This window comes from Paracoccus sp. SY (assembly GCF_002901215.1).
GTDB classification, from domain to species: Bacteria; Pseudomonadota; Alphaproteobacteria; order Rhodobacterales; family Rhodobacteraceae; genus Paracoccus; species Paracoccus acridae.
The window spans coordinates 1-50,497 of the sequence record NZ_NWMQ01000023.1 but is presented as its reverse complement, the minus strand read 5'-3'; the positions used below and the strand labels follow the sequence as shown (position 1 = coordinate 50,497).

Sequence of the window (50,497 nt, the reverse complement as noted above, 5' to 3'; positions counted from 1 at the left end):
GTCCCCTCCTCGCTGTTGCGCCGGTTCATCTGCCCGCGGCTTCCATTCCGGAAATAACAGTCGGCGCGTAATTCACATGCGAATGTAAATAGCAAATAGATGTCGTCATTAACATACTACCATCAAACGATATTTTTGTTAATCAGTTACGAAGCATGATTCTTATTTGTTAACAAATTTACTTCGGCTTGCATTACAACCGCTGCGCAGGGCTATTCCCATGCTGTGCCTTCTTGAAAATATGAAGGTGAAAAAATAATGATTTCAGCGGTGCGAAGGGGGTGATGAAGAAATCTCTCCGCTTTCTTCACGAGCTATCCTTTCTGCTCCACCAACGTCGGAGGACATCTATTGGCTAGCTTGTGCCCTTTGGGAAAGTTGGTTAGCTGCGGCAATACACCGCACCACTCGCCTGTCAGTTCCACCCCGACCTGATTGCCGCAATCGAACAAGCTTTGACCAGAGTGAACCGGGAATTGTGCAACCAAGCGCCTCCAGACCGTCGCGCAGGTGCTACTCAGTAAGCCGGTTCAGGCAATCTTGCTTGGGCTGTATGTTGCTAACGCGAGTTCGGGCAGCGACGGCCTCGATGAACATCTATCCAAAGCCAAGCGTCAGGCCCGTACCCGACAATGTCCTATGTTGGGAGCAGATTGCTAGTTGAGGCATCAAATCACAGGCCCCCCCCCCCGACGACCTCCTGATGTTGACCGTCGTGTGAATATCCGCGATCTGGCTGTCATGACTGCAAGCCGTTCCATTCAGCCACGGGAGTTCTGGCCAGCTTCTTGATCACCGCAAAAGTGAAGCCATAGCGGTAGATCACCCATGTCAGAGCAAGGGTGGCCTGCTTCAGCTGTACGAGCGCCGATCAGGCGGCTGGAGCGGGAGGCCAAGTGAAAGGCTCTCGGACCAGCACGGGTGCTGAGGCTGCTTCCTCAAGCCACGAACAGATGCCGGAAGGCATCCGGCGTGCGGGCGGCATCCGACAGGCGACACTTGTCCAGCACTGTCATGAAGGCTTCTCTGGCTTCGGAAAAGACGTCCGGCAGGCTGCATCCTTCGGCGATCCGGCAGGTGCTGCAATCGACAATCCTGCTGTCTCCTTCCGTATGCCGGACAACCTGACCAATGGTGATGTCCGCAGCCGGCCGGGCCAGCGACAATCCCCCATAACGTCCCCTGGTGGTCCTGACAAAGCCAGCAGCCCCCAGGTCCTGAATGATCTTCATCAGGTTGTTTTGTGAGATGCCGTGGGCTTCGGCGATCTGCCGGATCGACACCCGCCCACCCTCATGGCCGGCAAGGTAGATCAGCGCACGAAGCGCATAGTCGGTGTAGCGGGTCAACTTCATCTTTTCACATTAGATGCATTCCCTTTGCATGTATAGGGATATATAGATGCATCTATAATGCATGTTTAGGAGAGACTCATGCCGCGTCCCCTGTCGCAACAGACCATTGCCGTCGTGAAGGCGACGGTGCCCGCGCTGGAACAGCATGGTCCCCTGATTACTGAGACGATGTACCGCCGCCTGTTCCGCAACTCAGACATCGCTGCGCTGTTCAACCAGGCCAATCAGAAGAAGGGCACACAGCGCCTTGCCCTGGCGCAGGCCGTACTGGCCTATGCCCAGAACATCGAAAACCTGTCCGCTCTCGGCGCGGCGGTGGAACGGATTGCCCAGAAGCACATCGGCTATGCGATCCTGCCAGTGCATTATCCCTTTGTGGCGGAAGCTCTTCTTGGTGCCATGGAAGAGGTTCTGGGCGATGCGGCGACACCGGACATTCTGCAGGCATGGGGCGAGGCCTATTGGTTCCTGGCAGACCTTCTGATCGAACGCGAAGCTGCCATCCGCACAGAGATCGAAGCAAAGCCCGGAGGCTGGACCGACTGGCGCCGCTTCGTGGTGGCGGAACGGCAGGTCGAGGCAGAAGGGATCGTCTCATTCATCTTGCGGTCCGAGGATGGCGGCCTTGTTGTCCCACACCGGCCGGGACAGTATCTGACCCTGCGCTTTGACGAGGCCGGCCTCCCAGGCGTGAAGCGGAACTACTCCATCTCCAGCATTCCAGGCGACGAGAGCTACCGGATCACCGTGAAGCGAGAGCCGAACGGAGAAGCATCCTGTTTCCTGCATGATCACGCGCCTGTGGGCACCATCCTTGAGGCCACGCCACCCGCTGGAGACTTCCATCTTGCCAAGGACCCGCAGCGTCCGCTGATCCTGCTGTCGGGCGGCGTCGGCCTGACGCCCGTCGTCAGCATGCTGGAAGTTCTGGCAGAACAGCATCGGGACGTGCCCGTCTTTTATGTGCATGGCACCAGCAGTCCTGCCCATCATGCCCTTGACGCTCAGGTGCGGCTTGCGGCCGCCCGGCACGGTAATGTTCTGGTCGAGACCTTCTACGAGACTGGCGGCGACGACAGGGCCAATTCGGGCCGGATCACCATCAACTGGCTCCGGGCCAACACGCCCCTGGACGAAGCGGAGGTCTATCTCTGCGGCCCCCGTCCTTTCCTGCGGCGCTTCGTTGTCGGCCTGAAGGATGTGGGCATCCCTGCCGATCGCATCCACTACGAGTTCTTCGGCCCGGCCGACGAACACCTTGCCACGTAGAGCAAAGGAGCGGGATCAGGGATCGGGGTTTGCCATGAAGATCGTGTTCGACCAGGATCGCCCCATCGTCGAGGCAGACGAGATCGCAGCGCTGCTGGAACTCGATGTGTCTGGCTTTCAGGATCTCATGCATTCCGGAAAGATCAGGAGCATTGTGGAACGAGGTGAAGGCGAGGACGAAGGGAAGGTTCGCCTGACCTTCCAATCGCCTCAATGGCGGGTTCGCCTGACCTGCGCGCCCGACGGCGAGGTCTTAACCGTGACGCGTGCGGCTTGCTCTTTTCCTTGAGGTGCGGGGCTATCGGCTTCAGGGTCGGACTATGGGATGCGGCAGCGAGTGCGGCTTTGAAAAGCGCATGTTGCAGCGCTTGTTGTCCTCCCGCAATCATGCGGCAACCGCGGATCGCGTCGCTATCACGGTGCACGGGTGAAACGCCGGCCATTGAGGCTGCCTAACACGCCGTCATGCGGCCGAGTTCCGGCATCTCCGAAAGCAACATGGTCGCATAAACCGGACCGATCTCCGGAACAGAGCGGAGCAGCTTCACCTGAGCGGCCGGGGCATTCTCTCTCACGCAAGGACGCCTGCAATCCTCTGCTCCAACTTCCGGATCTGGGCCCTGATCATGGTCCTGAGCTCCTCGTCCATGAGGTCCGGTTCTGCTGCAACATCCTGTCTCCTGTGCGCGCCGAAGGGTCAACTCGATGGTGTATCCGTCCCGTCGCGTTGATTGAGCACTTTCCAGCAGAACTCGCTCATTCTTGCCGTCCATCTTGATTTGTCCGTCGGTGAGCCGGCGGAGTTCCTCTGGGGTCATGTCAGTTCGGGTGTGAAAACGCAGGTAGTCACCTCCGGTTTCAACACCACCGATAAGCTGAGGACTGCCTTCCAGCTTCAGGATCGCATTATTCATAGTCTCCTCCCTTATTGCTTTGCCAGCACCGCGGGCGATTATCGCCACTGGGTTACGGTGCAGGGACGCAGACTGTCGCACACGATGGACCCGCGGAAGGGCGCGCCGCTTGCCGCTTTGCCCGCTTCGGTCACCGTGGTGGCACCGACCTGCGCCGAGGCCGATGCCTGGGCGACCGCGCTGATGGTGGCGGGCCCTTCGGCGGGGGCTGAGCTTGCGGCCAGACATGACCTCGATGCACTGTTTCTTCTGCGTGGTGATGACGGGGGCTTGCAGACGCGGGCCGTCGGGTGCCTCTTTGGCGGCAACGCCACGGCAGCGGGTGAGGGACAGGCGTGACCTACAAGCGAACGGATTTTTTGAATACGGGCTTGCTGGCGGTTGCCCTTGGAGGGCTGTTGGCGGGGCTGGCGCTGTATATGGGAGGCCATCTCGATCTTGCAGGACTGGCTTGGACTGCGGGCGTGCTGCCGGTCCTGGCCGCTTTGCTGTCCGAGATCCTGCGCAGCCTGTCGCGGGGCGAGGTCGGCCTCGACATCGTGGCGGCGCTGTCGATGTCGGCGGCCTTGGCCTTTGGCGAGACCCTGGCCGCCGCCGTCGTGGCGGTGATGTATTCCGGCGGCACCTTCCTGGAAAGCTTTGCCGAAGGCCGCGCCCGGCGCGAGATGCGCGACCTGCTGTCCCGCGTGCCCCGCACCGCCACCCGCCACCGCAATGGCGGGCTGGAGGACGTGGCCTTGGACGACATCCGCCCCGGCGACCGCCTGCTGATCCGCCAGGGTGACGTGGTGCCGGTGGACGGTCTGGTCGCCTCGGCCACGGCCTTCCTGGATACGTCGGCGCTGACGGGCGAGTCCCTGCCCGTCCGCCTTGAGGAAGGTGCCGAAGCGATGAGCGGATCCACCAACGCGGGCGATGCCTTTGACCTGATCGCCACGCACGAGGCCCGAGACAGCACCTATGCCGGTATCGTCCGCCTGGTCGAGCAGGCGCAGCGGTCCCGCGCCCCCATGGCCCGGCTGGCCGATCGCTGGTCGCTGGGCTTTCTGGCCGTGACGCTTCTGATCGCCGGGGCGGCCTGGTGGTTCACCGGCGATCCGATCCGCGCAGTCGCCGTGCTGGTGGTTGCCACCCCCTGCCCGCTCATCCTGGCCGTGCCCGTGGCCCTGGTTGCGGGTCTGTCGCGGGCTGCCCATTTCGGCGTGCTGGTCAAGGGCGCCAAGCCCTTGGAGGCGATGGCCCGCATCCGCACACTGATTCTCGACAAGACCGGCACGCTGACCGACGGCCGCCCCCGGATCGTCAGCATCGACAGCGCCGAAGGCATGGCCGAGGACGAGATCCTGCGCCTTGCCGCAGCAGCTGACCAAGCGACGAAGCACCCCGTCGCCCAGGCGATCGTCGCGGCGGCGAAGACCCGCGGCATGACCCTGCCCCTTCCCCGCGACACGGTCGAACTCCCTGGCGAGGGCGTCATCGCTGTCGTCGAAGGGCAGCAGGTCGTCGTGGGTGGCTACGGCTTCGTGGCTGGACGCGTGGGTCATACGAGCGATCATCCGGACCTGGCTGCCGGATCGGTCATGGTGGCGGTTGCGGTCGATGGCCGCATGGCGGGGCACCTGGTCATGTCGGACCCGCTGCGGGAGGGCGCGAGCGACATGCTGTCGGGGCTGCGTCGTCAGGGGGTCGAGCGCATCCTGCTGGCCACTGGCGATCGGGCCGAGGTCGCCCGCCGCGTGACCGAGGGCCTTGGTCTTGACGGCATCCGCGCGGACCTGACGCCCGACGAGAAGGTGCTGCTGGTCCTGACCGAACACAAGCATGGTCCGGTGATGATGGTGGGCGACGGCGTCAACGACGCTCCGGCCCTCGCTGCGGCCGACGTTGGCGTGGCCATGGGCGCGCGCGGCGCCGCCGCCAGTGCCGAGGCCGCCGACGTGGTCCTGCTGGTGGACCGCCTGGACCGCATCGGCCCCGGGATCGAGATCGCGCGCAGATCCCGCCGCATTGCGCTTGAAAGCGTGGTGGCGGGCATCGGCCTATCGGTCGGGGGCATGATCGCCGCCGCCCTGGGCTACCTGACCCCCGTGCAGGGCGCCCTGATCCAGGAAGCCGTCGACGTGGCCGTCATCCTCAACGCCCTGCGCGCCCTGCGCATCCAACCCGCCCAGGCCCGCACGGCCCCCTCGGCCGATGAACCGCACCAGGAAGGAGCCCTTGCATGAGCCGCCTGTCCCATTCGGAAATCCACATGGTTCACCGCATCGGCTGGCTGCGTGCGGCGGTGCTGGGGGCCAATGACGGGATCCTCTCCACCTCCAGCCTGGTCGTGGGCGTGGCCGCTGCCGGGACTGGCCGGACCGAGGTGCTGGTTGCAGCACTGGCAGGACTCGTCGCGGGCGCCATGTCGATGGCGGCAGGCGAATATGTCTCAGTCAGTTCGCAGACCGATGCCGAGAACGCCGATCTCGACAAGGAGCGCAAGGAACTGGCCGAGATGCCCGAGGCAGAGCTTGAGGAACTGACGCGGATCTATCAGGAGCGCGGTCTGACGCGCGACCTGGCGCAGCAGGTGGCGGCGCAACTGACAGCACAGGATGCGCTCGGCGCCCATGCCCGAGACGAGTTGGGGATTTCCGAGACGGTGACCTCTCATCCGGTGCAGGCGGCGGTCGTCTCGGCCCTGACCTTCGCGGCAGGCGCAGTCGTGCCGCTGATCGTGGCGCTGCTGGCGCCGCCTGCGCAGATCGTCGTGTTCGTGGTTGTCGCGACATTGCTTGCTCTGGCCGTACTGGGTGGCTTGGGCGCCTCCGCAGGCGGCGCCGGCATTCTTCGCGGCGCGATGCGGGTGACGCTGTGGGGCGTCCTTGCCATGGGCGCGACAGCCGTCGTGGGAACGCTGTTTGGTGTTACGGTCGGGTAACTGACGGACTCCAATAACGTGACGGCTGCACCCAAACTGTAAGCTGGGCGCAAGGTCGCCATGCCAGTCCCGCTTAAAAGGGCAACGAACGGCATGGCATATGACAGCTCAGACGGTCTGGATCGGCATCGGCTTTTTGGGGCAGGCGCTGTTCAGCGCACGCTTCATCATTCAGTGGCTGGCCAGCGAGCGGTCGCGTCGCAGCGTCGTACCCTTGGCTTTCTGGTGGTTCTCGCTGGCAGGTGGAGCGACCCTTCTCAGCTATGCGCTCTGGCGGGGTGATCCGGTCTTCGTGCTGGGACAAGGGCTGGGTCTTGTCGTCTATCTGCGCAACCTGATGCTGATCCGGCAGCATCGGCAGACGGCTGACGCATGAGGTCCGTCCTTTCGTTTACGCTGCTGTTTTCACTGACAGCCCTGACCTTGATCCTGCTGCGGCCCCTGATGCCGGTCGACGAGACCCGCTATTTTGCCGCCGCTTGGGAGATGCGGGTCGGCGGCTCAGCCTGGGTGCCGCATCTGAACGGCGCGCTTTATGGGCACAAACCGCCATTGCTGTTCTGGCTGATCAATCTGGTCTGGGCCTTGGGGGGCATTGCCGAGTTTCCGGCCCGGCTGATCGGACCGGCTTTTGCCGCTGCCTCGATCGCACTGACGGGGCTTCTGGCGCGGCGGCTTTGGCCGGACCAGCCTGACAGGGCCGGGGCGGCGGCACTGATCCTTGCGGTCTCACCTGTCTGGCTGCTGTTCGGCTCGACCACGATGTTCGATGCGTTGCTGACCTGCGCCACCCTGCTGGCCATGTTGTCCCTGTGGTCGGCGGCGCAGGGGCCCCGGCGCGGGGCTTGGGTGGCGCTTGGCGCAGCGGTGGCCTTTGGCGTTTATGCCAAAGGACCGGTGATCCTGCTGCACGTGCTGCCCGCGGCCTTCACCATGCCACTCTGGGCCGGTCCTGCGCGTCCGTCCGGGCCCGTCTTGGCCAAGGGTCTCGGGCTGGCGCTGCTGGTGGCGCTTCTGCTGGTGGGGCTGTGGCTGGTTCCCGCGCTGATCCTGGGAGGCGAGGAATACCGGACCGAGATCCTCTGGCGCCAGAGCGGCGGGCGGATGGTGGCCTCGTTCGCACACCAGAAGCCTTGGTGGTTCTTCCTGGCGCTGCTGCCCCTGATCATCTGGCCCTTCGGCTGGACTCGGCCGGGCCTCGCCATGCTGCGCCCGCGCCGTCTGCTTGCCGATCCGGGAACGCGGCTTCTCGCCTTGTGGGCGGGCGGCGCCCTGACGGCCTTCTCGCTCATCAGCGGCAAGCAGGCGCATTATCTGCTGCCCGAGATGCCCGCCTTGGCGCTGATGCTGGCGGGCGGGCTTCCCACGCGCAAATGGCGACGCCGCGACTTCTGGCTGGCGCTGCCGCTGCTTGCCGCGCTTGCGGCCTTCAGTGCCGCCGCAACCGGGCTGATCCCTGCGTTGAGGAAGCTGCACGACCCTCTGCCCTTGTGGTCCCTGGCCCTGGGCACCGCTTGCCTGCTTATTGGCATTGTGGGCTTCCTGCGGCTGCGGTCGGCGCCCGTCGCCCTGGCCGCGCTGCCCCTGACGCTGATGATCGGGCTTCACCTGGCGCTGAGCCCGCTTCTGTTCGCGCGCTATGACATGACGGCGCTTGGCCGGGCGGTTGGACCCTTTGACAGTGCGGGGATCGCCGTCACCGACGGCACCTATCACGCCCAACTGAACTTCGCGGGCCGGCTGCGCCATCCCGTCGCCCGGCTGGCAAGTCCCGAGGCTGTCGCAGCCTGGCGGCAGGCCCATCCCGATGGGCTGCTTCTGGATCAGAACGGCCTGTCGATCCCCGGCATGACACCCTTTGCTGCGCTGCCCTATCGCGGCGGCACATACATCCTTTACCGTTCAGAAGAGGTCGCGCCATGACGCCCGACGTTTCCGTTGTCCTTCCCGCCAAGGACGAGGCTGGCAACATTGTCCCACTTTTGTGCGGCATCGCGGCCGTTCTGCAAGATCACCCGCACGAGATCATCGTGGTTGACGACGCCTCGATCGACCGGACGCGGCAGGAACTGGCGGCGTTGCAGACCTCCTTGCCACAGCTGCGGGTGATCTGCCACGACCGGTCCTGCGGGCAGTCCGCCGCGATCCGCAGCGGCGTGTTGGCCGCCCGGGGCAAACTGATCGCCACCCTGGACGCCGACGGCCAGAACCCGCCTGAGAACCTGCCCGCCCTTCTGGCCCCCTTCCAGCAGGGCGTTCCCTTTCTGGGCCTTGTGCAGGGCCAGCGAGTCGGGCGGCGCGACCACTGGACGCGGCGCCTCGCCTCGCGTCTGGCAAACCGGATCCGTGCGAGGCTTCTGCGTGACGGAGTGCAAGACAGCGGCTGCGGGCTGAAGGCCTTCCCGCGCGAGGTTTATCTGGCTTTGCCCTTCTTCGACCACATTCACCGCTTCATGCCCGCCATGATCGCACGTGAAGGGCTGGAAGTCCTGACCATCCCCGTGACCCACGCACGCCGGGCCTTCGGCCGGTCAAAGTATAGCAACCTGCAGCGTGCCCTTGTGGGGATCGTCGATCTCCTGGGCGCAGCCTGGCTGATCCGCCGCCGCAGCCTGCCGCAAGTGCAAGAGCTTCCACGGGCGGCCCGGGACATGCGGGGTGCGGCATGACCGTCCTCATCACCGGAGCCGCAGGCTTCATCGGCTTTCACTTGGCCAGACGCCTGCTGGCCGAAGGCGCCGAAGTCCTCGGGCTTGACGACCACAACGCCTACTACGATCCCGCCCTGAAAGCCGCGCGCGAGGCGCAACTGATCGTCCACCCGAACTACCTGTCCCTCCGCGGCGGGATCGAGACGCCGGGCCTGCTGGCAGGGATCATGGCCAGGCATCGCCCGCGCGTGGTGGTTCACCTGGCAGCCCAAGCCGGCGTGCGCCATTCGATCGAGGCGCCAGGCAGCTATGCCTCGGCCAACCTCGCCGGCACATTCCAGGTCCTGGAAGCGGCACGGGCCTGTCCGCCCGATCATCTGCTGATGGCTTCCAGCAGTTCGGTCTACGGAGGCAGCGACCGGATGCCCTATCGAGAAACAGACCGCACAGACCAGCCGCTGTCCTTCTATGCTGCGACCAAGAAGGCGTCCGAGGCGATGGCCCACTCCTATGCTGCCCTCTATGGCCTGCCGATCACGATGCTGCGGTTCTTTACCGTCTACGGCCCTTGGGGGCGGCCCGACATGGCACCCTTCCTGTTCACCTCGGCCCTGTTCGAGGATCGCCCGATCCGGCTCTTCAACAACGGCCGGCTGCAGCGCGATTTCACCTATGTCGATGATCTGGTCGAGGCGATCCGCGCGCTGATCGACGTGGTCCCGCATCATCCCGCCATGCCTCTGCCGGGCGACAGCCTGTCGCCCGTGTCGCCGTTCCGCATCGTCAATATCGGCAACGGCAGGCCGGTGCCGCTGATGGATTTCATCAGGGCGTTGGAGGACGCCACCGGGCGCAAGGCGCGATTGCAGTTGCTGCCGATGCAGCCCGGCGATGTCGAGGCGACCTGGGCGGACACCACGCTTTTGCAGCGGTTGATCGGGCCGCGTCAGCAAACACCCATGTCCGTGGCGCTGCGGCGCCATGTCGACTGGTTTGCCAGCTACTACGCCGCATCCCTTCTCGAACCGCAGGACAAACAGGTTCTCCTGCATCATTAGGCCTGCCCCTGCAAGGTTTCCGCAAGCTTGGCCTGCTTGAAGGGTGACACCGAAACACTGCCAACGGAGACCTTCTTATGCGATTCACTCTGATCCCCGCCGCCACCCTGCTGATCGCTGCCGCCATGCCGGCCCTGGCCGAGAACCGTTGCACCGTCCCGGAAGCCGACTGGCGGCCGGTTGAGGAATTAAAGGCCGACCTGACCGCCAAGGGCTGGACCATCAGCAACGTCAAGACCGAGGACGGCTGCTACGAAGTCTATGGCAAGGACGAGAAGGGCAAGAAGGTCGAGATCTTCTTCGACCCCGCCACCTTCGAAGCAAAGGGCTCCGATGACTGACACGGTCCGGGTCTGGGACGGCTTCGTGCGGCTGTTCCACTGGTCGCTGGTCGCACTGATCGCCGGCACCTGGCTCACCGCCGACGGCCCGAAGCTGTGGCACGAACGGATGGGATATGCCATCGCTGGCCTGATCGCGGCTCGGCTGGTCTGGGGGTTCGTCGGCCCCTGCCACGCCCGCTTTGGCGACTTCGTGCGGGGACCGCGTGCTGTTCTGGCTTATCTGCGCGCGCTGCGCGCCGGTCACGAGCCCCGCTATCTGGGCCACAACCCGGCCGGAGGGGCGATGATCGTGGCGCTGCTGCTGGTCGTGTCCGGGACTGCCTTGACGGGCTGGCTGCAGACCACCGACGCTTTCTGGGGGTCGGACGTGATGGAGGAAGTCCACAAGGCCCTGGCGACGTTGATCCTGATCCTGGCCGCCCTGCATGTGGCGGGCGTGGTGGTGGAAAGCCTTCGCCATCGAGAGAACCTCGTCCTGTCGATGCTGACCGGCACCAAGCGGCCGCTGGCTGCCAAGGACCGCCCCTGAAGGCCAGAGGCCATCACGCCGCAGGAGACCCAGTTCCCGACGGAAAGCGCACCGTCACCGACGCCGTGCCGTCGACAATGGCGTAATCGACAGCAATCCCCTGCGCCTGCGCCACGCGGGTGACAATGGCAAGGCCAAGCCCCGCACCCTTTGAGCCGGCGGACTTGTCAAACATGCCGTGATGGAAGCTCGCCCCCGGCAGAACGGTATTGCTGACCGTCAGCACGGGACCGGGCGATAGGATCATGCGCGGGGTGCCATGGCCGTGGTCGGCTGCGTTGCGCAGCAGGTTGCGCAGGATCAGCGCAAGCGCATCGGGATCGACAGGAACCGACATCGTCTCCATCTCGCCGTCGTCGAACAGCACCAGCGTGCCCAGATCGGCCATCACCATCCGCACCACCCGCACGAGGTCGCACGGCCCGTGCCCTGCGGCCCCCGCCTCGGCCCGCGACAGGTGCAGCAGGCGGTCGATCAGGTGGCCCATGCGGTTCAAGGCGCCGGACAGGCGCTCGGCGGCCGCTTCATCGCTCAGCCCTGCCGCGATCAGTTGGGCCTGCCCCGACGCGGCCGCGACCGGGGTCCGAAGTTCGTGTGCGGCATTTGTGGCGAACTGCCGCTCGGCCTCGACCCTGGCGCGGATATCGTCCAGATAAACGTTCAGGGCCCGCGGGATCGGCGCCAGTTCAAGCGGCAGGTGATCTTCCTTGACGGGGGACAGATCCTGCGCCGACCGGCCGCGAAGTTCCCGGGCAAACCGCGTCGCAGGATGCAGGGCCGAGGCCACGGCCCTGCGCACGGCCACAAGCGTGGCCAGCAGGACCGGCAGCATCAGCACAACCAGCCAGGCCACGCTTTCCACAAGTTCATCGCGGCGCCATTCGTCGCTTTGCCCCACCTCGACGGAAAGGTCGCCCCAGATGGCGGACTGGCGATAAACGCGCCAGCCGGGAACATCATGGCCACCATCCTCGGCCACTGGCAGCCACGGCGCGCCCGAGATTTCCCTGCCGTCCTCGATGATGCGGATCATGCCCGCTGACCGCGCCATCGCATCAACATTGTCGGTGCGACGATGAAGATCGATTGTCAGCTGAGCCCAACCTTTCAGCGTCTCGTCCATCAGCTCCGACATCTCGTGGGCGATGACCAGGGCCGCAAGACCCACGCCCACAAGCCAACTGAGACTGGCACCCAGCACCACCCTGCGCACCAGCCTGCCACGCAAGGACCAGGGGCGGCTCACGGGATCAGGTATCCAAGGCCGCGCCGGGTCTGGATCGCGTCCGCGCCCAGCTTGGTGCGCAGGCGGGAAACATAGACCTCGACCGCATTGCCCTCGATCGCATTGTCGAAGGCATAAAGCCGTTCTTCCAGCACCTGCTTCGACAGCACGCGCCCGCGCGCCGACAGCAACGCGTCAAACAGCGCCCATTCGCGCGAGGTCAGGCGGATTTCGTTCCCGTCGCGGAACATCCGCGCGCCGGCCCGGTCCACTGTCAGCGCGCCGACCCTGCTCTCCGGTGCCGGATCGCCGGAGGCGCGGCGGGCAAGAGCGCGCAGCCGCGCTTCGACCTCAGCCAGATCATAAGGCTTGACCACGTAATCGTCGGCCCCTGCATCCAGTCCCGCGATGCGGTCAGAGATCCGGTCCCGCGCGGTGGCGATCAGCACCGGCACCCTGTTGCCACCCCGGCGCAGGTCGCGCAGCAGGTCCAGCCCCGAGCCGTCCGGCAGCGCCAGATCGAGCAGGATCGCGCCATGATCCGCCACGGCAATTGCGGTCCGCGCCGTTTCCAGGTCGGCGGCGTGATCCACGGCATGGCCCTGGGCGCGCAGGAAGCGCAGCAGCGCATCGGCGATATCGGCCTCATCCTCGACAAGCAGGACCCGCATGGGTGCCCCCTTCATGACGACATGCCAGACATGCCGGGAAGCGGCTCGCGGATCAACGCCAATCCGCATCGCAAAAACGTGAGGACAGGGTTGGTCATTGTAAGCTTGCTGCAAGGCTGGCCGGGTTGGTGGGGCTATAGAGCAACGAGGGGCCTGACCCAATGACCGCGTTTTCCCATCCCGTACCCACCGTGGCGTCCCATGCGGGTTGAGTTTCTGGAATGGCGTGACGCGGCCTGGCAGCCCGCTGCCGCGATGATCGAGGCGCATTTCTTGCAGACCCATGGCGCGGTGATCACCGTGCCCGATGTCCGGCTGGCCGTCGCGCGGTCCGCGACCGGTGTGATCCTGGGCGCTGCCGGGATGCGCGACGCCGCACGCGGGTTCTTTTCGCAGATCTATCTGGACGATCCCGTGGACCAGGTGCTGACCCGCCTGTCAGGCAGCCCCGTCGGCCCAGAGGAGGTGATCGAGGTCGTCTCGATGGCCTGCCCCCACCCCTCCGCCACGCTGCCCTTGATCGAGGCCGTCACGGCCGAAGGACGGGGTAGCGGCAAATGCTGGGGGCTGTTCACGGCGACCGGGCCGTTGATGCGGCTCTTGCGGAGAACAGGCGTGCCGCTGCTGCCGCTGACCCCTGCCCGCCCCGACCGGCTGCCCGACGCCGCCTGCTGGGGCCGCTACTACCATACCGATCCTTGGGTCTGCGCTCTGCAGGACAGCATGCAGCCCCTGCGCTTCATGCCCCGCCGGGGCCAACCCCTGACCGGAGCCCGGCCCGAATGACCCCGATCTTCCAAGCCCTGGCCTGCCACGCCCAGGACCGCCCCGATGCCATTGCCTTTCGCGACGGCGAGCGCAGCATGACCTGGGCGGACCTGGCCCGCGCCGTGTCCCGCGCCGCGGCGGGCTTTGCCGCCGGGCCGCGCTGCGTGGGTCTGGCCCTTGGCGGGCTAGACTATGTGATCGGCGATCTGGCGGCAACGCTAGCGGGGTGCCGGGTCGTGCCGGTGCCCGGCTTCTTCTCGGCCGGGCAGGTCGCGCATCTGCTGGCCGACTCGGGCGCGACATTGACCGACCGTCTGCCCGCCGGTGCGACGGGGCTGCCGCTCGCCTATGCAGGGGGGGCCACGCGGGTGATCTATACGTCGGGGACCACGGGCCGCCCCAGGGGCGTGGTTCTGGGCGACCGTCAGTTGATGGCATCGGCCTTGGGGCTTTCGCAGGCGATTGGCGCCGGGCCGGGCGACCGCTACCTGTCGGTGCTGCCCCAGGCGCAGCTTCTGGAACAAATCTGCGGCATCTTCCTGCCGATCCTCGCGGGGGCCGAGACGGTGCTGTGTCCCGAAGGCACTGCTTGCCTGTTTTCAGGCGACGGACGGGCACTGGCCCGCCGCGCCGTTGCCTGTGTTCCGACGGTAACAGTGCTGGCCCCGCGTCAGCTGACGCTGTGGGTCGCCGCGCTGCGCAAAGGCATCCCTGCCCCCCGCGGGCTGCGCTATGTCGCGGTGGGCGGTGCCCCTGTCTCTCCGGCGCTGCTCGCCGAGGCGCGTGCCCTGGGCCTTCCCGTGGCCGAGGGCTATGGCCTGTCCGAGGCCTGCTCGGTGGTGGCGCTGAGCCCTGCCGACGCGCCGGGGGGATCGGCCATGCAGTCCGTGCCTGGACTGGACCTGCGGATCGAGGACGGAGAGATCGTCGTGGACGGCCCGACCGTCATGGCGGGCTATCTGGGCCGGGCGCCGCAGGTCGGCCCATGGCGGACGGGCGATCTCGGCCGGATCGACGATGGGCGGCTGAGCGTGCTGGGCCGGCGTGACGCGATGATCTTGCGCGCATCGGGGCGCAACATCGCCCCCGAATGGGTCGAGGCCGCGGCCTTGGCCGATCCCGCCGTGCCTGCCGCAGCCCTGGTGCTGCTGCCCGATGACCGGTTGGTGCTGGTCCTAGCCTCCACCGCCGCGCCACGCATGGCCGATCTGGTCGCACGGCTGGCGGACCTTCCCGCCTATGCACGGCCCGATGCCCTGTTGATCGCCGATCCCCGCCATCCGGGGCTGATCCGCCCTTCTGGCACGGCGGACCGGCAGGTCGCGCTGCGATTGGCCAAGGTGAGGGGTGCGCTGATGCCCCTGCCTGCCCCGGAGGTCTCCGCATGAGCCGCAAGACGGTGCTCATCACAGGCGCGGGCACTGGCATCGGCCGGGCCCTGGCGGTCGAAGCCGACCGTCTTGGCCACCGCCTGATCCTGGTGGGCCGAAGACCCCAGCCCTTGGTCGAGCTGGCATCGGGGCTGCAACGGGCCAGCGTCCTGCCCGCGGACGTGACCACCCCGCGGGGTCGTGCCCTGATCGCGGCGTCTGTTGTCCAGACTGGCCTGGACATCCTGATCAACAACGCAGGGGTCGTGCCCTCGGGTGCTATCGGCACCACCATGGATGACGAGATAGCGGCGGCGCTCGCCTTGAACGTCGCAGCCCCCATCGCGCTGACCCGCGACCTGCTGGACAGCCTCATCGTCAGCCGGGGCCAGGTCGTCAACATGGGGTCGATCTTCGGGGATATCGCCTTTCCGTATTTCGCGACCTATTCCGCCTCGAAGTTCGCGCTTCGGGGGTTTTCGGACGCTCTGCGGCGCGAACTGGCTCCCCAAGGCGTAGGGGTCACCTATGTCGCCCCTCGTGCCACCCGCACGGACGCGGCGCAGGGCTTCGACCGACTGGTCGGCCCGATGGCCATGACGCTGGATGCGCCAGAGGCTGTCGCTGCCCATGCCTGGCGCGCCATCACCGCCCGCAAGCGCGAGCAGCTGCCTCCGACGCGCGAACGGCTGTTTGTCGCCCTGCAACGCCTCCGGCCCGCACTGATCGACCGGGCACTGATCCGCCTGGCGCGCGACCCGGCGGTGATCGCCGCCGCCAACGACCTTTCTTCCCGACCATGAGGACATTCATGACCTACAACATCCTGCGTTCCCGCGACTATTCAGACGGACTGACCGATCCCGGCCTTTTAGCCCAGATCCGCGACGACCTGACCCGCGATGGCTGGACGCTTCTGCGCGGCTTCCAGCCACAGATGGAGGATTTCTCGGACCTCGTCACCACGCTCTGCCGCCGCGTGACCTTCGATCCCGCCCGGAGCCACACGACCGAGACGACGCAGATGGTCGATGCGGGCCTGGGTCCGATCGGGTTGCATATCGAGAACGGCAACACGCCGCGCTGTCCCGATATCGTGACCTTCTTCGCCCAGACCGCGGCCTTCGAGGGATCGCAGACCACGATCTGCGACGGCCGCGAGGTCTGGGATCTGTTCGACGACGCGCAGAAGGCCCGCTGGTCTCAGCCGATGACGGTGGAACGGGTCCTGCCCGAGGTGCTTTGGAAGCGCTATCTGGCCAACGAACATCCCGCCATCTCGCATCCTGACGAGGTGACGATGGAGCATGTCCTGCAGTTCAAGGCCGCCGTTCCGGGCCAAGACTTCGAACTGCACGACGACGGCGCGCTGACCTATCGCCTGACGGTCAATCCTGTGCGTCCCTCGGCCCTGGGCGGAACGGATCGCGGCTTTGCCAACGCGGTCCTTGGCCCGTCCCACAATTATCAGCCGCCGCGCTATGCCATGGCCGATGGCAGCCCGGTCAGCGCCGACGAGATCGAGGAGATGCGCGCCCTGGCCGAGAAGGTGACGCACGAGATCAACTGGCAGGACGGCGACATCGCCATTCTGGACAACACCCGCGTGATGCATGGCCGCCGCGCCATCGCCGACGCCAACCGCAACCTGTTTATCGGCATGGGGATGATTTGAGATGACCGCGCACAAGACTCGCACCCTGACCCTCACGACGATTTTGACTGTGGCCCTGCTGGGCGCTGCTGCCCCTGGCGCTATGGCTGCGCCACAAGCCAGCGTGCCACCTTCGGGCCGGCTGACCTTTGACGTGATCCGCAACGGCCGCGACATCGGCGACTATGTCGTCAGCTTCCGCGGCAAGGGCAATGATCTGACCGTTAACTTCGCGACGGACGTGTCGGTCAAGGTGCCGGTGATCGGCGTCAGCGCCTATCGGTTCAAGCAGGACAGCACCGAAACCTGGCGCGGCGGCCGCCTGGCTGGTCTAACCTCGCGCACGGACGACAACGGCAAACGCCACGACATCTCGGTCGGGACTACATCGCTGATCCCCGCCAGTCTGTGGAACGCCGACCTGCTCCACTCCGGGCAGGTGCTGAACACCATCGACGGCAGCACCGACGCCATCCGCGTGCGAAAGCTGGGCGCCGAGGCCGTTTCAACCGGTCAGGGTCAGGTCAGCGCCGATCATTATGCCGTACGCGGCGGACTGGATCGCGACCTGTGGTATGAAGGCGCAAAGCTGGTCCACGTCCGCTTCACCGCCGAGGACGGGTCGCAGGTAGATTACGTCCTGCGCTAGGTGTCACGGGAAGTCGGTCGGAAACGCGCCTGCAGTGTCGGGCGCACCGTTCCCGACCTCTCCGCGTTAGGTTGTCCGCATCACGGCGTGGGCCGCCAGGCCATCCTAAGCCCATCGCGGTCACCTGAACACCCGAGACCCGCCGCCCCGGACTGAAAACCAAACTGATTTAGAAATGGATAAAGAGGGGACATTTGGGGCTCCGAACCTAACGCTTGGACAGGCTCTCATAAGAGGTCATTTCAAAACCACGTTGTCAGCGCTCGAAAGCAGATGATGGCGCAGGCCAAGATGGTGAAGGCGAGGTGAATGTCGGCCCTGCGCTCGTATCTGACGGCGAGGCGCCGGAATTTGGAGAGCCAGGCGAATGTGCGCTCGACGACCCAGCGATGCTTTCCGAGATGACTGCTGCTCTCAATGCCCTTCCTGGCAATGCGATGCTTGATGCCGCGTTTGGTGCAAGCCTTGCGACAGCGGGGATAGTCATACCCCTTGTCGGCATGCAGCTTGCCGGGCCGATGGCGCGGCCTGCCACGCTTGCCATGAATGGGAGGAATGGCGTCGAGCAGCGGATCGAGCATCCTGCTGTCATGGACGTTTGCGCCGCTGAGGCGCACCGTCAGGGGAATGCCTCGCCTGTCGGTGACGATGTGGCGCTTCGTGCCAGGGCGCCCGCGATCGGTGGGGTTGGGGCCGGTGACTTCGCCCCCCTTTTCGCCGCGATGGACGCGCTGTCCATGCAGGCCCGGGTCCAGTCGAGATGACCGGCGCGATGCAGCTGGCGCAGCAAGACCTGATGCAGCTGATCCCAGACACCGGCCAACTGCCAATCCCTGAGCCTTCGCCAACAGGTCACGCCCGAGCCGCAGCCCAGCTCTGCGGGCAACATCCGCCAGGGGATGCCGCTCTGCAGGACAAACATGATCCCGGCCAGAGCGGCCCGGTCGCAGACCCGAGGCCGCCCGCCTTTCGCGGACCGAGACGTGGATGGCAACAAAGGTTCGATCACGGCCCAAAGGCCGTCAGAGACAAGCATGGCAGACATAAACCGCTACTCTAACAGGACGAATCCGCCTGCAAGTGGTTTTGAAACGCCCTCTAAGTCGCCAGGCAGTTTTAAAGGAGGCGACTCGCTCCGAGGTGGGCTTATGCAGTTGCTAGGTCCGACCGACCGGTGATCAGGTTGGTCTTCTATCCTCTCTACTCCCCCTGAAACCTGTCTCGCAGCAGGTGCTTCTCGATCTCCAGGACCACCAGCGACAGCACGCCGATGACGATGATGACGATCCCGTCCAGCAGCGTCAGGGGACGGGATTCGAAGATCCGGTTCATGACCGGCAGATAGGTGAAGGCCAGTTGCCCGACCACGACCACGGCGATGGCACCCAGCACCGGGCCGGTGCCCTTGACGCCCGTCAGCGTGAACGAGGTCATGTGCAGATAGCGGATGTTGAACAGATAGAAGATCTCCAGCACCACCAGCGTGTTGACAACCATCGTGCGCGCCACCTCGATGTCGCGGCCCTGGCCCAGGGTCCAGAAGAACACGGCCAGCGAAATCGCCATAAAGATCACCGATACCAGGATGATGCGCCATACCGTGAAGGGGGTCAGAAGCCCGGCCCCCGACTTGCGTGGCCTGCGCGCCATCACCCCCGGTTCGGACGGCTCGAAGGCCAGAACCAGGCCCAGCGTCGCGGCCAGAAGCAGGTTCACCCACAGGATCTGCACGGGCGTCATTGGCAGGGCGAAGTTCAGAAGGATCGCCATGATCACCGTCAGCGCCTCGCCGCCATTGGTGGGCAGGGTCCAGGCGATGACCTTGCGGATGTTGTCGTGAACGGTGCGACCTTCATGGACCGCCGCCACGATGGACGCGAAGTTGTCGTCCATCAGCACGATCTCGGCCGCTTCCTTGGCGGCCTCGGTGCCCTTGATGCCCATGGCGATGCCGACATCGGCCTGCTTCAGGGAGGGCGCGTCGTTCACCCCGTCACCGGTCATCGCGACGACATTACCGCGCGATTGCAGGGCGCGGACGATGCGCAGCTTGTGTTCGGGGCTGGTGCGGGCAAAGACCTGGGTTCGGGCGACGGCATCGGCAAAACCGCTGTCGGGGATTGCGTCCAGATCCTTGCCGGTCAACACCTGCGGGTCGGGCGCAAGGCCAAGCTGGCGTGCGATGGCGGTGGCAGTTTCGGCATGGTCGCCGGTGATCATCCGCACGTCGATGCCTGCGCGGTGACACTCGGCAATGGCCGCGACCGCCTCTGGCCGTGGCGGGTCGATGAAGCCGGTGAGGCCCAGGAAGGTCAGCCCGCTCTCGACATCGGGAAAGTCGATCCTGGTGGTGCCGTCGGGCATGGGCTTCGTCGCGTAACCCAGCACGCGTTCGCCCTCGCGCCCGGTTTCGGCGATGCGGTCGGACCAATAGGTGTGATCCAGCACCTGCGTTCCCGCCTCCGAGGCCTGCCGGGCGCACATCGCCATGATCCGTTCCGGCGCGCCCTTGACCAGCATCACCCGCCCCTGCCCTGGCATATCGTGCAGCGTCGCCATGAAGCGATGCTGGGCATCAAAGGGAATGGCGTCCAGCCGCCTGGCGGCGCGCTCGGTCGCTGGGTCGAGGCCCGCCTTCATCGCGGCGGCAATCAACGCGCCCTCCATCGGGTCGCCCTCGACCTTCCAGGTGCCAGGGTTCAGTTCGGCGTCGTTGCACAAAAGCCCGGCCCGCAGCAGCCCGCGCGCAGTGGGTTCAGGGGTGAAGTCATGGCCGGTCGGGTCATAGCCGGCGCCCTGGACCACGCTCACGCCATCGGCTGTCACCACACGCCCCACGGTCATCTCGTTCCGGGTCAGGGTGCCGGTCTTGTCGGAGCAGATGATCGAGGTCGCACCCAGTGTTTCCACCGCGGGCAGCCGACGGATCACCGCGCGACGGGCGGCCATGCGCTGCACGCCGATGGCCAGCGTGATGGTGATGACGGCGGGCAGGCCTTCGGGGACCAGGCCCACAGCAAGCGCCACGACCGCCATCAGCGCGTCGTCCCAGGCATAGCCGCGCAGCGAGACCGCAAAGGCAAAGATCAGCGCCGCGCCCACGAAGGCCAACAGTGTGAAGCGATGAGCGAATGCGTTGATCTGGCGCAGCAGCGGTGTGGTCAGGGGCTCGACCTCGTGCAGCAGGGTGCTGATGCGGCCGATCTGGGTCCGGGTGCCGGTGGCAGTGACGGCGCCGCTGCCCTGGCCCGCCGAGACAAGCGTGCCGGAAAACGCCATGGGGCGCCGGTCGCCCAGGGCTGCCCCGGCCGCGACCGGATCGACGCCCTTGGTCGACGCCACGGATTCCCCTGTCAGGATCGCCTCATCCACCAGGAGGTTGCGGGCAGAGATCAGGCGCAGGTCGGCGGGCACGCGGTCGCCCGCCTCGATCAGCACCACGTCGCCGGGCACGAGGTCTGCCATGCCGACGCTGATCCGCCGCCCGTCGCGCAAGACGCTGGCTTGGGGCGCGATCATGTCGCGTATGGCGTTCAGCGCGCTTTCGGCCTTGCCTTCCTGCAGGAAGCCCACGATCGCGTTAACGATCACCACGGCCAGGATCACGCCGGCATCGACATAATGACCCAGGGCTGCTGCAGCCCCTGCCCCCGCCAGCATGAAATAGATCAGCGCATTGTTGAACTGCGCCAGCAACCGCAGGATCGCTGGTCGCGGCTTTGCTCCGGGCAGGCTGTTGGGGCCGTGGCGAGACAGTCGGGCGGCAGCCTCGGATGAGGACAGTCCGGTGGCGGTGGCGTCCAGGGCGGTCAGGACTTCGGAAGCAGGACGGGCGTAGGCGTCGGCAAGGTCGCTGGGGTTCGTCATCGGGTAATCGTTGTTCCTTGCAGGGGCTATGCGGATCCGGGGCCGGGCGTCGGGATGCAGCTCCACATAGCCTGCCGTGACAGTCCGATGGACGGCAGCGGTCCGTTACGGCTTGTGGATCAGGCAGCCTTGCGGATTGCCGGCGCTGCGTCGCGCATGGCGCGGGCAAATCGGTTGCCTTCTTCCTGGACCACGTCCAGCAGCTTGCTGGCATAGTCAGTCTGGAGGGCGGCTGCGTCCATGGGCAGGGTAACTTGGGCCATGTTGCGCAAGCATTCGGCCCGAAGCTCTGCCATTCGTGCCATCGTCAGAAGCGCTTCCCGCCATAGCAGTTCTTGCATCCGTATCGGCCAGAGAAGAACGTCGGGCAGGGTTAATCCCGGAACATCCGGCAGGGCGGCCGTTTCCGGCTTCGCATTCTTGTCGTCCTTCATGTCCGTGATCCTGTCTGATGAAATCTGGATGGTAAGGCCATGGTCCGGCATCAAACCTTGATTCAGGTCAAGATTACCCGATGCTGGACCCGGTAAGGATAACCCGCAAATCCCTGAACCACCAAGGACCGAGATGCCCGACCAGACCGCCTTCCTTGCGCCGCCTGCGATGATGCCCCCGGCCGACCAGGACGCGACGTTGGGCCTTGCCGCGTTCCAGGCGATGGACCGGATGCGAGAGGCGCTTGGCGGTCACCTGACGGGTGGCATCTCGCCGGGGTCGCTGGCGCTTGCCGGCTTTGACTGGGCGTTCCACCTGGCCCAGGCCCCAGGCAAGCGGGCCGAGCTTTTGTGGAAGGCGGGCCGCAAGACTAGCCGGCTGATGACCTGGCTTCTGTCCTCGGCCATGGACCCGAAGACGCCGCCTGCGATCCGTCCCCTGCCGGGTGACGCCCGCTTTCGCCACGAGGGCTGGCAGCAGCTGCCCTTTGCCGCCTTGGCCCAGGCCTTTCTGCTGGGACAGCAATGGCTGCACAACGTCACCCGCGAGGTGCCGGGTGTGATGAAGCACCACGAGGATGTGGTGTCCTTTGTCGCAAAGCAGTGGCTGGATGTGTTCTCGCCCTCGAACAATCCCCTGACCAACCCCGAGGTGCTGGCCCGCACCTGGCAGACCGGCGGCATGAACCTGTGGCAGGGGTGGCAGAACTGGGCCGAGGATGCCCTGCGGCTGATGAACCACCAGCCGCCCCCGGGGGCCGAGGCGTTCCGCCCCGGCGAGACGGTGGCGGTGACGCCCGGCACCGTCGTCTTCCGCAACCATCTGATCGAGTTGATCCAGTATGCGCCCTCGACCGGGCAGGTTCGGCCCGAGCCGGTGCTGATCGTGCCCGCCTGGATCATGAAATACTACATCCTGGATTTGTCGCCGGAGAACTCGCTGATCCGCTGGCTAGTGGCTCAGGGCTTCACGGTTTTCGCGATTTCGTGGCGCAATCCGGGACCTGAAGATCGCGACCTAACGCTGGAGGATTACCGCCGCCTGGGCGTGTTGGCCGCTCTTGATGCCGTGGAAGCCATCGTACCAGGGGCACGGGTTCATGCCACCGGCTATTGCCTGGGTGGCACGCTGCTGTCGATCGCGGCGGCCGTGATGGGGGCTGCGGCAGGGGGCCGGCTGGCGTCCCTGACGCTGTTTGCCGCACAGGTCGATTTCACCGAACCCGGAGAACTGGCGCTGTTCATCGACCCCAGCCAGATGCACTTCCTCGACAGCATGATGTGGAACCGGGGTTATCTGTCGGACGACCAGATGGCGGGGGCGTTCCAGCTTCTGCGGTCGAACGACCTGGTCTGGTCGCGGGTGATCCATGACTATCTGATGGGGCAACGCCGCCCGATGTCCGACCTGATGGCGTGGAATGCCGACAGCACCCGGATGCCCTGGCGGATGCATTCGGAATACCTGCAGCGCCTCTATCTGGACAACGAACTGGCCGCCGGACGCTTCATGGTGGACGGCCGTCCCGCCGCGCTGCAGAACATCCGCATCCCCGTCTTTGCTGTGGGCACCGAACGCGATCACGTCGCGCCCTGGACCTCGGTCTACAAGTTCCACCAGTTCACAGACACGGACGTGACCTTCGTACTGACCTCGGGCGGGCACAACGCCGGGATCGTCAGCCCCCCGGGCCACCCTCGGCGTCATTACCGCATCGGGACGCGGCCTGATGACGGCGCGCTGATCTCGGCCCCTGACTGGCAGGCTGCGCATGATCCGGTCGAAGGATCCTGGTGGCCCGCCTGGGGCGACTGGCTTGCCGCGCAATCAGGGCCGCTGGACGCACCGCCCGCCTTGGGTGCGCCCGACAAGGGCCTTCCGCCGCTGGCGGACGCGCCGGGCAGCTATGTTTTCCAACGATAAGAGGACCGCGTGACCGAAGCCCTCAAGAACCATACCTTTGCCAGCTTGCGGATCGGTGACGAAGCCTCGCTGACGCGCACGGTCGGGGTCAACGACATCTCGATGGTGGCGGCGCTGTCGGGTGATGTGAGCCCTTCCAGCCTTGAGCCGGTCTTCGCGGGCGCTTCGCGCGGCCACAGCGCCGCCCATGGCAGCTGGACGGCAGCGATGGTGGCGGCGGTTCTGGGCACGCGCCTGCCAGGGCCGGGGACGATCCAGCTGGAGCAGAGCTTCCGTTTCCTGGTCCCCGCCATGCCCGGCGACACGGTGACCGCGACTGTCCGCGTGAGGGAAAAGCACGACGCCGACCGGGTGGTGCGGCTGGAGGCCTTCTGCACCAACCAGCGGGGAGAGCGGGTGCTGGAAGGCTCCGCCACGGTCATCGCCCCCGAAACCGACATGACCCTGCCCGCCGTGCCCGCGCCGCAGGCCGTGCTGCTGCCCGCCAGCCGCTACACCCCCTTCATCGACGAAGCGCGATCCCTCCCCCCGATCCGCGCGGCCATCGTCCACCCCTGTTCGCGCGCTGCGATCCTGGGCGCGATTGAGGTCCGCGACGAGGGCCTGCTGGAGCCGCTGCTGATCGGCCCCGAGGTCAGGATCCGCGCCGCAGCCGCCGAGGCAGGCGTGTCGCTTGATGGCATGGACATCGAAGGTACGGAACACAGCCATGCCGCAGCCGCGCGGGCCGTGGAACTGGCGGCCTCCCGCCGGGTCGAGGTTCTGGTCAAGGGCAGCCTGCATTCCGATGAACTGCTGGGTGCGGTGGTGGCGCGGGATTCCGGGCTGCGCACAGCGCGGCGGATCAGCCACGCCTATGTCATGGACGTGCCCGCCTATGGCAAGCCGGTGATCGTGACGGACGCCGCGATCAACATCGCGCCCACCCTGGACCACAAACGCGATATCGCCCAGAACGCCATTGATCTGATGCACCTGCTGGGCGTGGACCTGCCGCGTCTGGCGGTTCTGGCCGCTGCGGAAACGGTCAATGCCGCCATGCCCGCCACCCTGGATGCCGCAGCCCTGACCGTGATGGCGGCACGCGGCCAGATCACCGGCGGGTTGGTCGATGGCCCGCTGGCCTTCGACAACGCCATCAGCCCCGAAGCGGCGCAGACCAAGGGCATCACGTCGGCTGTGGCGGGACAGGCCGACATCCTGCTGGTCCCCGATCTGGAGGCCGGGAACATGTTGGCCAAGCAGCTGATCTATTTCGCGGGCGCCACAGCCGCAGGCCTGGTCCTGGGCGCGCGGGTGCCGATCGTGCTGACCAGCAGGGCAGATCCCCTGTCCGCGCGCATCGCCTCGGCCGCGCTTGCCAAGCTGATCGTGACCCGCAATGCCGCCCGGGGGGTGCGGACATGACCGACACGATCCTGACCTTCAATGCCGGCTCCTCGACCGTGAAGCTGGGCATCCATGCGATTGCCGGCAACCGCAGCCGCCCCCTGGCCCGCGCCGTCATCGACTTTCGCGACGACCCGCTGGAGGTGCGGCTGACACGGGACGGGCAGCTGCTGACCCACCCGCTTGCAGGCGCGGACATCGGCGACATGACCGCGATCCTGGGCACGGCGCTTGACTGGATCGGAACGCAGGTGGACCTTTCGGCCCTTGCGGTGATCGGGCATCGGGTGGTCCATGGCGGTGACCAGTTCGCGGGCCCTGCCATCATCGACGCCACGACCTTGGCGCAGATGGAAAGCCTGTCGCGGCTGGCGCCCCTGCACCAGCCGCAAAGCCTGCGCCTGATCCGCGCCGCGCGGGCGCTGTATCCCGATCTGACGCAGACCACATCCTTCGACACCGCCTTCCACGCCACGCATGATCCTCTGGCCCGGCGCCTTGCCATCCCCCGCGCACTGCACGACCAAGGGATCCGCCGCTATGGTTTCCACGGGCTGTCCTATCGCCATATCGCGGATGCCCTGAACAGGACCGACCTGCCTGCGGATGCCCGGGTGGTTGCCGCGCATCTGGGCAGCGGGGCCAGCCTTTGCGCCATGCAGGGCGGCATCAGCCGCGACAGTTCGATGGGTTTTTCAACGCTGGACGGCATCCCCATGGCGACCCGTTGCGGCGCCCTGGATCCGGGCGTGCTGCTGCATCTTCTGGGACCGATGGGCTGGACGCTGGATCGGGTGGAAAGGATGCTTTATCATGAAAGCGGGCTGTTGGGCGTGTCAGGCATCGACGCCGACAGCCGCGAGCTTCTGGACAGCGACCGTCCCGAGGCCGCCGAGGCGATCGGCCTGTTCTGCCTGCGCATCGCGGGCGAGGGCGCGCGCCTGGCCGCCACCTTGGGGGGGATCGACGCCCTGGTCTTCACCGCCGGGATCGGCGAACACCAGCCCCGCATCCGGGCCATGGTCGCGGAGCGGCTCGCCTGGCTTGGGCTGGTTCTGGATGACCACGCGAACGCGGCCAATGCCCCCTGCATCAGCAGCAGCGACAGCCGCGTCGCTGCATTCGTCATTCCCGCCGACGAGGAGCGCGTGATCGCCGAGGAAGCCTTGGGCCTGCTTGGGAAACCTGCCATCCGTTGACCTGCGTCCAGGTGGGAACTGCCCTTCCGGGGCGACCTTGACATCCGATGACCTGAAAGGAACGTGCCATGACCGACATTCGCTTCGACTTCTCGGGCCGCACGGCGATCGTGACCGGCGCCGCCTCGGGCCTGGGGCGCGAGATCGCCCTTGAGCTTGGAGCCTCGGGCGCGCTTGTGATCGTCAGCGACCTTCACGACGACTCCTGCCGCCGCGTGGTGGACGAGATCGCCGCAGCCGGGGGCAAGGCCAAGGCCTTTGCCGCCGATGTCACCGACGAGGACACCATGCACGCGATGGCGTCGTTCGCGGAAAAGGACTGCGGCGGGCTGCACATGGCGGTGAACAATGCAGGCATCGGTGGACCGTCTATGCTGACCGGAGATTATCCGTCGCAGGACTGGCGCCGCGTGATCGACATCAACCTGAACGGCGTCTTCTACGGCATGCGGTGGCAGATCCCCGCCATGCTGCGCACGGGAGGCGGGTCCATCGTCAACATGTCCTCGATCCTGGGGTCGGTTGGTTTTGCCAATTCCGCGCCCTATGTCGCGGCCAAGCACGGGCTTCTGGGACTGACCAAGACCGCGGCCATGGAGTATGCGCAACAGGGCATCCGCGTGAATGCCGTGGGTCCGGCCTTCATCGACACGCCCTTGTTGTCGGCCAATCTGTCGGCCGAAGTCATGGAAGGCTTGGCCGCCCTGCATCCGATGGGCCGCATCGGCAAACCTGCTGAGGTGTCGGCCCTGACCTGTTTCCTGCTGTCGAACCGCGCCAGCTTCATCACCGGAAGCTATCACCTCGTGGATGGCGGCTATACCGCGCCGTAGTCGATCACCTCACAGGCAAGCACAATCTGTCCGACATGCGGCGGCTTGACACCCAGGAAGTCAGCGCCGCCATGCGTCATACTGCACTGTTTGCCAAACAACCTTCAGCCTTTGCAGATCGTCGACGCAGTACGGGTGTTATGGAATTCTGAGGAAAAGTCTCTCGCTGGCCGCCGGAGTTCCCAATCATGCGCTACTATACCCCCCGCTGCTTCGACGCAGGCAGCCTTGCGTTTGATTCCACAGTCCGTGCAGCGGACCCGGCGAAGGCATGGGCATTGTCGATGCAGCCGGGCAACGTGCTGTAGATTAGCAGCCCGCTCAGTTCAGCCATGGCGGCACCAGTCTTCGACTGATGACTGCTAGGGGGCGACGAAACCGCGTTGCCCGTTATCAACCGCTGGATCGAGGAGTTATACGCCGGCACCAGGGTCACCAGCCCAGTCGCCGTCAGTTCTGAAGCTGAGGAGTAGGTGATCGACAGTCAAGCCGACTACCCTCCACTATAGGATCGGCCCATGGGACAGGACGCCGATCCCGTGCCGCTTCTGGAAGTCCTGCGCGACCTAAACCTACTCCAAGGCCGGGCCTTTTTCTGAGCTGCAACCGAACCCAAGGCACGTAGCGCCATGCACGAATACATGGTGGGCGATCGCGGCCACCCGCTGACATGGCTGAAATCGTGGGGCATTGGCAGAAGGGGTGAGAGCCTATTCGCTTCCCGGCAGCCAGGCCTAACCTTGAAGGAACTCATGCCAGCGCCGGACTAGGTAATTGTGTTCGGGCATGATGGTGCTCCAGACAGTGATATTCGAAAGGCGCTGTTGATAGCTTCCTCCAGCGCGACGCTCGCCCTTCTGCACGATGATCGCTCCAGACTGGTCGGGCAGATCCGCGGCTGCCGGAAGGCCGCCATACCAATAGTCCCATTCCTGGTCCGTCAGGGTTTCGGACAGCCGCGACGGCACCGAGACGTAATAGCCCTGCCGCGCCATGATCGCGCCCGGCACGCCGTCAAGCCACCAGTTCAGATAGCGATAGGCCATATCCAAGCGGTCGCCGTGAAGGGCGGCGGACAGGCTCATGCCCGAATGCCAGCCCCGATACCCTTCCACCGGGGCGGCATAGGTCAGATCGTGGTCCAAGCTCCTCAGCCCGTAATAGGCGGGCGACCACAACGAAGACAGGACGCAGCCCGACGTCGACAGCAGGCGGATCGAGTCCTCGGCCGAACTCCAGAAGCGGCTGAAATGGCCGCTGCGCTTGCGCGCCATCAGATGCCCGAACATCTCGTCGATCTCTTCGACCGTCAGATCGCCGGAGTCGCCTATCCTCATCAGCCCGGCGGCCTGGACGGCCAGGGCAAGCTCGACAGCGCTGGCAGCCGGATCCAGGCTCAGCGCGCATCGCCCATGCCAGCGGCCGTCCAGAAGCCAGGCCCAGCTTTCCGGCTCGGCAGGATGCCGGCGTAGCGCCAGTTCCGGCCCATAGGCGAAGCTATCCATGTTGTAAGAGGTCGGCAGCATCGAGATGACCGGGTGGGCCGAGGCGGGCGTGGCCGACAGCGACCGGTCGGGCTGGACGAACAGCACATCAGCGGGGCGCGTCCCGAAGCCGCGCCCCGGTCCTGCGAAGACATCCGAGGCCCAGACATCCCGCCAATGTCTGATCCGGGACGTGTCGATCGGCTGGATCGACCCTGCTGTCCACAGAAGGTCTACCGAATGGAACCACTGATCGTAGACGTCATAGCTGTCGGGGGACAGGACGCCCCGGCTTTGGCACGACAGCCCGTCCAGCACCTCGAACTGCACGGGGAAGTCTAGGTCGGCATGGGCCTGCCGGCGCAGCGCCTCGGTCAGGGTGGCGGATGTACCGATGACCCGCAGCGCCTCAGCCATCCTGGCCTCGATAGACGGGCGTCATATAGGGGGCCATGTCTGGCGCCTCGAGCAGCGACAGAACCCGCAGCCGCGCCAAGGCCAGGGCTTCGATGCGGCACAGGTGACCGTGCAGGACAGCCTGGGCCTGCCGGACCTGTCCCTGCCCCAGATGACGCAGGATCCGGGCATATTCCTGCAGGGCGGGCAGGTCGTCGATGATGGGAAAGTGGCGCCTGAACAGGCGGGGCACCAGAAGGGACAACTGATTCCGGCGGATCGACCCCAAAAGACGCGAATTGCGCACGTCCCGGTACATGTCCACGAACATCGCCTCCTCCAGCCGATCGATTGTCGCGCCGCCGCAGGCGGGAAAGCTGTTGATCGCCGCCTCGATGTCCCCCAAAAGCCGATCAAAGCCTTCGTTGGCGCGGTCGGCCGCGACCATCCCGAGTGCCCCGGGTTCAAGAAGGCGGCGCATCTGAAGCGTGTCGCGCAGATCCCGGGCCGTCATCTGGCCGACGATCCAGTGGGACTTGCGGTTCTTCTCGACCAGCCGCCGGTCCATCAGGCGCCACAATACCTCGCGAGCGACGGTGCGGCTGACGTTGAAATGATCGCCGAGTTCGGTTTCTTGGATGCGAAAACTGCCGAAGGGCATGCAGCTTGTGACGACATCGGCCACTTCAGAAAAGATCCGCTCCCACGAGGCAGTACGGTTCAGGTCGCCGGTTTCCGGTGCTAGGATTTCGTGCAGGCGCCGGGACGACAACCGCAGGGGAATGCCTGATCGTCCGACGACATAGCCCTGACCCGCCGCCGCAGTGACCAAGCCGTCTTCAGCGAGAAGCGCTAGGGCCCGGCGCACCGGCGCTCGGCTTATCCCCAGCTGGCTGGAAATCGGCGCCTCTTTCAGCAGGGCTCCTTCAGGCAGTTCGTCCTGCCGGATCTTGGCCGCAAGAAGATCACGCACAGACGTATACAGAAAGGCACTGCCCGTGTCCCTGAAGCGGCCTGTCCAGTCCTTGCCATCCGAGATCATGCCGATTCGCTCATTGCTCAAAATCCGCGCAGGTTTCCGGTGCAAACAGGCAGTCATTTCCCTGAATACCCTCGCCGATTCTAATAGATATATTCTTGGAGCAAAGCCGAAAATGTGCATTGCATCCCAAAGACAGTTTGCTACCGTAATCCTATCGCCGCTGAGTCTCAGAAGGCCGCATAACTGGCCCGGGCCGGCGTAATTCCGTGGCAGATGCCGCGGCAACCAACCGGGAGAGATGGTATGATAGACATGAATGATGAGGACTCCGCGAGGCTGACGCGCCGCGGCTTTCTGAAGACCTCGGCCGCGACGGCCGGGGTTGCGGCCGGGTCCGGCATCCTCGGCGCGCCGATGATCTGGGCGCAGAACATCAAGGACGTGACCCTGAACCAGGTTGGGCCGTCCTATTCGGTGATCGCGGACATTGCGGAAAAGGCGAGTGCCGATTTGGGATTCAGGATCGTTCCGCAGACCGCCGACAGCACCTCGTTGATGACCAAGGTCGTCAGCCAGCCCGAGACCATCGACATCGCCGACCTGGAGTTCTGGGCCATGCAGAAGGTCTGGCGGTCGGGCAAGCTGCAGCCCGTGGAAATTGCCAAGATCGCCAACTGGTCGAAGATGACGCCGCTGATGAGGGAGGGCAAGAACTTCGACGGGTCCGAGCTCTCCCGCCAGGGCACCATGCCCTTCGAGGTGATGTATACCGGCGGCCCCGGTGACACGTCTTTCGCAGCCGAGGCCACCGATTACGCGACCACCATGCCGACGATCTACAATGCCGACACGGTGGGGATCCGGTCGGACCTCATCGGTCGGCCTGTCGAAAGCTGGGCCGAGTTGTTCAACCCCGAATTCAAGGGCAAGACCGCCCTGGTGAACATCCCGCAGATCGGCATCATGGACGCCGCCATGGCGCTGGAGGCGATGGGAGAGATCACCTATGGCGACAAGGGCAACATGACCCGGGACGAGATCGACCACACCATCACCCGATTGATCGAGTTGAAGAAGGCGGGCCAGTTCCGTGCCTTCTGGTCCACCTTCGACGAATCCGTGAACCTGATGGCTGCGGGCGAAGTCGTGATCCAGTCGATGTGGTCGCCTGCCGTGACGGCGGTGAAATCGCGCGGTCTCGGATGCGTCTATCAGGGCCTGAAGGAAGGGTATCGCGGTTGGGGCTTGGGGATGGGCCTAATGGGTCACCTGGAAGGGCTGAAGCGCGAGGCAGCCTATGAATACCTGAACTGGTATCTGACCGGCTGGCAGGGCGCCTTCATCGCCCGGCAGGGCTACTACTCGTCGGTCCCGGAAACCGCCTTGGCCAACCTGACGCCGAACGAAGTGGGCTACTGGTACGAAGGCAAGCCCGCGACCGAGGACATCCTGGATCCTTACGGCGCGGTGATGGACAAGGCCGGCGCCGTACGCGACGGCGGGTCCTTCCAGGATCGCATGGGCAATGTCGCCTGCTGGAATACGGTAATGGACGAGGAACGCTACATGGTCCAGCGCTGGAACGAGTTCATCTCGGCCTGATGAGCGGGGCGGCGCGGCCCGCCGCCCTTTCATGGAACGGCACCTGGACCAAGGAACCCTGTCATGTCCGCGCAATCATCGGGGGGCGGTACGCGCATGACCCCCTATCTTCAGGTGGCGCCGCTTGCCATCATCATGCTGGCCATGGTCGGCATTCCCATCGGCACGGTGCTGCTGCTCAGCTTCTGGGAATCGGACGGGATTTCCGTCTATCCTGCCTTCACCTGGCAGAACTACCGCGACGTACTGTCCGCCGGCGTCACGCTGACGCTGTTTGTCAACACGCTGGAATACGCGGCGATGGTGCTGGTGGCGACCGTCCTGATCGGCTTCACATGTTCCTATTTTCTGGTTTTCCATGTCCGCAACCTGAAATGGCAGATCGGGCTTTTCCTGCTCTGCACGATCCCGTTCTGGACCTCGAACGTGATCCGCATGGTCAGTTGGATCCCCTTCCTCGGGCGCGAGGGGCTGTTCAACCAGATGCTGATGCAGGCCGGGCTGATCCAGCAGCCGCTGGACATCCTGCTCTATTCCGATTTCGCTGTGGTGCTGACCTATATCCACCTTTTCACGCTGTTCATGATCGTGCCGATCTTCAACAGCATGGCCAAGATCAATCCCAACCTGATCGAGGCCGCGCGTGACGCCGGCGCCAATTCCTGGCAGATCCTGACCGGCGTGATCGTTCCGCTGTCTAAGACCGGGATCGCCCTTGGGTCGATCTTCGTCGTCACGCTAGTGATGGGCGATTTCTTCGTCGTCCGGGTGATGAGCGGGGGCCAGAGCGCCTCCGTCGTCTCGGCCATGAAGAACCAGATCGACCAGTTGTTCTATCCTCAGGCCGCGGCCATGGCGGTGCTTCTGGTGCTGGTGGTGGTACTGATGGTTTCGGCCATCCTGCGCGTGGTGGACATCCGCGCGGAACTGGCGCGGTAAGGAGGCGGTTATGACGCAATCATCCACGCGCCGGGGTGCGGGCTTTTACGTCCTGGCGGCCTTCTTCGCGCTGTTCGTGCTGTTCCTCTATGGCCCGATGCTGATGATCTTCATCCTCAGCTTTCAGGGGCCGACGGGCGGATTGACCTTCCCGATGCGCGGGGTGTCGACGCATTGGTTCAACGACCTCTGGACCTCCAGCCGATATGGAGATCTGGGTGGGGCGTTCCGGCGGTCGCTGGCCCTGGGCGTCATGGCCATGGCGATCACGGCGGTCGTATGCCTGTTCGCGGCGCTTGGCTTCCGCCGCCGGTTCTGGGGTGCGGGGCCGATCTTCTATCTGTCGATCATCAGCCTGATCGTGCCCGGCATCCTGCTGGGCCTGGGCATCAGCCAGTTCTTCCAACTGCTTGGCCTGCGACTGTCGTGGTGGATGTCGGGCCTTGGCGCGCATCTCAGCTGGACGCTGCCGTTCGGGCTGCTGATCATGTTCGCCGTGCTGAACCGCTTCGACGGATCGTGGGAGGAAGCGGCCCGTGACGCTGGCGCCCGGCCTTGGCAGGTGCTGCGCCTTGTCACCGTGCCGATCCTGTTCCCCGGCCTGATCGCCGTCGCCCTATTCGGCTTTACCCTGTCCTATGATGAAATGCCGCGATCGCTGCTGACCGTGGGAGGCAGGAACACCCTGCCAATCGAGATTTCCAACATGACCACCAACGTCACGACGCCCGCGCTTTATGCCATCGGGACCGTGACATCCGCCGTCAGCTTCCTGGTGATTGCCATGGCTTTCCTGGCCATCGCCGTCATCCAGAAACAGCGGTCGCGCGCCAAGGGAAAGACTGAATGACCGAACAAAGCCGCATCGACATCCGGCATGTCACCAAGCTCTACGGGCGGACCAAGGCCGTCAACAATGTCGACCTGACCATCGACGGCGGGGCCTATTGCTGCATGATCGGCCCCTCGGGCTGCGGCAAGACCACGCTGCTGCGGATGATCGCCGGGCATGAGACGCCGACCTCGGGCAGCATCCTGATCGGAGGGACGGATGTGACCACGGCCCGCACCGGCAGCCGGGGCACGGCGCTGATGTTCCAGAACTATGCGCTGTTCCCGCATCTGTCGCTGGCCGATAACGTGGCCTTCAGCTTGCGGGTCAAGGGCGTGCGCGCCGACGAACGGCGGCAGGCCGCACGCGAGATGCTGGACAGGGTACAGCTTCTGCATCTGGCCGACCGGGTGCCGTCCGAACTGTCGGGCGGCCAGCAGCAGCGCGTGGCCCTGGCCCGCGCGCTGATCAACAAGCCTAAGGTGCTGCTGCTGGACGAGCCCCTGTCGGCCCTGGACGAATTCCTGCGCCTGAAGATGCGTGTGGAACTGAAACGCCTTCAGAACGACTTGGGCATCACCTTCATCCACGTCACCCACACGCAACCCGAGGCCATCGCCCTGGCCGATCAGGTAGTGGTGATGGATCACGGGCTGATCGAGCAGGCCGCCAGCCCGCGCGAGATCTACAATCGCCCGCACAGCCCCTATGTCGCGCGCTTCATGGGGGGCCAGAACGTGCTGGCGGGCCGGGTGGAACGCATCGACGGGACCAAAGCGGTGGTTGCGGGGCGGAACGGAGGTGTTTACGACCTGCCCGCCGCGCCGGGGACAGCGCCGGACCAGGACCTGCGCTTTTCCGTGCGCCGTGACCGGATTGTAACCCGGCCCGAACCTGCGGCGCGCAATGGGTTGTCCGGAAGGGTGGTCAACATCGAATACCAGGGCACCTTCGTAAAGGTCGCGCTCGACACCGGTCTGGGCGAGGAGTTCATGATCTACATGGACGACGAGGATTACTTCGCGCATCCCCACCGGGTTGGCGACACCGTGCACGCCGCTTGGGACGCTGGCCTGAACCATCATCTGCCCGGCATGAATGATTCGACCGGCACCCCGCACGAGGATTAGGATGAAACCCCGGGTCGAGATCATCGCCCTTGGCGGCACCATCGCCTGCGCGCCTGACTCGGGCGCATCGGGTGTGGCTCCCAGCCTGACAGGCATGGATCTGGTGGCGGCGGTCCCGCAACTGGGCACCTTGGCACAGATCGGCGCGCGGAACCTGTCGAACCTGCCTTCGACGGAAATCGGCCTGCCGCTGTTGTTCGACCTGGCGACGGCGATCCGCGCGCATGAGGATGAGGGGATCGCGGGCATCGTGGTCACGCAGGGCACCGACACCATTGAGGAAACGGCCTTTGTCCTGCACCTGCTGCATCGGGGATCCATGCCGGTCGTGGTGACTGGGGCCATGCGCAACCCCTCGTTGCCCGGAGCCGACGGTCCCGCCAACTTGCTGGCCGCCGTGGCCTGCGCGGTGGATCCTGGCTGCCGCGATCTGGGTGTCATGGTGGCCTTTGACGACGTGATCCATCCCGCCGCCTGGGTGCAGAAACGCGACACCTCGTCGACCGGAGCCTTCTGGTCCCCGGCGCCGCTGGGCTGGATGGCCGAGGAGCGCCCTGCCCTTTATGCAAAGGCCCCCCCCAGGACGGCATTCGACATTCCGCAAGACGCCGCCCTGCCTTTCGTGCCGATCCTGAAGCCCGGCCTGTCCGACCCGCCCCTGCTGGTCGATGCCTGCCTGGCCGCAGGCGCCGCCGGCCTGGTTTTGGATCTGGCAGGTGGCGGGCATGTGCATTCGTCCTGGCTGGACCCGCTGACCGCAGCGGCGGAACGCATGCCTGTGGTCTTTTCCAGCCGGACCCGGGGCGGACGCGTGCTGTCGCGGACCTATGGCCAGGTTGGAGGAGAAATCGACCTGCTGAACCGGGGTCTGCAGGGCAGCGGCGATCTGGACGCGCTGAAGGCGCGGCTGGTGCTGATACTGGCGCTGATGACCGGAGCGCCCGGCCGGTTCGGCGAGGTTACGAACCTGTCTTGGCAGCCCGGCGATTTTGAAACCATCCCAACACGGAGACCATGATGAGCAAGAAAATCTACTGCGCCTTCGGCACCGACATCGACTCTGTCGCAGGCTGGATCGGATCCTATGGCGGCGGCGACAGCCCCTCCGACATCCAGCGCGGCGTCTTCGCAACCGAGGTCGGCATCCCCCGCCTGCTGCGGCTGTTCAAGAAATACGACCTGCGCACCAGCTTCTTCATCCCCGGTCATTCGCTGGAAACCTTCCCCGACCAGATGCGGATGATCGTGGACGCCGGTCACGAAATCGGCGCGCATGGTTATCTACATGAAAACCCAATCGCCATGACGCCCCAGCAAGAGGAAGACGTGCTGGTCAAGTCGATCGAGCTGATCGAGGGCCTGACCGGCCGTGCGCCGCGCGGTTATGTGGCGCCCTGGTGGGAAATGTCGAACTCGACCGCCGCGCTGCTCCAGAAATACAACTTCAGCTATGACCATTCGCAGGGCTATCGCGACTTCCAGCCCTTCTACGCGCGGGTCGGTGACGAATGGAACACTATCGACTATACCAAGCAGGCGAAGGAGTGGATGCATCCACTGAAACATGGCAGGGAAATCGACCTCGTCGATATCGCGGCCAACTGGTATGTGGACGACCTGCCGCCGATGATGTTCATGAAGAAGGCCCCGAACAGCCACGGCTTCGTCAATCCCCGCCATATCGAGGAGATGTGGCGCGACCAGTTTGACTGGGTGTATCGGGAAATGGATTACGGCGTCTTCGCCTTCACCATCCATCCCGATGTCTCGGGACGGCCTCAGGTGCTGCTGATGCTGGAACGGCTGATTGAATACATCAACGGCCATGAAGGTGTGGAATGGGCCACGTTCGAGGAGATCGCGGACGATTTCCGCAAGCGTTATCCCTTCGATTCGGGCAAGCGGCCCGAGGTAATCTGAAAAGGAGAAGGCCATGTGCAGCGCCTGCGGTTTTCCGACCGCGCCGGGACACTGGACGGATGCGGGCGCGCAGAAGCCCGGCGACCGGCTGCGCCTGCGCTTTTCCCGGCAGGAGGCGATCAACCGCCTTCTAGCCCCCTATGGGTTGAAGGCCTGGGACGACGGCGTCACCCCGGGCCTGCAACTCTTTGCGCCGGGTGGGCAGCGGGAACTGGTGCCGGATCTGGCCGCGCTGTGGGCCGTGGCTGGACGGATGGCGGGGCAACCCATCGACCCGCTGTCCGATCGGGCCCTGGCTGATGCCTGAAACCCGTTCGGATGGCCGCCTGCCGCTGACGATCCTGGGCGGCTTTCTGGGCGCCGGGAAGAGCACTTGGCTGCGCCACCAACTGCACATGGGACGATTTGTCCGGCATCATGTCCTGGTAAACGAGGCGGCGGAAACCCCGGTGGACAACCTGCTGCTGGCCGGGGCGGGCCGGATCACCGTCCTGGCCGGGGGCTGCGCCTGCTGCACGGAATTGCCGGGGCTACTTTCAACACTGCGCGCCATCTGCGACGCGGCCAGCGGCCGACAGGCGGGTCGGATCGCGGGGATCTTGTTGGAAACCAGCGGGTTGGCGGATCCGGGCCGGATCGCTGAGGCCATAGCGGAAGATTCCGTCCTGACCCGCCGTCTGGCTATGGCGCAGACGCTGGTTCTGGTGGACAGCCTTCATGGGAGCCCCCAACTCGCCACCGAACACCTCGCGCGCGCGCAGATCGAGGCGGCGGACGAGTTGATCCTGACCAAGCCCCTGCAGGCCGATCCTGCAACCGTGGGGCGTATCGCGTTGACGCTGCGCCAGATCAACCCTGGTGCCGCCCTGTCGGCGGCGGAACATGGCGTTCCCGTTCCGCTGCCCATGGAAGAGGGCCTTCGTCCCCTCGACCTGCCCCCGCTTGGCGCCAGCGAGCCGATCATGCCCTATCGACTGGAGGCCAGTGGCGAGGGCGGGTGGGTGGCGCTGTCCACCTGGCTTTCCGCCCTGCTTCAGGCCCGGGGCGACGACATCGTGCGCATCAAGGGCGTGGTGCGCACGTCGGCCGGGCGCCTGCTGCTGCAATCGGTACGGCAGGTCGTGCAGCCACCCGAAATCCTGCCAGAGGACAACGATGCCCTGGCCGGACCGCCGCCCGAGGAAGGCGTGATCGTGCTGATCGGCCGGGGCATGGATGCAGACAGGCTGGGCCGGTCATGGCGCCGCTTCGGCGCCTGACCGGCGCGCTCAGTCCATTGGGGCGCCCGCGCCGCGGCTTGCCATCGGCGATAGGGCGCGGGGAAGAAACTTGCCCCCCTCCTTCTTCCCCAGGATCTCGCCTTCCTGCATCACCACCTCGCCGCGCAGGATCGTGGCATGGGGCCAGCCGGTGACCTCATACCCCTCCCAGGGCGTGTAGTCGGAACCGTGATGCATCAGAGACTGGCTGATCGTCACGGTGCGGGCGGGATCCCACAGCACGATGTCGGCGTCATAGCCGGGCGCGATCGACCCCTTGGAGGTCAGCCCATAGATCCGGGCGTGGTTGGTCGAGGCCAGCGCGACGAACTGGTTCTCGGTGATCCGGCCCTTGACCACGCCTTCGGACCACAGGATCGGCATGCGGACCGCGACCCCAGGAATGCCGTTCGGCACCCATTTGAAAGCCGTGCGGGCCTTTGGGTTCTTCTTGCCCATCTCGCCCTCGAAGTAGAAGGGGCAGTGGTCCGAGGAGAAGGTCTGAAAGACCCCGGTCTGGATGCCGTTCCAGATCGCATCCCAGCTTTCGCGGTCGCGCGGCGGGGGCGAGCAGACATATTTGCTGCCCGTGTCGTCCATGTTCAGGCCCTTCAGATTCTCGGCCGTCAGCGAGACGTACTGGGTGCATGTCTCGCCCATAATCTTCAGCCCGCGGTTTCGCGCCCAACGGATCTGCTCCATTGCCTCGCGGCCCGAGACATGGACGATCATTATCGGCACGCCGGTAAGCTCCGCATGGCTGATGGCGCGGTGGGCAGCCTCGCGCTCGACTGACTGGGGGCGCGACACGGCGTGATAGTAAGGCGCGACCTTGCCTGCCTTTTCCAGCTTCTCGGTCATGAAGCGGATGGCGTCATAGCCCTCGCAATGAACCATGACCAGGGCGCCCTGTTCCCCCGCCGCATCGAAGACCTCCAGCAGTTCGCGGTCGTTCAGCACCATGTCGTCATAGGTCATGAAGACCTTGAGCGAGGTATAGCCCGCCGCGACCAGGGCAGGTAGTTCCTGCCCCAACACGGCAGGCGTTGGATCGGTCAGGATCAGGTGAAAGCCATAGTCGCAATAGGACTGGCCCTCGGCCTCCTTGTGGTAGTCCTCGACCGCCTTGCGCAGGGACGTGCCGCGCGATTGCAGGGCAAAGGGGATGACAGTGGTGTTCCCGCCCGCGATGGCGGATCGGGTGCCGGTCTCGAAGCCGTCGGCCATGGCCGGGCCGCCGAAGGCGGGCTGCGCGAGATGCACATGGCTGTCGATGCCGCCGGGCATCACGCGCAAGCCCGTCGCGTCGAGTTCCCGCTTGCCCTTGTCCAGGTCCAGCCCGACAGCCACGATCTTGCCGTCGCGGATGCCTACATCCGCGCGTGCGGTATCAGCGGCGGTTACGACCGTGCCGCCCCGGATGACCAGGTCGAATTCCTGCATGACGTTCCCTCTCCTCATACCATCACGTCGCCGCCGTTGGGCGAAAGCGTCTGCCCGCAGTAAAATGCCCCGCCCGTTTCCGAAGCAAGCAGCAGCGCGGTGGGAGCGATCTCGTCCGGCTGCCCAAAGCGCCCGACCGGCAGCTGCCCTCTCTTCATCGTCAGCCAGGCGTCGCTGTGGCCCATCAGCAAGGGCGTTTCCACCGGGCCGGGGGCGATGCCGTTGACCATGACGTTATGCGCGGCCCCTTCATAGGACAGGGCGCGGGTCAGCCCGACCACGCCCGCCTTGGCCGCGACATAGGCCGCAAGGCCCGGCGCGCCCTTATAGGCCAGTTGCGAGGCGATGTTGACGATCCGCCCGTAACGCCGTTCCACCATGCCGGGGAAAAAGGCGCGCGTGACCAGGAACACCCCGCGCAGGTTCACGCCCAGCATCCGGTCCCATTCGGCGACCGTGACATCGCCAAAGGGTTTATCCTTGCCGCCAATGCCGGCGCAGTTCACTAGGATGTCGGGCTCGCCGAGGGTCGTAGCCGTCCATTCGGCTAGGGCCGAGACCTGCGCCTCGTCCGCCACGTCGCATTCTAGGAAGGCAAGCTGGCGTCCGGCGGCCTGGAACTCGGCGCCCAGAGCCTCTGCTCCCGAAGCATCGCCGAAATGGCAGATGGCCACATCGGCGCCCGCATCGGCAAACAGCATGGCAATGGCCGCGCCGATGCCCCGGCTGCCGCCGGTGATCAGCGCCTTGCGGCCCTGCAGCGAAAAGGGCGCGACGATAGATGTCATTGCTCGTTCTCCCGGGCTTTCAGCCAGTCCAGATAGCTGCGGATGCCCTCCTCGAGCGAAATGTTCGGCCGATAGCCCAGGTCGCGCTCGGCGGCAGAGATGTCGAAGCGTTCCTGGCGCATGTCGCCCGGATCGTCGCCGGAGGCGACCTCCACCCTGGCGCCGGGGACAACTCGCATCACTGTCTCGGCAACCTCGGCCAGAGTCAGCCAGGAGCCACCGGTAATATTGTAGGCTTGCTGCGAGAGATTCGGCCGGTCGAGAGCCGCGATCATGGCGGCGCTCGCATCATCGATGTGCAGATACTGTCGCGGAAAGTCGCGACCAAAGGGAATGTGGGTGGGTCGGCCCGCTATCGCATCGGTCAGCATCTGGCGGATGAGGCAGGCGGTGCTGCGACGTGGACCGTAGACCCAGCCAATGCGCAGGTTCACCGTATCCACTCCAAACTGTAGCTTGTAGGCGTTCATCACATGTTCGGCAGCCGCCTTCGAGGCCCCATACATCGTGTCCGGCACCATCACCGTGTTTTCGGAAACGGGAGCAGGCGGGGTCACCCCATAGGCAGTCGCCGTCGAGGCAAAGACCACGCGAACATTGCCAATGACGCGGGCAAGTTCGCCGATATTAGCAGCGCCGCCGATATTCACTTGCACCATCTGGATCGGGTGGTCGGGCGATACCATCGGTCCTGAAAATGCTCCGCAGTGGACGATCCGGTCGATGTCATGGGCGCGGGCGATTGCGTGTAAACCATGGACATCGGTCACATCGCATTCGCGAACCTCGCGCCCATCCACGGTCGTAGCCATGCGGTCGACGGCGATCACACTTGTTCCTCGATCCTCCAGCTTGCACCGCACGGCATTGCCGATCAGCCCGGCAGCGCCGGTGATCAGAACGTGACGTTCACTCATTCAAGATTTCCTTCCCGATCAGGCCGCAAATCGTTCAATGGGCAATTCCGCGCCCAAGAGCATGCGGGTATAGTCGTGCTGAGGATGGGCGAAGATACGTTCGGTTTCTCCGATTTCGACGATCTTGCCGTGGCGCATCACGGCGACATTATGTGCAAGCGACCGAACCGAATTCAGGTCATGGGTGATGAAAAGCGTCGCCAGTTGCATCTCGCGTTGCAGGTCGCGCACCAGATCGATGATCTGGGCGCGCACCCGGATATCTAAAGCGGTCGTTGGTTCATCGAAAACCACGAAGTCGGGGCGAGTTGCCAACGCCCGTGCCATCCCAACCCGCTTTTGTTCACCCGCCGTCAGTTCATGGGGAAAGACGTCGGCAAGTCGGCTGGGAAGGCGCACCAAATCCAGCATCTCAAGCACCCGGGCTCGCCGGGTCGCGGAAGTCGACGCGGTGGGGTCAAGCGCCAATGGCTCGCTGATCAATCGCTCCACTGTCCATCGCGGATTAAGGGCAACATAGGGTTCTTGGAATACCATCTGGATGTTACGCCGCATGGGGCGAAACGCCTTGTCAGGCAGCGTCAGCACATCGTCCCCATTGAACAGAACCCTGCCGCTGTCTGAGCCCAGCAGTCGTACAAGGCATTGACCCACCGTTGTTTTCCCTGATCCGCTTTCACCTACCAACGCCAACGTCTCGCCTTTTGGAATTGCAAAGGAGACGTCATCCACCGCCTTGACCACGTGGCCAGAAGGAGTTGGAAAATGCTTGACCAAGTTGACGACCTCGAGCAGCGGGGTTGCCCTGCCAATGTCGGGTTGTAGATCGGACCTCGTCATGGGGGCGGGTCGTGCGCGGGCTGCTGCCAGTAGTTCAGCACCATATTCGGTTGTGGGATGATGTAGAAATGCAGCCGTTGCACCCTCTTCGACGATATGGCCATCGCGCATGATCGACACCCTGTCGCAATAGCGTGCGACGATGCCAAGGTCATGGGTGATGATGATCGCGCCCATACCGGCCTCGCGGCAGCGCGCCACCAGCAGGTCCAGCACCTGGACCTGGATCGTCGCATCTAGCCCCAGGGTCGCATCGTCCGCGAGAATAACTCGCGGCTCGGCCACAAGAGCCATGGCAATGATCACTCGCTGGGCCATTCCACCGGAAAGTTGATGGGGGTAGGCTTCGGCGCGCTTTTCGGGATCGACGATACCCACCTTGCTGAAAAGCGCTATCGCCTCTGCACGTGCGGCAGCGGGGCTGATATTCTTGTGCGCGCGCAACACATCAGCCACCTGCACGCCGACGGGACGCACCGGGTCTAGAAGAGACTTGGCATCCGTACCAATCAAGGAAACTTGGCCACCACGCAGCTTACGCAATTCCTCGGCAGACATCTGACTCAGGTCGCGCCCAGCCACCTGAACTTTCCCGCCGCTGACCTGCCCCTTGCCCGGCAATAGACCGATCAGGGCACGAGCAAGAACAGATTTGCCTGCGCCGGTTTCACCCACGATGCCTAGCACCTCGTCTGGGCCCAGTTGCAGGTTGACACTGTGAAGCACCGTCTGCTCCCCGAATGTCACCGATAGGTTGCGGGCTTCAAGCAGCGGCTTTGTATCCTGGATCTGCATCAGGCTCTCTCCCTGCGGGGGTCAACATAGTCGCGCAACGCGTCCGCCATCAGGGCAAAGCTCAGCACGGAAAAGACGATGGCCAAGCCGGGGAAAAGCGCGACCCACCAGACGCCTAGGATCATCTGCTGCGATCCGACGGAAACCATCAGCCCCCATTCGGGCAATGGCATCCGCACTCCTGCCCCGATAAAGGACAGACCCGCGGTTAGCAGGATTGCCATCCCGATCGAGATTGAAATCTGGACGATGGCCGGCGTCAGGGCATTTGGCAGGATGTGCCGGAACATAATCTTGCCATCCGTGGCGCCCGAACAGCGCGCGGCAGCGATAAACGGACGGTCACGCAGAGACAGCGCCTCGGCCCGGATCAGACGGGCGAATATCGGCACGAAAAGTACCGCAAGCACGATCGCGACGTTCCATATCTCCTGCCCCATCACCGATACCAGCGCCATTCCCAATACGAAGACAGGAAAGGACTGGATGAAATCGAAGACGCGCATGACCATGGTGCTGGCCCAACCTCGATAGTATCCGACGAGCAGACCTATGGGCACACCGATAGCAAAAGCCACCGCAACTGCCACGACTGAAATCAGCAGGTTGACCCGTGTGGCATAGATGATGCGTGAATAGATATCCATTCCGGACACGTCCGTGCCCAACCAATGCGCAACAGATGGCGGCTGGAGCGAGGCCAAAGGATCGGCCTCTGTCGGTGCATGTGTTGCCAGAAGAGGCGCGAAGATGATTGCGATAACCTGTAGCAGCAGCAGCACCAGCCCGAAAGTCGCGCCTGGTCTGCTGAGAAGAAAAGCAAAAAAATTCCTGATCTTTAGCATAATTGGCCCCTCAGACCTGAATCCGCGGGTCGGCCAGTTCGTAGAGGATATCTACGACCAAATAGACCACCAGGATGAATACCGCCGCCACCAGCACAAAGCCTTGCAGTGCGGGGTAATCGGAATAGGTCACCGCCTGCACCGCGTATTGGCCGAGCCCTCCCCAGGAAAAGATCGTCTCGACCAGCACGGCCGCACCCAGCAGGAAGCCCACCAGAAAGCCCACAAGCGTGATGATGGGCGGCAGACTGTTGCGCAAGGCGTTGCGGACGATGCGGCGCTGGCCCAATCCGCTAGCTCGCTGGTGGCGGATGAAATCGGCACGCCAGATCTCGGCGAAGGTCGTCTTGGTCATCTTCATCAGCGCGCCCGCATTCACGATGGTCAGCGTCAGCACCGGCAGCAGCAACCGCCCCGCTGCCGATTTCAGTGCTGCGAAATCGCCCGCGATGATTGCGTCGAAGGTATAGAAGCCCGTGACCGTGGATGGCGGGGTGATCATCGGGTCGATCCGGCCGAACGGCGCCGCCGCGATCCCCAGGGTGCTGAACAGGAAGAAGATCAGCAGAAGGCCGACCCAGAAATCCGGGATCGCTCCGGCCGCCATGCCATAGAAGCGGCTGACGTAATCGGCCACGCCGCCTGGACGGACCACCGCCAGGACCGCGATGGCGACCGCGATCAGGATGGTCAGGATCATCGCGTAGAAGATCAGTTCCAGCGTGGCAGGCGCGCGCTCCATCAGATCCACGGCGACCGGGTTCGAGGTGAACAGCGAAACTCCCAGATCGCCCTGAAGGACGCCGCCCAGGTAATGCACGAACTGCTGCCACAGGCTGCCGTCAAGGCCAAGCTGTTCGCGCAGGTTGGCGATGCTTTCCGGGGTTGCCATGTTGCCCAGCATCAGCAGGGCCGGATCGCCGGGTAGCATCCGCACCAGCATGAAGGTCACGAAGATGACGCCAAGCATCTGCGGCACCACCATGGGAAGCCGCGTCAACACGATGCGCAGCGTTCGCGGCAGACGCCGCCAGGTCGTCGAAAGGCTCATGTCGGTCATCCGTCAGAGAGAGATGCCCGCCGGAAGACCCCGGCGGGCAAGGCTATCGTCAGCGGTCATTCCTTGTGGAAATCGAACCAGGCGTTGCCGTTGGGCGTGTACCACGAATAGCCCTTGACGTTCTGCCGGGTCGCAAGCTGATAGCCGGGGTTGAACAGGAACACCCAAGGCGCGTTTTCCATGGTGATCTGCTGGACGCGCTTCATGTCCGCCAGTCGCTTTTCCTCGTCGGTCGAGGTGAGGGCGCTGTTGATCAGCTCGTTCACCTCGTCGCTGTGGAAACGCGAATAGTCGATCAGCGAATTGCTGTTCAGCCACAGATTCGCCACATAGGCGGCATCGGGAACGATGGCCATGTCGCGAAAGAAATACATCGGGATCTGGCCCTTGGTATAGCGCTCGACCAGTGTTGACGCTGGCAGCTTGGACAGGGTGACATCGACCCCGGCCTTGGCGAAGGCCGTCTTGAGGATGACCGCCAGCTCTTCTTCCATCTGGTCGCCGGTGCGATAGCCAAGCTCGGTCTGGAAGCCGTCTGGGAAGCCCGCCTCGGCCAGCAGGGCCTTGGCCTTCTCGACATCGTTCTCGAAGCCGAAATATTCATCCGTGAAGCCCGGATAGATTTCTGAAATCGGGCTCTTGGTCGGGCGGGCGGTGTCGAAATAGACGGCCTTCGCGATCTCGTCGCGCGGCACAAGGTAATTCAGCGCCAGCCGCACCTTGGGATTATCGAAGGGTGGCGTCTCGTTGTGCATCTCGACGCGGTGGATATAGTTGCCGAACACCTTATGCACCGTCACGCCGGGCATCTGCCCCAGCATCGACAGCTCACGGGGCGACAGGTATTCTGCCACATCGACCGCCCCCGCCTGCAAGGCCGCCAGCCGGTTCGCGCTAGTAGGCATCTCGCGGAAGATGACCCTCTTCAGCTTCGGCTCACCGCGATAATAATTCAGGTTGGCGTCATAGACGATTTCCTGGCCCGGCGTGTATTTCGTCACCTTGTAGGGGCCAAAGGACGCCGAATTGATCGCCAGCCACCGCTGGCCCCAAGGGTCTTCGGCCGTCAGGTGTTCCTTCATCGTATCCGAATCAAGGATCCCTAAGTCGCTGTTGACCCACAGCTTCTCCAGCAGGGGTGAAGGATTCGGAATGCTAACCCGCACGGTCATGTCATCGACCTTGGTGAAAGCAGTCTCGAAATCCTCGATCTTCAAGATCTGGGTCATGTACCAGTGGAAGTTCGACTTCAGGTTCCAGCCCCGCTCGAAGGACCACATGACATCGTCGGCGTTCAGCGGGTGCCCCGCGCCGCTGACCACGCCGGGCCGCAGATGGAAGGTGATCGACTTGAAGTCCGGCGCAACCTCCCATCTCTCGGCCAGCGCGCCGGTGATCTTCGAGAAATCCTCGTAGTTCACCCCGTCCTCACCCTGCTTCATCTCGAAGGCCAGCAGCCGTTCGTTCACGTTGCGGCGCAACTCATGGACGGCCTCGGTGGGCGGGTATTCCTGGTCCAGCGATTCCGGCGTGCGCGGACCGGCGACGATCAGGGTCTCTTGCGCGGTCTGCGCGGTAGCGGGATGTCCGCCGAAGGCCGCCGCGGCGACAAGCGCACCGATAGCAGTCTGCAACAGAAAGCGCCGGCTGGGGAAAAGAAGGGTCTTAAGGTCCAAGTCATGATCTCCCTGTGATCGCGCCACCCTTGCTCTGTCTCCGCAAAGCTTTTCGTCTGTGGCTGGTTTACATCGTTGGATACAATCAAGGGGACAACGATGCGTCCTGTCAATTGAAATTGAGGAGCCCGTGTGCGATATACCGTGAAAGGTGCAGGACGATCTGAAATGCTCAGGTGTTAGGCTGAGATCGAATAGCGAGAGGGCATTTCGGAAAAACCAATGGATGATGAAGACATTTCAGGGGAAGGCAGCGCTAAACGCCGCCACGGTTATACTGAACAGGAAATTACCCGGCGCCTGATCGAGGCAATCTTTGAACAGCGTCTTCCCCCGGGCGAGAGGATCACCGAAACGCAGCTAGCCGGTATTTTTGGGGTCAGCCGGTCTGTCGTTCGCCTGTCAATGAGCAAGCTTTCGGACATCGGCGTCTTCAGGAAGACGCCCAACCTTGGCTACACGATCGCGGCTCCTTCCCGGGCCGAAGCCAGGATGATGCTGAATGTGCGCAAGATGATCGAGCCTGATATGGTCCGGTCGATCGCCATGTCGCGCTCGGCAGCGGACATCCAGCGGCTTGCCGATCATATCGCCATAGAGGAAGCGGCGCGGCAGGCAGGCGACCGTTCGAAACTGGTCCGGCTGACCGGGGAATTTCATCTGAAGCTGGCCGAAATCAGCGGCAATGTCTATCTGGTACATATCCTGACGCAGCTTCAAGTGCTGACTTGCCTGGCGATTCTGGTTCATGCCGAATCAGAAACAGGCTGCCCGAGGGACGAGCACAGCAGCATCGTTAGCGCCATTGTTGAGGGCGACGGAGACAAGGCTGCCGCCGGGATGATGCATCACCTGACCCACATCTCGGAAGAGCTCCAGATCGACAATCTAAGACCGGAACCCAGTCTGGAAAGCGCCCTCCGCTGGCTGGGTGCGGGGCCGGAAAGTCTGATCTGTACGTCGTGACGGCGTTGATGATGTGACCGCCCCCCGACGGCATCTGATGTGCCAAGGTGGGTCTGCAACGATCCACAAGGGGAGCGGTCATGTCGGAGATTATCACGGTCGGGCTCGATCTGGCGAAGAATGTGTTCCAGGTGCATGGAGCCGACGGCACAGGACGGACGGTTCTGCGCAAAAAGATACGGCGAGCGCAGATGCTGGAGTTTTTCAGCCAGCTGCCCTCGTGCGTCGTGGCGATGGAAGCCTGTGGCGGTGCCCACTTCTGACACTGTTGGCCATTCAGGCTTGCAGGGAGTTAAGCCGTGGAAACGCTGGAGGGCGCCATGGCTATGCATCCATCATTGATCGATTCTGTTCCCGAGGAAACGGCACGCGTGGCCCGGGCTGCTTTTCGCAAAGGCACCTTGCTGATGCGGGTTCGCGATGAGATCGGCGTTCTCTACGAGGATGCCATGTTTGCGGACCTTTACCATGCCCGGGGGCAGTGGGCGATTGCGCCATGGCGGCTGGCGTTGGTCACACTGTTCCAGTTCCTCGAAAACCTGTCCGATCGCCAAGCGGCCGAGGCGGTGCGCAGCCGCATCGACTGGAAGTATGCCCTGGGTCTGGAACTGACCGATCCGGGATTTGACTTCTCGGTTCTCTGCGAGTTCCGTGCACGCCTGCTGGCCGGCGGTCAGGACCAGTGCCTGTTGGAGATCCTGCTCGAGCGTTTGGGCGCGCATGGCCTCATCAAGTCGCGTGGCAAACAACGCACCGACTCCACTCATGTTCTGGCCGCGATCCGCACGCTCAACAGGCTGGAGTTTGTCGGGGAGACCCTGCGGGCGGCCCTCCATACCCTGGCCCAAGCCGCCCCTGCCTGGCTGGTCCAACACGGTCGATCAGACTGGGCAGAGCGATACGGCGCCCGGGTCGAGCAGTATCGTCTTCCCAAGAGCTTGGCCGCGCGTCAGGCGCTGGCTGAAGCCATCGGCACGGATGGTCACGACCTGCTGGTCGCTTTGTTGAACGAGCGGGAGGGCTTCTGGCCGGATCGGCCGCTGGCCGTGGAGCGGCTGCGGCTCGTCTGGATCCAGCAGTTTTACCATGACGGAGACAGTGTCCGTTGGCGCGAGCCGGCCGATCAGCCGCCGGTGAGCGGGCGCCTTCATTCGCCCTACGATCCAGAAGCTCGCTACGCCAAAAAGCGCAACATCGGCTGGATCGGCTACAAGGTCCATCTGACCGAGACCTGCGACGCCGACCGGCCGCACCTGATCACGGATGTCCAGACCACGGCGGCAGGCTTGGCCGATGTCGCCATGACGGCAACGGTTCACAGTGCTTTGGCTTCACGCGGATTGCTCCCGGCCATTCATGCGGTGGACTCCGGGTATGTCAACGCCGACCTGCTAGTCGCCAGCCGGGTCAGTTATGCCTTGGAACTACTCGGCCCAGCCTTACCGGACAGCAGTCGACAGGCCCAGGCTGGGCAAGGGTTCGATCTCAGTGCCTTCACCATTGACTGGTCCGAGCGCATCGCCCGATGCCCAGCAGGTCAGATCAGCCAAAGCTGGAAAGAGGAGCGGGATGAACGAGGCGTTGCCGTTGTTCGAATTGGCTTCTCTCAGAAGAGCTGTAATTCCTGCCCCAGCCGGGTCTTGTGCTCCCCTTTCAAGCCTGGTCGTCGGGCGGACCCTCGGCGTCTGACGATCCTGGAACAGCCTGCCCATGAGGCCTTGCAGGCCCGCCGTCGGGAACAGAACGGCGAATTGTGGAAAACGCATTATGCGTGTCGCGCCGGTATTGAGGGCACGCTGTCGCAGGGCATCCGCAGCTTCGGCTTGCGCCACTGCCGCTATCTCGGGCAGGCCAAAACCCATCTTCAGCACGTTTGTACCGCAGCAGCTATGAACCTCGTGCGTGTCGATGCATGGCTGCGCGGCCAGCCTCGAGCGCGCACCCGCCAGTCACAGGTAGTCGCACTGCTTGCAGCCGCATGACGTCGCCCCGCCGAATGGCCAACAGTGTCACTTCTGGGGCCGTGAGATCGGCAAGCTGGGCCATGATGTGCGGTTGATCCCGCCTGCCTATGTGAAGCCATTCGTCAAGCGGCAGAAGAACGACATGGCGGACGCCGAGGCCATCTGCGAGGCGGCGATGCGACCCACGATGCGCTTTGTTCCAGTGAAGAGCGAAGAGACCCAAGGCGCGGCAATGGTCTTTCGCGTGCGCGAGTTGCTGATCCGGCAGCGCACGCAAGCGATCAACGCCTTGCCCGGCCATCTGACCGAGTTCGGTCAGATTGTTCCGCAGGGAGCGGCCAATGCCTCGCGGCTGATCGCGATCGTGGAAGATCCAGAAAGTGATCTGCCTGCCGGTGCCATTCCCACGCTGAAGGCTTTGATCGCGGTGCTCACGCATCTGGAGGCAGAGATCAGGAAGCTCGATGCGGAGATCGCCCGTCGCGCCAAGGAGAATGACGTGGCCCGGCGGCTGATGACGGTGCCGGGCATCGGGCCGCTGATTGCCACGGCCATTGCGGTTCTGGCTCCGCCACCCGAGACCTTCCGCAAGGCACGCGACTTTGCCGCCTGGCTGGGTCTGGTGCCCCGGCAGCATTCGACCGGCGGCAAGCAGCGTCTCGGAGCGACGACCAGAATGGGCGAACGATCCCTGCGACGCCTGCTGATCCTTGGTGCCAACAGCGTCATCATCAAGCGCCACGTCCATGCCGCGGCCCGGCACCTGGCTGGCGGGGATGCTGTCGCGCAAGCCTCCGATGCTGGTGCGCGTCGCACTGGCCAACAAGATGGCACGCATTGTCTGGGCCTTGATGGCAAAGGGCCAGGACTATCGAGCTCCGGCTGCGACGGCGTAAGCCGAGCGTCAGTCGCGAGGACGTCGGAGCGTAAGAAGGGCAAGGAGAAGTTTGGCGCAACGGTCGTGAGACGGGATCAGGGGAACCAGCCTGCAACAAAGTGCCACCGAGCACGCGGCGTTGATGTGGAGCCTGATCCGCGAACACCATACGGGCCCTGCGGCATCTGAAAGGCCGCATCATGAGGCCGGACACATGTCAGCACCCGACAACGCGCCAGGATCAGCTTCAAAACTCCTCTTGCGCTTGGGGCGGTTACACATGTTGCAGAACTCGTCCGAGCGAGGATTCACGCGGGGGCTGCTGTAGGTTAAGCGTCCTCGCATGACGAAGCCTGAAGCTGTCCGCTACCGCACGACGAACTGGAAATCCTACAGTGACTAGGTAATCGTGATATCCAATCAGCTCACTCAATTCGTGCAAGCTGTTCCAGTAAGCATCCGGAAGGCGGAGACGTGCCTGAGAGGTCGTGCCAGCAAGCTGACAGTCCGGTCTGTCAGGTCTCGTGTTGGACCAGCTGAGCTTTGATGGCGTCCATGACTGCCCGCGTTCGGGGAGGGATTTGCCGGCGGGTGGGGTAAACGCCCCAGATGCCAAGTTCTGGCAACTCAGCATCCTTCATCTCGATGCGTTCGAGACAGCCCTGCTGAAGACATTCCTTCACATCCCAGTAAGTCATCACCGCAAGCCCCGCGCCGTCGAGACAAGCAGCCCGATGAACCGCCCCTGGTTTACCG

At 64.4% G+C, this 50,497-nt stretch carries 47 protein-coding genes and 3 pseudogenes; 33 read left to right on the top strand and 17 right to left on the bottom strand.

The genetic code is table 11. The features are described from left to right. Nucleotides 1-938 precede the first annotated feature (938 nt). Nucleotides 939-1,355, bottom strand: a complete 417-nt coding sequence (locus tag CK944_RS15320; RefSeq protein ID WP_103173940.1) for an Rrf2 family transcriptional regulator — start codon at nt 1,353-1,355, stop codon at nt 939-941. Between the two features lie 78 nt (nt 1,356-1,433). On the opposite strand from CK944_RS15320, the gene hmpA reads away from it, so the two are divergent. Both hmpA and CK944_RS24010 read left to right on the top strand, forming a co-directional pair. Continuing rightward, nucleotides 1,434-2,624 carry an NO-inducible flavohemoprotein gene (gene hmpA, locus CK944_RS15315; protein ID WP_103173939.1) on the top strand — a complete coding sequence of 397 codons (1,191 nt, stop codon included), beginning with the start codon at nt 1,434-1,436 and terminating at the stop codon, nt 2,622-2,624. 34 nt (nt 2,625-2,658) lie between these two features. Beyond that, the gene (locus CK944_RS24010; protein ID WP_239986092.1) at nt 2,659-2,913 is read left to right on the top strand and encodes a DUF6522 family protein; all 255 of its coding nucleotides are present in this window, start codon (nt 2,659-2,661) and stop codon (nt 2,911-2,913) included. Nucleotides 2,914-2,941: 28 nt separating this feature from the next. On the opposite strand, the pseudogene CK944_RS24345 reads toward CK944_RS24010, so the two are convergent. After that, nucleotides 2,942-3,067 (bottom strand): annotated as a pseudogene (locus CK944_RS24345) (transposase); the annotation flags it as partial. 288 nt (nt 3,068-3,355) lie between these two features. Here CK944_RS24345 and CK944_RS24340 point away from each other — a divergent pair. The 9 genes from CK944_RS24340 to CK944_RS15265 all read left to right on the top strand — a co-directional run bounded on the left by CK944_RS24340 (nt 3,356) and on the right by CK944_RS15265 (nt 11,043). Then, a complete protein-coding gene (locus CK944_RS24340; protein WP_103173937.1) occupies nt 3,356-3,877 on the top strand; it encodes an FAD:protein FMN transferase in 522 nt (173 codons plus the stop codon). Then, complete coding sequence (locus CK944_RS15300) at nt 3,874-5,763, top strand: heavy metal translocating P-type ATPase (RefSeq protein ID WP_103173936.1); 1,890 nt, start codon at nt 3,874-3,876, stop codon at nt 5,761-5,763. The genes CK944_RS24340 and CK944_RS15300 overlap by 4 nt, the downstream gene beginning before the upstream one ends. Then, on the top strand, nt 5,760-6,461 hold the full coding sequence (locus CK944_RS15295; RefSeq protein WP_103173935.1) for a VIT family protein: 702 nt from the start codon (nt 5,760-5,762) through the stop codon (nt 6,459-6,461). The genes CK944_RS15300 and CK944_RS15295 overlap by 4 nt, the downstream gene beginning before the upstream one ends. A gap of 100 nt (nt 6,462-6,561) precedes the next feature. Next, complete coding sequence (locus CK944_RS15290) at nt 6,562-6,837, top strand: lipid-A-disaccharide synthase N-terminal domain-containing protein (RefSeq protein ID WP_103173934.1); 276 nt, start codon at nt 6,562-6,564, stop codon at nt 6,835-6,837. Continuing rightward, nucleotides 6,834-8,384, top strand: a complete 1,551-nt coding sequence (locus CK944_RS15285; protein ID WP_103173933.1) for a glycosyltransferase family 39 protein — start codon at nt 6,834-6,836, stop codon at nt 8,382-8,384. Before CK944_RS15290 ends, CK944_RS15285 begins: the two co-directional genes overlap by 4 nt. Beyond that, a complete protein-coding gene (locus tag CK944_RS15280) occupies nt 8,381-9,130 on the top strand; it encodes a glycosyltransferase family 2 protein (protein WP_103173932.1) in 750 nt (249 codons plus the stop codon). Before CK944_RS15285 ends, CK944_RS15280 begins: the two co-directional genes overlap by 4 nt. After that, nucleotides 9,127-10,170, top strand: coding sequence for an NAD-dependent epimerase/dehydratase family protein (locus CK944_RS15275; RefSeq protein WP_103173931.1), 1,044 nt, complete (start codon nt 9,127-9,129; stop codon nt 10,168-10,170). The genes CK944_RS15280 and CK944_RS15275 overlap by 4 nt, the downstream gene beginning before the upstream one ends. A 77-nt stretch (nt 10,171-10,247) precedes the next feature. Then, a complete protein-coding gene (locus tag CK944_RS15270; RefSeq protein ID WP_103173930.1) occupies nt 10,248-10,511 on the top strand; it encodes a PepSY domain-containing protein in 264 nt (87 codons plus the stop codon). Next, entirely contained in the window at nt 10,504-11,043 is a 540-nt protein-coding gene (locus CK944_RS15265) for a cytochrome b/b6 domain-containing protein (RefSeq protein ID WP_103173929.1), read from the top strand. Before CK944_RS15270 ends, CK944_RS15265 begins: the two co-directional genes overlap by 8 nt. A gap of 13 nt (nt 11,044-11,056) precedes the next feature. On the opposite strand, the gene CK944_RS15260 is transcribed toward CK944_RS15265, so the two are convergent. Then, a complete protein-coding gene (locus tag CK944_RS15260) occupies nt 11,057-12,289 on the bottom strand; it encodes a HAMP domain-containing sensor histidine kinase (RefSeq protein ID WP_146038678.1) in 1,233 nt (410 codons plus the stop codon). Beyond that, on the bottom strand, nt 12,286-12,939 hold the full coding sequence (locus tag CK944_RS15255; RefSeq protein ID WP_103173927.1) for a response regulator transcription factor: 654 nt from the start codon (nt 12,937-12,939) through the stop codon (nt 12,286-12,288). Before CK944_RS15255 ends, CK944_RS15260 begins: the two co-directional genes overlap by 4 nt. A gap of 201 nt (nt 12,940-13,140) precedes the next feature. On the opposite strand from CK944_RS15255, the gene CK944_RS15250 reads away from it, so the two are divergent. From CK944_RS15250 to CK944_RS15230, 5 genes are read left to right on the top strand one after another with little or no spacing between them, the layout of a single operon-like run. Beyond that, nucleotides 13,141-13,725: a thermostable hemolysin gene (locus tag CK944_RS15250; RefSeq protein WP_103173926.1), complete on the top strand. Its 585-nt coding sequence runs from the start codon at nt 13,141-13,143 to the stop codon at nt 13,723-13,725. Continuing rightward, entirely contained in the window at nt 13,722-15,095 is a 1,374-nt protein-coding gene (locus CK944_RS15245; protein WP_103173925.1) for a class I adenylate-forming enzyme family protein, read from the top strand. The genes CK944_RS15250 and CK944_RS15245 overlap by 4 nt, the downstream gene beginning before the upstream one ends. Continuing rightward, nucleotides 15,092-15,880: an SDR family oxidoreductase gene (locus CK944_RS15240; protein WP_103173924.1), complete on the top strand. Its 789-nt coding sequence runs from the start codon at nt 15,092-15,094 to the stop codon at nt 15,878-15,880. Before CK944_RS15245 ends, CK944_RS15240 begins: the two co-directional genes overlap by 4 nt. An 8-nt stretch (nt 15,881-15,888) precedes the next feature. Next, nucleotides 15,889-16,752: a TauD/TfdA family dioxygenase gene (locus CK944_RS15235; RefSeq protein ID WP_158248018.1), complete on the top strand. Its 864-nt coding sequence runs from the start codon at nt 15,889-15,891 to the stop codon at nt 16,750-16,752. 1 nt (nt 16,753) lies between these two features. Then, nucleotides 16,754-17,380, top strand: a complete 627-nt coding sequence (locus CK944_RS15230) for a DUF6134 family protein (RefSeq protein WP_103173922.1) — start codon at nt 16,754-16,756, stop codon at nt 17,378-17,380. A gap of 242 nt (nt 17,381-17,622) precedes the next feature. Here the strand turns inward: CK944_RS15230 and CK944_RS15225 are convergent. The 3 genes from CK944_RS15225 to CK944_RS15215 form a co-directional block, all read right to left on the bottom strand. Next, nucleotides 17,623-18,425, bottom strand: a protein-coding gene (locus tag CK944_RS15225) for an IS5 family transposase (RefSeq protein ID WP_103173921.1) whose coding sequence is annotated in 2 segments (ribosomal slippage) — nt 17,623-18,095 and nt 18,095-18,425 — 804 coding nt in all. Because the reading frame shifts where the segments join, the coding sequence is not laid out codon by codon here. Between the two features lie 155 nt (nt 18,426-18,580). After that, the gene (locus CK944_RS15220; protein ID WP_103173920.1) at nt 18,581-21,247 is read right to left on the bottom strand and encodes a cation-transporting P-type ATPase; all 2,667 of its coding nucleotides are present in this window, start codon (nt 21,245-21,247) and stop codon (nt 18,581-18,583) included. A gap of 119 nt (nt 21,248-21,366) precedes the next feature. Next, nucleotides 21,367-21,681, bottom strand: a complete 315-nt coding sequence (locus CK944_RS15215) for a hypothetical protein (RefSeq protein ID WP_103173919.1) — start codon at nt 21,679-21,681, stop codon at nt 21,367-21,369. Between the two features lie 133 nt (nt 21,682-21,814). Between CK944_RS15215 and CK944_RS15210 the strand changes: the two genes are divergently transcribed. The 5 genes from CK944_RS15210 to CK944_RS24335 all read left to right on the top strand — a co-directional run bounded on the left by CK944_RS15210 (nt 21,815) and on the right by CK944_RS24335 (nt 27,499). Then, complete coding sequence (locus CK944_RS15210) at nt 21,815-23,605, top strand: alpha/beta hydrolase (RefSeq protein WP_103173918.1); 1,791 nt, start codon at nt 21,815-21,817, stop codon at nt 23,603-23,605. A gap of 9 nt (nt 23,606-23,614) precedes the next feature. Next, nucleotides 23,615-25,012: a bifunctional enoyl-CoA hydratase/phosphate acetyltransferase gene (locus tag CK944_RS15205; RefSeq protein WP_103173917.1), complete on the top strand. Its 1,398-nt coding sequence runs from the start codon at nt 23,615-23,617 to the stop codon at nt 25,010-25,012. Next, nucleotides 25,009-26,193 carry an acetate/propionate family kinase gene (locus tag CK944_RS15200; RefSeq protein WP_103173916.1) on the top strand — a complete coding sequence of 395 codons (1,185 nt, stop codon included), beginning with the start codon at nt 25,009-25,011 and terminating at the stop codon, nt 26,191-26,193. The genes CK944_RS15205 and CK944_RS15200 overlap by 4 nt, the downstream gene beginning before the upstream one ends. A 68-nt stretch (nt 26,194-26,261) precedes the next feature. Beyond that, entirely contained in the window at nt 26,262-27,026 is a 765-nt protein-coding gene (locus CK944_RS15195) for an SDR family NAD(P)-dependent oxidoreductase (protein ID WP_239986091.1), read from the top strand. A gap of 359 nt (nt 27,027-27,385) precedes the next feature. After that, entirely contained in the window at nt 27,386-27,499 is a 114-nt protein-coding gene (locus CK944_RS24335) for an SIP domain-containing protein (protein WP_371411669.1), read from the top strand. A gap of 261 nt (nt 27,500-27,760) precedes the next feature. Here the strand turns inward: CK944_RS24335 and CK944_RS15190 are convergent, their stop codons facing one another. Continuing rightward, nucleotides 27,761-28,927 carry a PotD/PotF family extracellular solute-binding protein gene (locus CK944_RS15190; RefSeq protein ID WP_205049054.1) on the bottom strand — a complete coding sequence of 389 codons (1,167 nt, stop codon included), beginning with the start codon at nt 28,925-28,927 and terminating at the stop codon, nt 27,761-27,763. Continuing rightward, entirely contained in the window at nt 28,920-30,173 is a 1,254-nt protein-coding gene (locus CK944_RS15185) for a GntR family transcriptional regulator (protein WP_146038677.1), read from the bottom strand. The genes CK944_RS15190 and CK944_RS15185 overlap by 8 nt, the downstream gene beginning before the upstream one ends. 27 nt (nt 30,174-30,200) lie before the next feature. Between CK944_RS15185 and CK944_RS15180 the strand changes: the two genes are divergently transcribed. The 8 genes from CK944_RS15180 (at nt 30,201) to CK944_RS15145 (ending at nt 37,570) form a co-directional block, all read left to right on the top strand. Then, on the top strand, nt 30,201-31,490 hold the full coding sequence (locus CK944_RS15180; protein WP_103173913.1) for a PotD/PotF family extracellular solute-binding protein: 1,290 nt from the start codon (nt 30,201-30,203) through the stop codon (nt 31,488-31,490). A 63-nt stretch (nt 31,491-31,553) separates the two neighbouring features. Then, nucleotides 31,554-32,429, top strand: coding sequence for an ABC transporter permease (locus CK944_RS15175; protein WP_103173912.1), 876 nt, complete (start codon nt 31,554-31,556; stop codon nt 32,427-32,429). 10 nt (nt 32,430-32,439) lie between these two features. After that, on the top strand, nt 32,440-33,279 hold the full coding sequence (locus CK944_RS15170) for an ABC transporter permease (RefSeq protein WP_103173911.1): 840 nt from the start codon (nt 32,440-32,442) through the stop codon (nt 33,277-33,279). Next, complete coding sequence (locus CK944_RS15165) at nt 33,276-34,391, top strand: ABC transporter ATP-binding protein (protein ID WP_103173910.1); 1,116 nt, start codon at nt 33,276-33,278, stop codon at nt 34,389-34,391. The genes CK944_RS15170 and CK944_RS15165 overlap by 4 nt, the downstream gene beginning before the upstream one ends. 1 nt (nt 34,392) lies before the next feature. Continuing rightward, on the top strand, nt 34,393-35,409 hold the full coding sequence (locus CK944_RS15160) for an asparaginase (RefSeq protein ID WP_158248017.1): 1,017 nt from the start codon (nt 34,393-34,395) through the stop codon (nt 35,407-35,409). Then, nucleotides 35,409-36,311: a polysaccharide deacetylase gene (locus CK944_RS15155; protein ID WP_103173908.1), complete on the top strand. Its 903-nt coding sequence runs from the start codon at nt 35,409-35,411 to the stop codon at nt 36,309-36,311. The genes CK944_RS15160 and CK944_RS15155 overlap by 1 nt, the downstream gene beginning before the upstream one ends. Nucleotides 36,312-36,324: 13 nt before the next feature. Continuing rightward, nucleotides 36,325-36,618, top strand: a complete 294-nt coding sequence (locus CK944_RS15150; protein ID WP_103173907.1) for a hypothetical protein — start codon at nt 36,325-36,327, stop codon at nt 36,616-36,618. After that, entirely contained in the window at nt 36,611-37,570 is a 960-nt protein-coding gene (locus CK944_RS15145; protein WP_103173906.1) for a GTP-binding protein, read from the top strand. Before CK944_RS15150 ends, CK944_RS15145 begins: the two co-directional genes overlap by 8 nt. Before the next feature lie 9 nt (nt 37,571-37,579). On the opposite strand, the gene hydA is transcribed toward CK944_RS15145, so the two are convergent. The 7 genes from hydA to CK944_RS15110 all read right to left on the bottom strand — a co-directional run bounded on the left by hydA (nt 37,580) and on the right by CK944_RS15110 (nt 45,892). Continuing rightward, entirely contained in the window at nt 37,580-39,013 is a 1,434-nt protein-coding gene (gene hydA / locus CK944_RS15140; protein ID WP_103173905.1) for a dihydropyrimidinase, read from the bottom strand. A 14-nt stretch (nt 39,014-39,027) separates the two neighbouring features. Beyond that, nucleotides 39,028-39,801: an SDR family NAD(P)-dependent oxidoreductase gene (locus CK944_RS15135; RefSeq protein ID WP_103173904.1), complete on the bottom strand. Its 774-nt coding sequence runs from the start codon at nt 39,799-39,801 to the stop codon at nt 39,028-39,030. Next, the gene (locus tag CK944_RS15130) at nt 39,798-40,718 is read right to left on the bottom strand and encodes an NAD(P)-dependent oxidoreductase (RefSeq protein WP_103173903.1); all 921 of its coding nucleotides are present in this window, start codon (nt 40,716-40,718) and stop codon (nt 39,798-39,800) included. Before CK944_RS15130 ends, CK944_RS15135 begins: the two co-directional genes overlap by 4 nt. An 18-nt stretch (nt 40,719-40,736) precedes the next feature. After that, a complete protein-coding gene (locus tag CK944_RS15125; RefSeq protein ID WP_103173902.1) occupies nt 40,737-42,353 on the bottom strand; it encodes an ABC transporter ATP-binding protein in 1,617 nt (538 codons plus the stop codon). Continuing rightward, entirely contained in the window at nt 42,353-43,198 is an 846-nt protein-coding gene (locus CK944_RS15120) for an ABC transporter permease (protein WP_103173901.1), read from the bottom strand. Before CK944_RS15120 ends, CK944_RS15125 begins: the two co-directional genes overlap by 1 nt. 10 nt (nt 43,199-43,208) lie before the next feature. Then, nucleotides 43,209-44,249, bottom strand: a complete 1,041-nt coding sequence (locus CK944_RS15115; protein WP_205049053.1) for an ABC transporter permease — start codon at nt 44,247-44,249, stop codon at nt 43,209-43,211. A gap of 65 nt (nt 44,250-44,314) precedes the next feature. Then, entirely contained in the window at nt 44,315-45,892 is a 1,578-nt protein-coding gene (locus tag CK944_RS15110) for an ABC transporter substrate-binding protein (protein WP_205049052.1), read from the bottom strand. A 264-nt stretch (nt 45,893-46,156) separates the two neighbouring features. Here CK944_RS15110 and CK944_RS15105 point away from each other — a divergent pair, with 264 nt between their 5' ends. The 4 genes and pseudogenes from CK944_RS15105 to CK944_RS15090 form a co-directional block, all read left to right on the top strand. After that, nucleotides 46,157-46,900 carry a GntR family transcriptional regulator gene (locus CK944_RS15105; protein ID WP_103173900.1) on the top strand — a complete coding sequence of 248 codons (744 nt, stop codon included), beginning with the start codon at nt 46,157-46,159 and terminating at the stop codon, nt 46,898-46,900. An 80-nt stretch (nt 46,901-46,980) separates the two neighbouring features. Next, nucleotides 46,981-47,160, top strand: a pseudogene (locus tag CK944_RS15100) (IS110 family transposase); the annotation flags it as partial. 60 nt (nt 47,161-47,220) lie between these two features. Then, nucleotides 47,221-48,882 carry an IS1182 family transposase gene (locus CK944_RS15095; protein WP_103173941.1) on the top strand — a complete coding sequence of 554 codons (1,662 nt, stop codon included), beginning with the start codon at nt 47,221-47,223 and terminating at the stop codon, nt 48,880-48,882. A gap of 28 nt (nt 48,883-48,910) precedes the next feature. After that, nucleotides 48,911-49,760: pseudogene (locus CK944_RS15090) on the top strand (IS110 family transposase); the annotation flags it as partial. A gap of 496 nt (nt 49,761-50,256) precedes the next feature. Here CK944_RS15090 and CK944_RS15085 read toward each other — a convergent pair. Beyond that, a partial coding sequence (locus CK944_RS15085; RefSeq protein WP_239986090.1) for a LysR substrate-binding domain-containing protein occupies nt 50,257-50,497 on the bottom strand: 241 nt, incomplete at its 5' end.

What these genes read in the sequence shown, in the direction of transcription:
- CK944_RS15320 (WP_103173940.1), bottom strand. Translation starts at nt 1,355, where the DNA reads ATGAAGTTGACCCGCTACACCGACTATGCGCTTCGTGCGCTGATCTAC.
- hmpA (WP_103173939.1), top strand. Translation starts at nt 1,434, where the DNA reads ATGCCGCGTCCCCTGTCGCAACAGACCATTGCCGTCGTGAAGGCGACG.
- CK944_RS24010 (WP_239986092.1), top strand. Translation starts at nt 2,659, where the DNA reads ATGAAGATCGTGTTCGACCAGGATCGCCCCATCGTCGAGGCAGACGAG.
- CK944_RS15295 (WP_103173935.1), top strand. Translation starts at nt 5,760, where the DNA reads ATGAGCCGCCTGTCCCATTCGGAAATCCACATGGTTCACCGCATCGGC.
- CK944_RS15290 (WP_103173934.1), top strand. Translation starts at nt 6,562, where the DNA reads ATGACAGCTCAGACGGTCTGGATCGGCATCGGCTTTTTGGGGCAGGCG.
- CK944_RS15285 (WP_103173933.1), top strand. Translation starts at nt 6,834, where the DNA reads ATGAGGTCCGTCCTTTCGTTTACGCTGCTGTTTTCACTGACAGCCCTG.
- CK944_RS15280 (WP_103173932.1), top strand. Translation starts at nt 8,381, where the DNA reads ATGACGCCCGACGTTTCCGTTGTCCTTCCCGCCAAGGACGAGGCTGGC.
- CK944_RS15275 (WP_103173931.1), top strand. Translation starts at nt 9,127, where the DNA reads ATGACCGTCCTCATCACCGGAGCCGCAGGCTTCATCGGCTTTCACTTG.
- CK944_RS15270 (WP_103173930.1), top strand. Translation starts at nt 10,248, where the DNA reads ATGCGATTCACTCTGATCCCCGCCGCCACCCTGCTGATCGCTGCCGCC.
- CK944_RS15265 (WP_103173929.1), top strand. Translation starts at nt 10,504, where the DNA reads ATGACTGACACGGTCCGGGTCTGGGACGGCTTCGTGCGGCTGTTCCAC.
- CK944_RS15255 (WP_103173927.1), bottom strand. Translation starts at nt 12,939, where the DNA reads ATGCGGGTCCTGCTTGTCGAGGATGAGGCCGATATCGCCGATGCGCTG.
- CK944_RS15250 (WP_103173926.1), top strand. Translation starts at nt 13,141, where the DNA reads ATGCGGGTTGAGTTTCTGGAATGGCGTGACGCGGCCTGGCAGCCCGCT.
- CK944_RS15245 (WP_103173925.1), top strand. Translation starts at nt 13,722, where the DNA reads ATGACCCCGATCTTCCAAGCCCTGGCCTGCCACGCCCAGGACCGCCCC.
- CK944_RS15240 (WP_103173924.1), top strand. Translation starts at nt 15,092, where the DNA reads ATGAGCCGCAAGACGGTGCTCATCACAGGCGCGGGCACTGGCATCGGC.
- CK944_RS15235 (WP_158248018.1), top strand. Translation starts at nt 15,889, where the DNA reads ATGACCTACAACATCCTGCGTTCCCGCGACTATTCAGACGGACTGACC.
- CK944_RS15230 (WP_103173922.1), top strand. Translation starts at nt 16,754, where the DNA reads ATGACCGCGCACAAGACTCGCACCCTGACCCTCACGACGATTTTGACT.
- CK944_RS15220 (WP_103173920.1), bottom strand. Translation starts at nt 21,247, where the DNA reads ATGACGAACCCCAGCGACCTTGCCGACGCCTACGCCCGTCCTGCTTCC.
- CK944_RS15215 (WP_103173919.1), bottom strand. Translation starts at nt 21,681, where the DNA reads ATGAAGGACGACAAGAATGCGAAGCCGGAAACGGCCGCCCTGCCGGAT.
- CK944_RS15210 (WP_103173918.1), top strand. Translation starts at nt 21,815, where the DNA reads ATGCCCGACCAGACCGCCTTCCTTGCGCCGCCTGCGATGATGCCCCCG.
- CK944_RS15200 (WP_103173916.1), top strand. Translation starts at nt 25,009, where the DNA reads ATGACCGACACGATCCTGACCTTCAATGCCGGCTCCTCGACCGTGAAG.
- CK944_RS15195 (WP_239986091.1), top strand. Translation starts at nt 26,262, where the DNA reads ATGACCGACATTCGCTTCGACTTCTCGGGCCGCACGGCGATCGTGACC.
- CK944_RS15190 (WP_205049054.1), bottom strand. Translation starts at nt 28,927, where the DNA reads ATGGCTGAGGCGCTGCGGGTCATCGGTACATCCGCCACCCTGACCGAG.
- CK944_RS15180 (WP_103173913.1), top strand. Translation starts at nt 30,201, where the DNA reads ATGAATGATGAGGACTCCGCGAGGCTGACGCGCCGCGGCTTTCTGAAG.
- CK944_RS15175 (WP_103173912.1), top strand. Translation starts at nt 31,554, where the DNA reads ATGTCCGCGCAATCATCGGGGGGCGGTACGCGCATGACCCCCTATCTT.
- CK944_RS15170 (WP_103173911.1), top strand. Translation starts at nt 32,440, where the DNA reads ATGACGCAATCATCCACGCGCCGGGGTGCGGGCTTTTACGTCCTGGCG.
- CK944_RS15165 (WP_103173910.1), top strand. Translation starts at nt 33,276, where the DNA reads ATGACCGAACAAAGCCGCATCGACATCCGGCATGTCACCAAGCTCTAC.
- CK944_RS15160 (WP_158248017.1), top strand. Translation starts at nt 34,393, where the DNA reads ATGAAACCCCGGGTCGAGATCATCGCCCTTGGCGGCACCATCGCCTGC.
- CK944_RS15155 (WP_103173908.1), top strand. Translation starts at nt 35,409, where the DNA reads ATGAGCAAGAAAATCTACTGCGCCTTCGGCACCGACATCGACTCTGTC.
- CK944_RS15150 (WP_103173907.1), top strand. Translation starts at nt 36,325, where the DNA reads ATGTGCAGCGCCTGCGGTTTTCCGACCGCGCCGGGACACTGGACGGAT.
- CK944_RS15145 (WP_103173906.1), top strand. Translation starts at nt 36,611, where the DNA reads ATGCCTGAAACCCGTTCGGATGGCCGCCTGCCGCTGACGATCCTGGGC.
- hydA (WP_103173905.1), bottom strand. Translation starts at nt 39,013, where the DNA reads ATGCAGGAATTCGACCTGGTCATCCGGGGCGGCACGGTCGTAACCGCC.
- CK944_RS15135 (WP_103173904.1), bottom strand. Translation starts at nt 39,801, where the DNA reads ATGACATCTATCGTCGCGCCCTTTTCGCTGCAGGGCCGCAAGGCGCTG.
- CK944_RS15130 (WP_103173903.1), bottom strand. Translation starts at nt 40,718, where the DNA reads ATGAGTGAACGTCACGTTCTGATCACCGGCGCTGCCGGGCTGATCGGC.
- CK944_RS15125 (WP_103173902.1), bottom strand. Translation starts at nt 42,353, where the DNA reads ATGCAGATCCAGGATACAAAGCCGCTGCTTGAAGCCCGCAACCTATCG.
- CK944_RS15120 (WP_103173901.1), bottom strand. Translation starts at nt 43,198, where the DNA reads ATGCTAAAGATCAGGAATTTTTTTGCTTTTCTTCTCAGCAGACCAGGC.
- CK944_RS15115 (WP_205049053.1), bottom strand. Translation starts at nt 44,249, where the DNA reads ATGAGCCTTTCGACGACCTGGCGGCGTCTGCCGCGAACGCTGCGCATC.
- CK944_RS15105 (WP_103173900.1), top strand. Translation starts at nt 46,157, where the DNA reads ATGGATGATGAAGACATTTCAGGGGAAGGCAGCGCTAAACGCCGCCAC.
- CK944_RS15095 (WP_103173941.1), top strand. Translation starts at nt 47,221, where the DNA reads ATGGCTATGCATCCATCATTGATCGATTCTGTTCCCGAGGAAACGGCA.